Source organism: Psychrobacter sp. APC 3281, from assembly GCF_030407815.1.
GTDB lineage: Bacteria > Pseudomonadota > Gammaproteobacteria > Pseudomonadales > Moraxellaceae > Psychrobacter.
The window spans coordinates 115,343-173,013 of sequence record NZ_JASDCS010000008.1; the positions used below are offsets into that span (position 1 = coordinate 115,343).

Consider the following 57,671-nt stretch of genomic DNA (forward strand, 5'->3'; position numbering starts at 1 on the left):
GGCGTATAAGTTGGCTGCGTTTGAACTGGAGCACTGTAGCTATTGTTACTTGCAGTGGTTGCCGCATTGCCTTGCCATAGTTTGAGCCATTGGCCACTATAGATGGTATATTTACTATCTAGATTGTTCATCGCTCCGATTTGGCGGTAGTTCAGACGATAGCGCGCTGCAATCTGGCTGACCGTATCGCCGCGTTGTACACGGTGATAGTTAGGGACGCCTTGCGCGTTAGTGATAATCTTAGGACCTGCTTGGTTTGCTGATTGATAGGTAGGCTTCGTTGCACAGCCAACGACAGATAGAGTAGCGACTGCCATAGTACCAATCAACGCGGCTTTAACAAGGTGCGATCCAGCTATGATTTTTTTCATACAAGGTTCCTATTCTTTGTGTTGCTCATTCATTGTTTAATCATTCAAAAGCTCTTAATGCCATACAAGAGTCTTTTGATATTCTCATAACACGTCAGTGTTTAATAAGCCGGTATGGATTATATCTTATAGAATTTATAGCGTGAGTGTTGATAATCTATCCAGCGCTGCCGTTGGCGTATGATGCAGGCGTACTGGTGATAAACTGACATACCCTGCCGCTACAGCCTGATAATCTGTCATCATATCCTGATTCGCTTGTACCGCATCGATTGACGTCTCTGATGGTCGCTCATTTTTACCTTTGCGTAGAGACAACCAATAGGCATCTCGGCCGCGTGGATCTATCATATGGCGTACTGGCTGAGCAGCCTGCTTATGGCCTAACGAGGTTACTTTTCGACCCCTGATATCATCAGCATGCTGCACATCAGGAATATTAACGTTTAATACATGATAGGGCAAACTTTTGAGCATCTCTAGAATCGAAGTCTTAGTAAGCAGTTTGACGATTTCATGTGCGGCCACTTGATAATCACTGGTTGATTCTTGCCCGCCGTTTTTGACACCCCCGCCTACCAAAGACGTTGCTATAGCAGGAATACCAGATAGTTGCGCAGTCAATGCAGCACCGAACGTACCAGAGAACATCACATCCTGTCCCAAGTTAGCCCCTGAGTTAATGCCTGTAATCACGCAGTCAAAGTCACTACCATGATATAACTCATGCAGAGCCAAATAAACACAGTCAGCTGGTGAGCCATTTACCGCTACAAATCCAGAAGGCAGCTGATGCGTATGCAGTGGTCTTGAGACACTCAGCGCACTGGCATAGCCGCTTTGTTCATCGTTAGGGGCGACGACGACGACTTCGCCGATAATCGATAATGCCTGAGATAGTGCCAATAATCCTGGCGCATAAACACCGTCATCATTACTAATTAAAAATCTCATTTCTACTCAGTATGTGGTTAATATTTTATTGCCGATTTTTCTACATCTCTATTCGGTAATTCTGCTATCGTGCCATGTCTGTTCAAGATAGCCATCAAAGAACGATGCTCATATTTAAAATGAAAACATGATACTCTAATTCTCCAACGACATGACGCCTCAGTCTAACGAAAAAGTATCATTTTGATAGCATGGGCGATTATAACTGAATAATATAAAGACACGAACCCCGTCTTTAGCAAAGTATCACTCTCATCTCATACTAATGATTATATGAGAAAAGTAGCGTGACAAATATTTGTATAGAACGGATGACAACCAGTAGATTAAGCATCGCGTTACAATAAGCAACACCCCACAACAATACAAACCGATGTACTGATACTGAAGTAACGTCATTAGGGTATGCTACTGATATGTTGCTAAAAAATGGTTTTGGCTCACAAGATATCTACACATAAATCAATATTTTATGTGACTTTTGTTTTTTTACCGATTAACATATGACCATTAAATAAAGACGAGCGAGTGTAATACTGAATGAATAAACAATCGATATTATCTATAGCTTCTGTGATAGCAAATACTGCCTCAAAAGTTGGGATTGCAGGACTGATAACGTCTGTTGCTATGCTGTCTCAAGCTTCTAATGCTGCGAATAACTCTGGCACTACCATTCCGCTAGATATGTCTGGCATTAACATTACTAAGCACGAAATTGCGGTGATGCAGGTACTATCAGAGATATGCCCACCAATGCTAAATGGTAAGCAAAAACAGCGGTTCTATAAGTCGTACACTGTGCAGCTGCATGAGCTAATGCCTTCTCTAGAAGATCCAAAAGCAGCTATTCAATACTTATCTACACAGCAAGACTATCGCCAGATACTACAAGGTATTCGTAGTTGGACGATGGGATTCTCAAAGCAAGAAAACAAAGCACTATGTGAAGATTTGGCAAACGCAGATTATTAGATAACTAGCTAGTTTGATTCAATGACTAGTATCCTTTACTTAATGTGTTAATAATAATATTGCTGTTAATGATAATAAAATAAAAGCTATGTATTCTTTATAACATCGGTTAAGCAAATATTATCAACTGGTTGTTTAGGTATCTGTAGCATCAAAGCTTGCTGTCACTTTACTTGTTATTCACAAGCAGTGCAGCAGGCTTTTTTGTGAGCGTTAAATTTTTATTACAGAGACTGGTCAGATGATAGTCACAACAAATATATGATAGGCCTTCATTTTTCTTTTCAAACTTGCCTTATTTTTGTATTTATCGATTCCCCATCGGTAGTCATTTTGCTAAGATAAGGCGTTAATTTTATGTCTATTGTGTAGGCGTTACTATTTTCGTCGATACATTATTTTAAACACTGCATTTAAGACATGCTGCTTAAAATAATGTATGGAAATAGGTACAAAACATAAGCGATAGATACATTTGGTTCCATGATGCGGTGTAATGATATATGACAGTAAAGCGTGTAAAAAATCAGCTGATACAGCTGGTAGTTGGTGTAAGTATCTCGATGAGTGCAGTAGTGGCAAACGCAGCCATTCAACCACCTGAAATGGACAATACTGCCTATGTGTTGATGGACTATAACACTGGCGAAATTTTGGCTCAAAAGAACGCCAATGAGGCGCTGCCGCCAGCATCTCTGACTAAGATGATGACCAGTTATATCATTGAGCAACGCTTAGCATCAGGCGACCTGAAAGAAGATGAACAGGTATTGATGAGTCCAAACGCATGGTGCCGTGGTAGCAGCAGCCAATCTTGTATGTATGTGCCTGTGAACAAAACCGCCAGCGTCATCGATATGCTACGCGGTATTATCATTCAATCAGGTAATGATGCGTCAAAAGCCATGGCTGAACATATTGCTGGTAGCGAAGCCTCGTTTGCAATATTGATGAACGAACAAGCGCAAAAGATTGGCATGGAGAACTCTAACTTTGTCAATGCTACGGGTATGCCTGATGAAGGTCATTTAGCATCTGCTTTGGATTTGTCTAAACTTGCGCGCGCTATTATCAAAAACAGCGGCGACTACTATAGTATCTACGCAGAAAAAGAGTTTACTTATAACGGTATTACCCAAGGTAACCGTAATGCTCTGCTGATTACTGACCCAACTGTTGATGGCTTAAAAACTGGCCACACTGATGCAGCAGGCTACTGCTTGGTTGCATCAAGCAACCGTGAAGGCATGCGTCTAATCTCTGTCATTATGGGTACCAAGAGCCAACAGGCTCGCGCTGATCAGTCACGCGAACTACTTAACTGGGGTTTCGGTCACTTTACAACGGTTACCAAGGCGCCTGCTGGGCAGTTCGTTAGTAAGCTTCCAGTATGGTTTGGAGAAGCTGACGAGGTAGAGCTTGCAACTGGCGACAACTTGCAAATCCTAACCAGTAAAACCCAGAAAAACAAAATTACCACAGTGGTCGACATTCCTGAGAGCTTAGAAGCACCGATCAAAAAAGGTCAGGAAGTTGGTAAAATGATGGCTGTCATTGATGGTAAAGCGGTAGCCTCAGTTCCTATCATTGCAACCAACGATATCGAACAGTCAGGCTTTATGAGCCGTACTTGGGAACATATCGTACGCTGGGTAAAGAATCTTCTCTAAGAGAAACCTTTAAAAAGCAATTCTAGCTAAAACTGTTTAAAAAAAAGACGCCTTAAAATGGGCGTCTTTTTTTATACCTACTGTAATTTAAAAATGCTTTGATACTGAAAAGTCGAAAAATGCTACCTAATAAAATAAACCTAACTAGGAACACGGATTTAGTAAGACAGTACTACGTCTAAACCAACCATTGTTTTAATAGGTCGCTTAACGCTTTGTCCTTATAAGTAGCAATATGACAATAGTCAATGCCAGCTGCTTTTAAACCATACTCAAAACTGCCTACATAGCGCGCCCGATGCTGCGGATACCAATATACCAATAACGCACGATGCTCGCTCTTACTACCCTCATCGCTTTCATACTGACGGATACGTTTGGCTAGCATCGCAGCTTTTTCTGGGAAAACATCTTCACCAAACATCACCATGTCAATTTTCTGCTTACGCATCTCGTCTATGACAAGTTGGTTACCTTGGCGACAAATAATCGTAGCTCCTAGGTATTCCAGTTCCTCTAACAAGGAGCCTGTCTCATGATAGTAATAATAAATAATCGTTAGGCCAGACAATAAGCGCTGCTGTTTTGATTGCTGTTGATTGGGCATCGCTATGGTCAACGTAAACTGCGTACCTACGCCAAGCACACTATCAACATCTATAGTAGCACCCATAAGCTGCGCCATTTGCTTAACTATCGGTAAGCCAACCCCTGAGCCTTCATACTGGCGAGTTTGCGACGAATCCACCTGAAAGAAGGGGTTAAATATATCGTCTAGGTGCTCATTATCGATACCAATACCCGTATCTTTCACGCTAATCTGCCAGCGATTACTCTTATTAAAATGTGTCAGTTGCGACGTAATCGTAACTTTTCCGACAGGTGTAAACTTAATCGCATTGTTGAGCAGTATCGATAGTATCTGATGTATTTTTTCTGAATCACCGTATAGGCTATAGTCTATATGATGAATATTACTGATCAGCTCTAATCCTTTCTGCGTGGCCGTATTTTCAAACTTAGATAATAGATCAGCGATTAGCTGTAATGGGTTAAACTCATTTTTATGAATTCTTATCTGGCCTTTTTGAATCTGGTTCAGCTGTATAATATGATCTAATGACAATACCAATTTATCACTACCACTACTGATAATCTCTACCGCGTCTTTTTGCTCTCTGTTTAGCGCCTCATGATCCAATAGTTGTAAACCACCTACAATTGCATTCAATGACGTTTTTAATTCATGAGAAATCATGCTTTGAAAATTATGCAACTGCACATCAAGTGACATATCTTTATTGTGCAATTGCTGTTCAAAGGCCGCAAGGGTTTCATAACCTTGCCTCGCTTCTTGTAAACGATTAAATAACACAATTAATGCTTTTTTGATTTGGGTCAGTTCTTGGAAATTGAATTGTTGCGGGATGACTGGCAGTTGCTCTAGATTTGCGTTGTTCATGACAATGGCACAAACATCGGTCAATGTTTCGATATCTCTGACTGGCCAATTAAGCTTCCTAAAAATGTATAAGGCAAACATAACAATCAGTACCACTGTTGTTAGCCATAACCACAGGATATTTTGGAACCAATGTAAACGTAGCAACTCTACGTCCATCGTAATATTAATATAACCAATCAATGTGCTATTTTCGGTAACTGTATCAGTCGCCTCATCTGGCGCTGACGATTCGCTCATAATGTTTGATAAAGTCAATGCTAACTGTTGATTGGAATCGGACTTATTGGACGCGATACTACTGGCATCAAGGTCTTTACTAATCACTGGATAGTTGAAACTGACCGTATGCGCAAATAAAGCATTTTTCCAATCAGCAAGCGACTGGTCTATATCTTCAATTGGCTCAGAGGTGGAATAAAAAACAATACTTTGAATAGTCGGCTCATTTTCTAACAAGATATTAACTTGCTCAGCCACAACATCTGCCCCATCTGCAGTCGATGCGCTAGTCGTTAGTAGCGATGCCAACTGTTGAATATGCTGTTCTTTTTCTTGATAGTGATGCACTAAACCATAAAGAAAAGGCAATAAAAAACCTGCCAGCACTGCCAATACGACAGCTTGTATGACAGAACGCCAGATAAGTACGGGGATGGTTTGAAACGAACGGTTGTTCATATCACTCTACTGAGTCGCGTGCAGCTTTCATTTATAGTACAGGTATTTTAAAGATGTGATAAGTAAAACATTTGAGTATTTTTGAAACATTGAGACAGCTATTTATAGGCCCAAACTATAGCGTATGAATAGAAAAATGTCATCGCGCTATCGAACACGATGACATTAATCATAAAGCTAAAGATATAAAGCTTAAAATACGAGGATTAACGAGGCTTTTTATCTTTGGTAGTAAATTTCTGTGATCTATTACGCTCACGTTGACGCAATTGCTGAGCTTTTGCCTTAGTCGGCGTGTCGCTCTTATTCGCATATGGATTGTCGTTTTGCTTCAAGATAACGTTAAGCGGTGTGCCTTCTAGCTTAAACACTTGACGGAATTGGTTCTCTAGATAACGTTGATAGCTCTTGGGAAGCGCACTGGTTTGGTTACCATGAATAACAATAACGGGTGGATTGTGACCACCAATATGCGCATAACGTAACTTGATACGACGACCAGCAACGGTTGGTGGCGGATTGGCCGTCACAGCATCTTGCAAAATCTGGGTCAAACGGTTGGTTGATACTTCAAACATCGAAGATTTATACGCACGTAAAATAGACGGATATAAATTACCGACACCTGTACCATGCAGTGCTGAAATCAAATGTATTTTTACATAAGGAATAAAGCTAAAACGGCGATCCATTTCAAGCTTGATATAGTCTCTTTGATCTTGCGTTAGACCATCCCACTTGTTAATCGCAACGACTAACGCTCGTCCAGCGTCAAGCGCATAACCAATCATATGCAAATCTTGATCCACGATACCTTCGTGAGCATCAATAACAATCACGGTTACGTTAGAATCTTCAATCGCTTGCAAGGTCTTGATGACAGAGAATTTTTCTACTTTTTCATCGATTTTACCACGGCGACGTACACCCGCAGTGTCGATCAAGACATAGTCTCTGCCTTCACGCTGATAAGGAATATAAATACTATCACGCGTTGTGCCTGGCATATCAAATACCACTACTCGGTCTTCACCAAGCAGGCGGTTTACGAGCGTCGATTTACCCACGTTTGGACGACCGATAATGGCAAGCTTTAAGCCTCTTGGCTCTAATATGTTTTCTTGCTCAGGCATATCAGCCGTTAGCACTTCAAGCAAATTGCCTACACCGCGACCATGACTGGCTGCCATCGGATATGGCTCACCCAAGCCTAGTGCATAAAACTCGGCAGGCGCTGCATCATGTACGCCGTCGACTTTATTGGCAACAACATAGACCGGCTTGCCTAATGTATGCAAAAACTTACCAATTTCAGCATCAGCGCCAATCATACCGGCACGAGCGTCAACGACGAATACGATGATATCTGCTTCATGGATTGCTGTATGCGACTGCTCAGACATATAGTCATCAATATTACCGCTACCGTCATCAGCTTCACCGATACCACCCGTATCTACAACGATAAAAGATTTGTCTTCATAAGTTGCATCACCGTACTGACGGTCACGAGTCAATCCTGAAAGGTCAGCGACCAATGCCTGCCGACTTTTTGTGAACTGATTAAATAAGGTGGATTTACCGACGTTTGGACGACCAATTAAGGCGACCACAGGCTTGATACTCATGGGTTACTCTCAGTGAAAGGCACAATGACGGGCAGTACAGTTATTCTTATAACCAGTGACATAACAATAGTAATAGATATGCTGCAATTGACCGTGAATTAAAATGAATGATAGAACAATAGCAAAAATAATAGATGGCTATTTTACGATTAAAAATAGTATATAGGATGGCTTCATTATACCTATTATACATAAATAAGTAGTATATATGGATAGCACATCGGTCGCATAGAGTACGCGAAAGCCTGTGTTTAAACAAGCAATTTACACAAGGCACTAAACGCTGACTAAGCAGCGTTTGTGTTTTATAAATGATAATCAAGAATAGGTTTAAGGGCTATAGTGAAATATTACACTTCATTAATCACCGATAATCACTTATCTATATAGTTATTAGCGCACTAATTGCCAGATAGCAACTTGTCCTGACGTACTTTGAGTCATTAAACGGCTACCTTGTACTTGCAAGTTGGTCAATGCACCTTTTGTCTCTACACGACTAACGATGCTACCCGTAGCAGGGTCAAATAAATGTACTACGCCATCGAAATCACCAATGGCGATATAGTTGCCAATCATCACAGGATTGGTAAGATCACGATAAGCCAATTCATCACTTTCCCATAGTGTCTCGCCACTGTTGCGATCATAAGCAACTACTTTGCCATCTAGACTGGTAGCGATGACTTGCTGAGTATTTACCGCCAATGATTTGAGACTCGCAATTTCATTGACGAACATTACCTGACGCGAGGCCAAATCAATACCTAATAGCTGACCACTATAGCTGATCGCAAACAACTGATTTTTATCTACGATAGGTTTGCCATCGACATCGCTCATGCGCTCAACTTCACTACTACCAGTACCTACACCAACACGTCTTGACCATAGCGGAAGACCGTTATCGACAGTAATTGCATGCAGGCGACCATCAGCTGTCGCCAAAAGTGCCGTCTCATTGTCTAATAAAGTTGGCGCAGCGCTACCGCGAACGCTGATAGCAGGTACTTGAGTTGCGAACTGCCATACTGACTGTCCAGTTTGCAGCGACAGACCGTGTAAGAAACCATCATTTGCTGATAATACCACACGGTTATTGGTAATCAGTGCTGGTGTCAAAACCGAACCTGATAACTGCTGCTGCCAACGCTTTGCACCAGTCGTGCTATCAAATGCCATGACCTTGCCACCACGAGTACTAACGATAGCTGTCTGACTCAATGCATCTACTGCAACACCGCCGGTGATTTGGTCGTCAACATTGATTGACCATACGCGCTCACCTGCACTATTAAACCCTGACAGTTCACCACCGCGTGATGCAGTAACGATTTGACCATTGGCATAGCCAACTTGCAAATCTAGCGGATCCTTTTTGCTGGCTTTTTTATTGCCAACATCGGTACTGAAAACAGGCTGTAGTACGCTAATCGGCTGAGCGATTTGTACCAATTTTACCGGATCATTAACCACAGGCTTAATACCGCGATTACATCCAATCACTGCCGTGCTCATTACTGCCAGTACGGCCACATGCATGACTGTCTTTTTGATAGTCTTGGTGTTTAACATTTTGCTAGAGCGAATAGATTGAGTCATTGTATGTTCTCACTACAGATAAATTATTATTAATTGGTAAATTGGCCAAGCGCAAATTAGTAATCATTAGGTTATATTAAAAAAGAGCTTTGGATGATTACCAACTCTCAATACTATACTACTGACTTAATATCTAGCCTACTGACTTACTGTCCTGCTTCGACAGCGACTTCATTCGAGGTATCCATCACTAGCGACGGCTCAGGAGCAGATGGCTCTTGAATAAGACTGGTTTGCTCAGCAATCGGCTCAGCCGTGATACCTAAGCTTTCCATCTTTAATGCCAATACTGCGCGCGTTTCTTGACGGCTACGTAATAGCTCCCACGCATTGCTATAAGATTTAATCGCTGAATCTTTATTGTCTTGCGCTAAGTAAATATCTCCTAGTAGCTCCTGCTGGCTTGCTTCAAACGAGCTTGGCATGTCATTGTTTGCTTCTGACAGTGCAGCATCTGTATCACCTGCGGCCAATAAAGTTTTTGCATAGCGTAAACGAGTAATCGCTTCTAGACCAGCATCACCCAAGTCGATGGCCAATGCTTTTTTGAATGTCTCAGTCGCTGCTGCAAAGTCATCATTGTCTACTTGCTGACGTGCCTTTATCATTAGCGCTTGCCATGCATAAACCGACTCACCATGCGTGCCGACCAAAGTATCAATATCTTTGTCTAGTTGGCTACGACTTTGGGTAAGTGCTTCTTGAGCCTCTGCTTCTAAATCTGGGTTTTGCGAGGCCAGTTTGACCTCTTCGTTTAGCTGCTGAATATCAGCATATTGATCGGCGGCGACGGTATCTACTCGCGCATGGTTGTTTTGCCAGTACGTCCAACCAAAATAGGCGGCCAGTGCTAACAAAATCGCAGTGACGATATAACTACCATATTGCTTTAGCGCTTGCATGGAGTTATCTGCATTCGGCGAATTAGGTGTCAGAGCCATATATATTTACCTGATAAAATTTACATTAAATTGCTAGTGCGACAAACAAAGCTGATTAGTTAAAAACTGACTAGCGAAGAGAAAAGTTATCTTTATTTGATAGCCAATCTTGGGCGACCGTCTTTTGCTCACCTGTCTGCATGTCTTTAATACTAATCGTATTATCATCCAGCTCTTGCTGAGCGATGATGACTGTCAATGCCGCGCCTGACTTGTCCGCCTTCTTCATTTGCGCTTTTAGACTCGTGGCACTGGCCATCTTTACTCGTACATCTGGACGACTGCGACGCAAGTTCTGTGCATAGCTTATACCAGCACTATATACCTCAGGATGGGCCACAACGAATACATCACAAGCAGGTATATCAGCAATCGGCGCAACTGCTTCTATGAGTAGCAATAAACGCTCAAGCCCCATTGCAAAACCAACACCAGGCTCAGATTTTACTGGTTTACTGCCATCTGTACCGATTGATTTTAATTGCCCTACTAGCCCATCATAACGACCACCCGCACAAACGGTAGCTTGACTTCCAAGCTTATCTGTTACCCACTCAAATACCGTTTTATTGTAATAATCAAGGCCACGTACTAAGTGCGGATTGATTTCAAAATCAATATTAAGCGCAGTCAGATAGGCTTTGACTTGCTCAAAATGCGCCATACTCTCTTCACCCAAGAAGTCAGCAAGCTTTGGCGCATCTGCCAATACTGCTTGCGTACTCGCTTCTTTGCTATCTAAGATACGTAAAGGGTTAGTCGTTAAACGACGTTTGCTGTCTTCGTCTAGCTGGTCTTTTTTATCAGTCAAATAAGTAACCAATGCTTCGCGATAAGCATAACGCTCATCCAGCTCACCCAAACTGTTTAGTTGCAAACGCATCTCATTGTTGAGGCCTAGCTCTTGCCACATCAGATGAGTCATCGCAATCAGCTCAGCATCAGCATCTGGTAGTGCACTACCGAAGCTCTCGACACCTAACTGATGAAACTGACGATAGCGGCCTTTTTGCGGACGCTCGTAGCGGAACATCGGACCGATATACCAAAGCTTGGGCGTGTCACCACGTAGCAAGTTGTGCTCGATAACAGCGCGTACTGCTCCAGCTGTGCCTTCAGGACGTAACGCTAACGGCGTTGGTGGCTCAGATTTATCCGTAAAGCTGTACATTTCTTTTTCGACGATGTCAGTCGCGCCGCCAATAGCACGGGCAAATAGATCCGTTTGTTCAACGATAGGCAAGCGAATATGCTCGTAACCATACCTACCAAGTACATCAGCCAATATCGCTTCTAAATGCAGCCACTTTGCTGATTGGTCAGGCAAAATATCATTAAAACCTTTGATAGCTTTGATCATGGTACGGTCGTATCCTTAAATGTTTAACAGGTATTCTATTATTGTTTTCTATATATTCAAATAAGCGCTATATCTGATTGATACTGTGACGGTATAGCCTAACGTATCAATCTATTCTATGGCTTATTTTACGCGAATGATTTCATTTTCACGTTTTTTTGCCAAATCTTCTGCATGGGCGCGAACCATACCTTCTATTTCATCAACCAGATTGCCTGTATCGATAAGGTGGCTTTTTTCACCCATACGATAGACCAATGATCTAGGGGCAGCACCAACGATACCGATATCGGCCTCTTTTGCTTCTCCTGGACCATTCACCTTGCACCCAATCACAGATAGGTTCATCGGTTCACGAATATCTTCTAGACGCGACTCTAACGCTGTCATTACTTTAATCACGTCAAACTCTTGACGCGAGCAGCTTGGACAGGCGATAAAGTTTACGCCGTTCGAGCGGATATTAAGCGATTTTAGAATATCAAAACCAATCTTAATCTCTTCTTCAGGCTCAGCGGCTAATGAGATACGAATAGTATCGCCAATACCGTCTAGCAATAATCCACCTAATGCAATAGCAGATTTGACAGCGCCCGTACGGTAGACACCCGCTTCCGTCACGCCCAAATGTAATGGGTTATCAATTTGCGCTGATATTAAACGATAAGCATCCAATGTCAAAAACACGTTGCTGGCTTTGACAGATACTTTATATTGGTCAAAATTAAGACGCTCTAAAATATCAATATGGCGCATTGCCGACTCTAGCATCGCCTCGCCAGTTGGTTCAGTATACTTGCGCTGTATGTCTTTTTCTAAAGAGCCAGCGTTGACGCCAATACGAATAGGGATATTATGATATTTGGCACAAGCGACCACTTCACGTACTTTGGCATCGCTACCAATGTTACCCGGATTGATACGTAAGCAGTCAGCGCCCGCTTCAGCAACGGCCAAAGCGATTCTATGATCAAAATGCACATCAGCGATCAAAGGCACGCTTACCAGTTTGCGAATTTCACCAAAGGCCTTGACGGTATCCATCGTTGGCGTTGATACGCGCATTAAATCTGCACCAGCTTCGACACAACGCTCGATTTGAGCGACAGTCGCTGCTACATCACAGGTGTCAGTGTTGGTCATGCTCTGTACGCTAATTGGTGCATCACCACCAACCGCGACATCACCGACATAGATTTTTTTGGTCAGACGACGATTAATAGGTGATGGCATTGACATACATAAATCCTTGAATCAAAAATAGAAAAGCCCTAGGCCTTTGTACATATAATATAAACCAGCTAAATCAGCCTACACATGTGCGCTTTATTCAAATTTGGCGCTTATGCAACTGACTATGGTGCCAATTCAAAAGTAGCTTGCTTATCTGTTGCATACGTATCTAACGCGACTGGTTGTTGATTGAGCATCAAGCTAACATTATCGATATTATCAATTTGCACATTAAACGGTGGCATACCTGACAAGTCATAGTTACCTGCAGACTGAGAGCCGCTTATTAAGCTGTTTCCAGAAGAATCCGTGATACTAACCACAGCATCACTCGTCAATACAAGGTTTAGGGTAGCAGTCGTTGCAGCATCACCTAGATTCAATGCAGAGCCAGAAGCACCCACGCCACTATTGATAGCGGCACCTTGGGCTTGCTCTATCGCTGACATGTCTTCAACAGCTGATACAGGCTCTTGGGTGTTTTCTTTGCTAGCGTTACTTACCATGCGGAATAGGAACACCGCCAAGATAATCAATCCGATAACGCCTATGATCAATAGCGGGTTAAAGCGGATACGGTTATGAGTATCACGCTGCAAAGTCCCCATTGGGCGCAGCGGCGTATCGATATTGCTGGCTGATTTGGCCTTTAATTCATTAGGATAGGCGGCATCGAAGCTACTAGCGATTTTTGCTGAATCTAAGCCCAAATATTTGGCATAGTTAATCGCAAAACCACGAGCAAATGCAGCCTGTGGTAGCTCAGCGAAGTTTTCGCTCTCTAGCGCTTCTAGATGACGCTTTAGAATGAACAGCTCAGCCGCCGCTGCTTCTAAAGTTACTTGCTTGTTTTTACGGGCTTGCTGCAACACGGCACCAAATGATCCCTGAGCGTTAGATTGAGTGTTAGATGATGGGGTGATCATTTCCATGGTGCCTCTGGATTGTTAAGCCAAGTCTTAAGTTGTTTTGCTTCATCACTTAGTGGATAAGCGGATAAAAGCTGCTGTGCCAATTGCTGGCGCGTTGTTATATTATTTTGTGCTGCTGCAAGCTTGATACCTTGTAAGAGCAAGCGCGGGCTAATACCCTGCCCCTGCACCAATATCAGCGTCTCATCATACAGTCTCTGTGCCTGCGGTACACGCTGTTGGTCGAGCAGCAAATCTACCAATTCGATATGAGCAATGATGCTATTACGATTGCCATCGAGTGCCCGTAAAAATGCTTTTGAAGCGGCACTATTATCACCTAACTGTAGATAAGTACGACCTAGATTTTCTAGCGCGCCAATACGGCCTTCATAGCCTAGCGTCGCCCCTGCAATCTCAAACTGTTCTGCTGCTTCACGATAGCGCTTTGTCTGTGACAGATACACGCCATAATTATTGTGTGCTTGTACAAAATCTTTATCTAGCGAGATTGCTTTTTTGAAGTATTCATCAGCTTTGGCTAGATTGATACGGCTGCCTTCTTGCTGCAACAAAACGCCCATCATATCATAGGCTGGCGCATAACGGCTATCGGCAGCAAAGGCTTTTTCGAGCTGCTGCTGCGCGGTATCAAGCTCATTTTTTCGGATGTATTGCGCGGCAAGTGAGGTACGTACACGGGCGATTTCCTGCTGATCTAAATTTCGATCGTTGCTAGCGCGCGTAGATGTTTGATAAGGAGAGTTACCTAGCAAATCATTAGTCGGGGTAGTCTGACAGCCACTTAATACAAGGACGCCAAATACTGCCGACAGCACTGCACGCTTTGGCAAAGCGGTTTGGGCAGCACTGATACTCGACTGCTTATAAAATTTAGAAAATGATTTTTGATATTTGAACTGACAAGAATTTTTAGAAGTCATCATAGCCGCCATCATAAAACTGGGATTCAATGCGTTCGATCTTCGAGGCCTCAGTTTAATAGATTTAACCCCTATAAGTACAATTTAGTTGTTATTAATTGCCACGTTCTGCAATCTTGGCAGTCATTGCTACATTTTCTTACCATTGCGACAGACAAAAGACAGCTAAAACGCTATACCAGTCGAATATAACGTTTATCTTCTAGAGAACGTGCTAAACGCTTTCACGATCTTTGATACTCTGCTGCCACGCGGCTGAGCGTCTAGTACGATCGGCGACTTGTCCAACTAACTGACCACAAGCGGCGTCAATATCATCACCACGTGTTTGACGAATCGTACAAACAAAGCCAGCTTCACTCAATATATTACTAAACGCATGAATACGGTTGTTGCTTGATTTGTCATACGGTGCATGCGGGAATGGGTTGAACGGAATAAGGTTAATTTTACTTGGTAACCCTTCTAATAGCGCAACCAACTGATGGGCATGCTCATTGCTATCATTGACCCCGTCAAGCATCACATATTCAATCGTAACGTGTTTCTTGTGACGTGGATTGACATCATAGACATAGTTTTTTGCCGCTGCAATCAGCTCTTCTAATGGATATTTCTTGTTAATTGGTACTAACTCATTACGCAGCTCATCATTTGGTGCATGCAGTGAAATGGCCAGTGCTACATCAATGTCTTGCGCTAACTGATACATTTTCGGGACGACACCAGAAGTCGATAACGTGACGCGACGCTTTGACAGTCCATAAGCATGATCGCTTAGCATCAGCTCCATTGAGCTTACGACAGGTTTATAGTTCAATAGCGGCTCACCCATGCCCATCATCACCACGTTGGTGACGTTATTTTCCCATAGGCTATGGTCGACGTTTTCTAAACTTTCATTTTCATCTGTCATATATGACGCATTAGCGACCCATAACTGACCGATAATTTCAGCCGCACTCAAGTCACGCTCAAACCCTTGCTTACCTGTACTACAGAAGCTACAGTCTAGTGCACAGCCTACTTGAGAAGACACGCATAATGTCTTACGACCATTCAACTTGCTATCATCTGCAGGGATAAGCACTGTCTCAACCAACGAGCCGCCAGTGACTTCAAATACCCACTTACGCGTACCATCATCACTATATTGACGATGAATCACTTTGGGCGGTACCACACAAGCATTAAGTGATAATTTATCGCGCAACGATTTACTCAAATTGGTCATTTGCTCAAAATCTGTCACGCCATGCTGATAAATCCACTTAATCACCTGAGTAGATCGAAATGGTTTTTCACCAATACTCTTGAAGTAATCAGCCAGTTGCACTTGCGTCATACCCAATAGGTTGGTTTTGGCATGTGCCTCATCTACTAGCTTAATGCTATCAGTAATCTTAGCAGGTACGTGCTGAGTAGGTGCTTGAACAGTTGACATAATAGGTAACCTTTTTGCAGAAGCTTAGATAAGCGGTGCAATTATTTATATGGGCTTTGCCATACATACATGAGTGCATGAGCAATCCGCTATGAGCGCAGTTTTTCGAATTAATGAAAACATGCTGATAAGGGATTGATAACGCTAAGTAAAATCAATAATGAGGCAAGTCACTAAGAATTTCAATGAATAATATAATTATAGAACTCTAAAGCGGATACAAAGCAGCCGACTGCAGATTGTATAAGTAGTACATCTGATGAGGGTAACGCCCCAGCAGTTTAGTAATTCTTTGATTATAGGATTACTATAATAGCTAAAACGGCCTATACCCATAAGATATAAGCCGTCTCGCAAACCAATTATAAACAATCAATGTCGTAAATAATTCGTCTATAGTCAATCAAGTATAAAACTTATACCGGTAAGATCAGTCTAAATCGTAGCTGTCTTATTATAGCAGTTACCTCAAACAAATCGAATGCCGTAAAAGCCTATAGTTTATTTACTATATTAGCGTGTACGTGCACAAACTTCATCATCGCTGAAGAAGTAGCTGATTTCACGTGCTGCTGACTCAGCTGAATCTGAACCATGTACTGCGTTTTCATCGATGCTGCTAGCGAAGTCAGCACGGATAGTGCCTTCAGCAGCTTCTTTTGGGTTAGTTGCACCCATGATTTCACGATGCTGAGCGATAGCATTTTCGCCTTCTAGTACTGATACCAATACTGGACCTGACATCATGAAAGATTTTAGGTCGTTGTAAAATGGACGCTCAGCGTGCTCAGCATAAAAACCGCCTGCTTTTTCATCATCAAGTTGTAGCATTTTAGCTGCAACGATTTTTAGACCAGCTTGTTCAAAACGACTATAGATAGCGCCGATGTGGTTGCCAGCAACTGCGTCAGGTTTGATGATAGATAAAGTACGTTCGTTAGCCATGAGAAGCTCCTAATAAATGATAAATTCAATAAAATATGAAAAATTAATGCGTTGTTTTAGCTTTAGCCACAATGTTGACTTGGACTGTTTTACACAACTCATGGTATATCAGTGTATAACCATAAGCGCCAACATCGGATTGCTGCCTATTATAATGATTAAGGCCATAAATGATAGGGTTAATTTATGACCATACCTTGCATAAAAGTAAATTTATTGTGCATTAGTCGTTGATAATGCTATAAGTTCTAACAAAAGCAAAAACCCCAACGCTTAGCATTGGGGTTTTTTTATTCATACTAAAAACTATTTAATTAAGTTTATAGTAAAAACTAAGCGTCGTACGGATCACGCAATACGATAGTCTCTTCGCGATCAGGACCAGTTGAGATAATATCAACTGGGCAACCAATCAGTGCTTCGATACGTTTGATGTATTTTTTAGCGTTTTCTGGAAGCTCATCATAGTTAGTGATACCAACGGTAGACTCACTCCAGCCTTGCATGGTTTCGTACTTAGGCGTGACTGACTCATAGAATTCAGCATCATGCGCGCCTGCACACTCAGTCTCAGGTAGGTTATAACCCACACCGATTAGCAACTCTTCAAGACCATCTAGTACGTCAAGCTTGGTCAAGCAGATACCTGACATAGAGTTAAGTACTACTGCACGGCGTAATGCTTCAGCATCGAACCAACCACAGCGACGGGCACGACCAGTCGTCGCACCAAATTCATGACCGACTTTGGCTAAGTGAGCACCAACATCATCGAACAATTCAGTTGGGAACGGACCACTACCAACGCGCGTGGTGTACGCTTTGGTGATACCAAGTACATAGTCTAAATACAATGGACCGATACCCGTACCTGTTGATACACCGCCAGCAGTTACGCTTGAGCTGGTTACAAACGGATAAGTACCATGGTCGATATCAAGTAGCGTACCTTGAGCACCTTCAAACATTAGGTTTTTGCCAGCTAGACGTAATTGATTTAGGTCTTCAGTTACATCAGTAACCATACCTTTAATCTCTTCTTTCCACTCTTTACAAAGCTTAAGTGTCTCATCAAAATCAATCGCTTCAACTTTATAATACTCAGTCAGTTGGAAGTTGTGATATTCGATTAGGTTACGTAGTTTTTCCTCTAGATCTTCACGGAACAAATCAGCAAGTTTAATCGCACGACGTGCTACTTTGTCTTCGTATGCAGGACCGATACCGCGACCTGTTGTACCGATTTTACCGCTGCCACGCTTGGCTTCACGAGCTTGGTCAAGTGCCACGTGATAAGGCATGATAAGTGGGCAATTAGGAGAGATACGTAGACGCTCACGTACTGGTACGTTGTTGTCTTCTAGCTCTTTCATTTCCTTTAGTAGTGCGTCAGGTGCTAACACCACGCCATTACCGATAAAGCAAGTGACGCCTTCACGCAAGATACCTGATGGAATCAAATGCAAGACAGTGGTTTTGCCATCGACAACCAACGTGTGACCAGCATTATGACCGCCTTGGAAGCGGGCTACTGCTGAGGCTTTTTCGGTAAGTAAATCAACGATTTTACCCTTACCTTCGTCGCCCCATTGGCTACCCAAAACTACAACATTCTTACCCATGATCAATCCTTACCTTTATGTATTGAGGTGTGTGCAATAAAAGCTGAAAATTAAAATGACTTTCTTAGCTATATCTTTTTATCTCAGTGCCTCATGAAATAGAAACACTGAGATATCTAACAAATAATTTTACGTTCTCGTAATCTGTACTGAATAATTTTGGCTACGTGCGCCGCGTGCGCCATTCAATAGCCTACTACTAGACAATTAAACAGTTTGTAGCTGCCATTGACTGTCATCAGCCATGCTCAAACGATGCGTCACATCATCTGGACTATCCTGTGCATCTAACGGCATAGTGACGCGATAGCCTTGCTGACGTAGACTCTCTACTTGTTGCAGTAGCGTCTGCATCTCATCTGTATTTGCATTAGACAAAGCGGCAAAATCAACCAAGACAATAGTTGGCGCATCTAACTGTGTATGAGCCAGCAATCGGCTAACATCCATACTAAAGCCCGTGGCCGCGCGTAACGCTTGCGTCTGGCTTTGCATACCATCAAAACGACCACCACGTACTAGTGGCTGCGTTTCGCTATTGATATAACCATTGAAGACGATACCAGTATGATAGTGATAACCTGATAGCTCAGTCACATCAATACTGACTGGGCACTGCCATTGGTCTTGTAGATAGTTTTTCAGACGCTGTAGCTCATCAATTGCCGTTGCGATTTGGCTGTCTTGTTGTGCGGCATCTGATAATTTGGCTAATAGGTTTGCAATATCATGACCAAAGCGTGCTAACACATAAAAATCATCACCCATTGGCAAAGCACGGCAAACACGCTTAAGCTCTGGTAGGTTTTTATTAGCATATAAGTACATCAATTGCTCAGTATCACTGTCTGACAATTCAGCCAATTCAGCCAAACGTTTGAATATCGCTACGTGACCCAAATCGATATGAAGCGCTGCACTCATATTGAGTTTATTTACCATCGTAAACAGCACGTCTATCAGCTCAATATCTGCTGCTAGTGACGCACAGCCAAATATCTCAGCACCTAACTGTAGCGGGGTACGTGAACCAAATAGACCTGATGGCAAGGTATGAATCACATCACCAACGTAACAATAACGCGCAATACCCGTACCGCCATGATGCGCATCTATACGTAAAATCTGCGGGGTAATATCAGCGCGAACGCCCATTAGACGACCCGTCAACTGATCGATAATCTTAAAGGTTTGACGTTTCAGATCTTCTGACGCATCACTTAGTAAAGACTCAGTAAACTCGATCATCGGTGGACAAACCAGCTGATAACCATGAGTAATAAGCTGCTCGATTAACTGATGTCTAAGCACTTCTTGCTTATGCGCATCTTCAAACAGGACATCAACCACCCCATCAGGCAATAGCCAACTATTGGCAACATCACTGCCAAAGTTACTCAAATATGGCATGCGATTGGGTGCAGCACTGTTTTCGGCAGGCTGAGACACTGTTTCGTTGGTAGAATTTGGCTGGGCAGGTTTTGCAGAATCAGAACTAACAGACACAATAAATCCTTGTTTGGCGTATCGCTTACCAAAAACGCGGTACTGATGCGGTACTTAAAGGGTGATTTGCCGAGTATTGACGCTGTGTGTTTTTATTTTTAACGCGCAACATCATTGACCCAATTATTTATAAACAAACCAGGTAACCGCAAAAGGGTGAATAATAAGTATAATTTAGAATGATAAGACGAGTATCTTTATGCGCTAAAAAATTGCGACAAATAATCAAGGCACTTTATGCTTTAGTTTAGCATAGCACTCAAGGTTCGCCTAGTGACAATTAGCCACAATCACTATCTAATTACAGTTCAATTGCCGCTTATTAGCTTAGCAGGTGTGACAGTCATCATTGATGTATTTGACTCAATATTGGGCGAATAGCCGAGAGGTTTATTTTTTGTTAACCATAAGATAATGAGCGTGATTACGGCAGCGTCATCAACACATACTCATGATACACTAACACATATTTTTAACTCGGAAGCCTTATGTCATCTGATTACCACCCAAACCCTGCCATCAACCAAACCAATGTCTTAGGCACCGCACTTGCCAGCTGTTGTTTCGATCCAATTACTGGCTATTATCGCAATGGTTTTTGTCATACTGGCAACCATGATGTTGGTCAACATACCGTCTGCGCCAAGATGACCAGCGAGTTTTTGAACTTCTCTGCCAGTCGCGGTAATGACCTGATTACCCCACTACCTGAATACAACTTTCCTGGTCTCAAACCTGGTGACTACTGGTGCATCTGTGCGCTACGTTGGGTTGAAGCATTGGACTTTGATATTGCACCTCAGATAAAGCTAGAAGCGTGTCACGAAAGCCTATTGGCATTGGTAGATATCGATACGCTAAAAAGCTATGCCCTATAGAAATCTATGCCCTATAGATAGTATTGGCACACGATAAAACCGTAGCAGCGTTCACAGTATATTTGGATTATTGAAGTTTTTTATTATATGACAGGAAAGTATATGGAAAATGATAATAATCAATTGATTAAAAAAACGGCTCATATTGCCCCTGATTCCAATATGAATCATATCTATGCCAATATGAGCGACAAGCACCTCTATTTGGACGATGATGATAGCTATATCTATGGTGATGTGGACGCCACTACTGAAGATACTATTGAGACCATGACGGTCTACGATCCTGACTCTGAACGCTATGAAGATATTGATTCATCAAGTGCAGGCGAAGTGGTCAATTGCTACGCTTATTCACGTAAAACAGGTGAGAATCTTAATAGAGTGGCGCTCAACGATGTGAGTCGTACGCTAGGGAACAACGGTCAATTTATTTGGCTTGGGCTATATGATCCAAGCTTAGAAACCATGGTCAAAGTAAAGGAAGCCTTTGACCTGCATGAGCTAGCGATTGAAGACGCCTTTGCTGATCATCAACGTGCCAAGGTCGAAAACTATGATAATGATATGGTCTTTGTGGTGCTACGTACGGCCAAGCTAGAAGACAATGTCATTCGTTATGGTACTACTGCGATATTTATGGGTAAAAACTACCTCATTACGATTCGCAATGGTCCGTCAAACTCTTATGCGCCAGTACGTGAGCATTGTCATCGTCGCCCCGAAAAGCTGCGTATGGGTCCTATATTTGTACTGCATGCTATCCTCGATTTTATCGTTGATAACTATATGCCGATTACCGATCGATTAGGCCGTTACTTACGCGAGCAAGAGCGCTACGTATTTACCTCTGAGTTTGATAAGGGCACCCTAAAAAACCTCTACGAGCTCAAGTCACAACTGGTACATATGCGTGCCATTATATTACCTGTGCAAGACATCTGCAGCTTTTTTATCAATCATAAAAAGAGTGAGATTGTCTCTGGGTTTTCTCAAGCCGCTAAGCCGTATTTTCGCGATGTTAACGATCACCTATTGCACTCCCTAGATGCTATTAATGGTCTCAATGAAATGCTGAGCGTGGTGATGAATACCTATATGGCGATGGTCAATATGGGTCAGAATGAAGTCGTGCGTAAGCTCGCTGCATGGGCAGGTATTTTAGCAGTGCCGACAGCTATCGCTGGTATCTATGGCATGAACTTTGACTTTATGCCTGAGCTGCATTGGAAGTATTCTTACCTTGTTATTATGGCCATTATTATCGCCTTATGTAGCTATCTGTACTATAACTTCAAAAGATTGAAATGGTTGTAATACCAAATGCCATCCGTAAAAAAAGAGCAACCACTGGTCGCTCTTTTTTTATGTTGCTATCTTTTTGTATTGCTATCTAATTATTCACGGCGATGCTTGGTATGGCTATCAGGCGCTTGAGCATTATCAGGCAACAGTGCTTTAACCGTTAGGTTTGCATGCTGTTTATCGAGATTATCCTCTGGCCGACCAAAAGTTTTTGCTGTCCAAGTTAATACTACGATAGAGCCACTTAATAGCATGATGGCCACAGAAATTGTCGCTAGCAGCCATAAATGGAAATAGTCTGAAACTGCCTGTACATCAACCACCAAATGTCGTGATAAGGCCGTTATGGCAATAAATATCAAAAACTGTACTGGCAGACGGTGGGTTTTAAAGTAGATACCTATCATGGCCAGTAGCTCAAGATAAATAAATAACATCAATATGTCTTTTAGATCTGCTGAGCCTTTTTGAATAATACCAATGAACTCTTTTCCTGCGGTCCAAACGACAACCACACTGATTAGAAATAAAATAACGTAATGACAGACATCGACAAACTCTCTACCAATACCTTGTAGTCGTTCATGAACACCTACGTTTTTTTTAGCCATGTTTAGGTCCTATCAACTGAAATGTGGTTGATTTAGCCTGAGTCTATGTTATCTCAGGCCCCTTATATATCGGCAATCAGTATTCGTATGACTATTTTTTTAGCCGTTATTCAAACCCGCTGATTTTTCAGCAGCATCGACCGTTTGGCGAATAAGCGTGTTGATAGTCATCGGGCCAACGCCGCCTGGTACTGGCGTATAAGCGCTGGCAATGTTTTCCATGCCTGTCATTTCGATATCACCAACACCGCCATCATCTGTCGGATGAAAGCCTGCATCAATGACAACCGCTCCTGTTTTGATCCACTCCGCTTTAATCAGCTCAGGTACGCCTACTGCACCAACCACGATATCTGCACGCTTAATATGCGCTGCCAAATCTTGAGTTCTTGAATGGCAGATCGTCACCGTACAGTTAGCATTCAATAGCATCATCGCCATTGGCTTACCTAGTATAGCACTACGCCCTACGACCACTGCTTCTTTACCTGATAGCTCGATATTATGATGCTCTAACAAATGCATGATGCCCTGCGGTGTACATGATCCATAAGCTGACTGCTGCATGGCCATACGACCAAAACCAAGACAAGTCACACCATCGACGTCTTTTGCTAAATCAATCTGCTCAAAACAAGCACGCTCATCGATATGCTCAGGAACCGGATGCTGTAGCAAAATGCCGTGTACATCTGGATTGCTATTTAACTCATCTATCTTTGCCATGAGCTGCTCAGTGGTCGTGACACTCGGCATCTCAACGCGTATAGAGTCCATGCCAACACGCTTACAGGCGTTGCCTTTCATACGAACATAAGTAGCAGAGGCTGGATCGTCACCAACCAATATCGTCGCTAAGCTTGGGGTGCGGCCAGTCTTTTCCTTAATCGTATCTACGCGCGTGCGCAGATCCTGTTCTATTTGTTTGGCAAGTGCTTTGCCGTCCAAAACGGTGGCGGATTCTTGGGCAGTAGACATAGTAACTCCAATAGAGGGTACGATATAAAAAAATAAAGACAGCGCGCGCAAATACTTTGCATGCCTGTCCTTTGCTTCGTCAATCTTTGACTAAGAGTAATATTGTACCTGTGTACGCTACAAAATCCTAGCGTAAGATAAAGCCTACTCACTGATAAATTTTTATAATAAGTGAATTAAACAGTATTACGTATGTATAGGCAAATGTATCTTATGCTTTTATTAAGAATAGCGTCAACTTCAAAGTAAATTTCTAAAAATAATCATTCATTGCCGTTTTATTCGACCATCGAACCAAACACATTATCGATCGCCTGTATTGTCAGTTCAATTTCAGCCGCCGTAAGCGTAGGATGCACTAGAAACATGAGACTACTCTCTCCAAGCTGATTTGCTATTGGCAATCTAACACTTGGACGCAACCCTGTATTATCAAAGGCCTTCTCCAAATAGACTTCTGACGCCGATCCAGAGAAGCAAGGCACACCTTGATTGTTAATTGCTTCAATAATGCGGTCACGTGTCCAGCCATCAGGCAGATTATCGGACTGTACATAGACATATAATTTGTAGTAAGCATGGTTCGTATTGGAGAACTGCGCTAAATGCTCTAGTCTTGGCACACAAAGGTAGCCTTTGGACTCCCATTTGCTACAGGCCTCTAGTATGGCTTGCGCATTAGTAGTCCGTTTTGCTGTCCACTCACTCATTTTTTCCAGTTGAATACGCCCCAGAACGCCTTGCATCTCAGTCATACGCCAATTGGTGCCAAAGCTTTCATGTAGCCAATTGTAGCCAGATGATTGCTCCGTTTCATAGACTGCCGCATAGCTCTTACCATGATCCTTATACGCCCACATTTTTCGCCATAGCAGCTCGCTATCAGTGGTGACCATACCGCCCTCACCTCCTGTGGTCATAATCTTATCTTGGCAAAAACTCCATGCCCCAACATGACCAATACTGCCAACACTTCGCCCTTTATATCGTGCGCCATGAGCTTGTGCGCAATCTTCAATAACATATAGATCATGCTCATCTGCCAGTGCCATAATGCTGTCCATATCGCATGGCCAGCCAGCCAGATGTACGCATACAATACCTTTTGTTTTATCACTCAATACAGCTGTGATGGTCTCAGCAGTGATATTGCCAGTTGCTTCATCGACATCTGCAAAAATAGGCGTCGCACCTGCATTGACGATTGATGAGATACTAGCGATAAAGGTACGCGGTGTGACAATGACCTCATCACCGGCACCTATATCGAGTGCTTGTAACGCGACATCCAAAGCCAAAGTGCCATTACCCAACGCTATTGCGTATTTACTACCTGTCCAGTCAGCAAACTCTCGCTCAAACTGACGACATTCTTCGCCTGTCCAATAATTGACTTTATTAGATAGTAGCACTCGACTGACAGCGTCGGCTTCATGTTGCGTAAATTTTGGCCAAGGTGAAAAAGGGGTATTTAGCATATGTTCCTCTATGGTACTTATGTCTAATGTTGTGTCACGCTCTACGATAAACTGCTCACTATGTTATTAACCTTCCTATCTATCATGATTTGCTTGATACGCAGCTTTTTCAATTAGCTGTATTGCTATTAGCAAAGAGTACTTTTAAAGCATTTCTTCATTAATACTATTGCCCATGAATTTACTCATAGTCGCTTCACCCTCAGCACTGATACCATCTTTGATAATAACTTTTTTCACTGTTTTAAATAAAATCTTGATATCCAACCACAGCGACTGATTGTCCACATACCATGTATCCAGTGCGAACCTCTCATCCCACCCAATAGCGTTGCGACCATTGACTTGAGCATAACCTGTAATACCTGGGCGGACATTGTGTCGGCGCGCTTGTTCATCATTATATAAGGGCAGATATTCCATCAATAATGGTCGCGGGCCCACTAAACTCATATCACCTTTTATGACATTCCAAAGCTCAGGCAACTCATCAAGGCTGGTGTTACGCAGCGCTTTACCAAACGATGTCAGGCGCGCGCCATCTTCTAAAGGTTTGCCATCTGCGTCTATATCATCCTTCATGGAACGAAATTTTATCATCTCAAATGGCTTGCCATACAGACCTGGACGAATCTGACGAAATAGAACAGGCGCGCCAAGATTTTTACTCACCTTGTATGCAGTTGCAGCATAGACAGGAGACAGCACTACTAACGCTGTCGTTGCACCTACAATGTCAAATAGTCGTTTTATCATCTATTAGGCCTTATTTGTATGGTGTAGATAAAAATCCAAATAACTCTGCCATAGTTCTTTTTGTTCGAAGTTCTGAATCACCCAAGCTCTCGCTTTAGGGTACTTATTCTTAAAGTTGGTATCAGTGATTGCTTGCTTGATGGCTTTTGTCACGGACACAGTGTCTTTCAACTGGAACTTTTGACCGCTGATGTTTTGTTTTACACTATCTTTTACACCAACCACATCATAGGCAAACGTTGGCACACCGCAACTAGCTGCTTCGATAGCAACATTCCCAAAACCCTCTCGGTAGCTTAAAAATAGATGCAAATCAGCACATTGAATTACCTCTTCTACTTTTGGATTGGCTGGTATATATACGCCTTTACCCTCTCTCATTATTCTATCAACGACCGACTTGCCGATGTCATCTTCGAAGTCTCCGATAAACATAAAGTGAATATTCTCTGATTTAAGGCTTTCAGATATCTCACCAATATCTTTTAGGCCTTTGTCTTCACAAATTCTACCGACAACACAAATTACAAAAGCGTCTACAGGCACTCTATACTGTCGTCTTAATTTTTGTTTTTCCATCTGCTCTACCGGTCTGAGCACATCAATATCAATACCGTTAAATGAACCATTATCGATGACACGTGCCTTATTTTTTTTCAGGAGATTCTCTGACAAGCACACATTTACTAAAGAATCAGAAACGAATAGAACCTCATGAGAAAGACCAAAGCTAAGTTGATCAAGACCCTGAAAAGCGCGCTTCTTTAGGCCTGAAAAGTTCTCGTAGGCTCGTCCCACACTAAAGGCAACTCTTCTCTTTTGCATAGTGAGTGCGCTGGCTATGCTTCCTAACAATAAAGCCTTTGGTGTTAAGTAAACCACAATATCAAATCGTCTAGTAAACAGGTAACGAGTCAATAGCACTAATGACTTGGCATCTTGTAGCACAGAAGGCTTGCGCTGAAAATTTAAATCAACCACTTCTCCTAGATTACGAGCTCGTAAAATATCTAGCTGCTCCCTACTACCGCCACAGATTAACGTAATCTCAAAGTTTGAAGAGTCTCTAATATATTCAAGCTGATTGCGATACAACACATTAAAAGAAACGGCGTCCGTCATAATAAAGCATATTTTTGGTTTCATTTAAGCACCTCAGTATTACTTCATTGATAAATTTATTCAGCAACCAAACCATTAACAACCGCTTGATGGTTTTCTTGGAGATCCTCAGACATCGTTATCTTGTTTCTCTTATTGGCTATTTTTTGCAAGAGCCCTAGCGAGTCTAATAACCTTACCGCGCCTACTTTTGCTTCTAACTTAGCACTGTCGACGATATTGGTTTTTTTATACTCACTATATGTTGTAAGACTATCTTTGTAAGATCGAACGATTTTTGCCAATGATAGATTGCCCTCTTCTCTATAGTAATAGAGCAAGTCTGGGAGCACGGCTAAGCGCAAATCCTGTTTGGATATGGCTCTACACCACAGGTCATAATCTTCAGACCTTGGATAATTCTCATTGTATCTATTACGCTCATACCAACTTTTTTTTGCCAAAATAGACGCATGGACGATAGGGTATGCAGTCTCTACACTCTCAAATCCTGCATATAAATCGTCTACATGACGACAACCATACACCTTGTTTTGAGCATCAATAGATACCACGCCAGTCGACACCAAGTCGTAACTGGGATTGTTCTCTAAAAAGTTTATTTGAACAGCCAATCTATCTGGGTGAATGAGATCGTCAGCATCCATACGGGCAATGTAATCATATTTTGATTCATCAATAAGCTGGTTCAGACGAGCAGGCAGTTTTTTGTTGGCACCATCAGATATCACTCTTATTCTGCTATCAATCTTCTCAAACTGTTTGGCTATTGCTAGCGAGTTATCTGTAGAACCATCATCTATCAAGATAAGCTCCCACAGCTCATGTGTCTGCGCCCATATCGACTTTATGGCTGTTGCCAAATAGGCTTCAGCGTTATAGATAGGAATGCCAATTGAGATATAAGCGTGACTTTTCATCAGAACACCTCAAACATAGGATTGATAATATAAGGACTCAGGTCGCTGAACCTTGATGTTGTCAATATAAAATACGCTAGGAAGATAAACACACTGATGATATAGACATAAATGTTATTTATCTTTTTCAAAACCACTGGCAGTAACAAAACCAAAGTCCATGTGAAATACGAAATGATTCTTTGCGGGCCTGAAGCGCTAGTACCTAACAGCGCTAGCGGTATGACAAAAACCACACCTGATGCATAAAATATCAATAGCTGTTGAAAGCTCTTGTCTTTAATTTTATATACATAGCTCGCAATAATGATGAGAAGCATAAGCACGGTGTAAAACCCAAGTGTCAAAAACCCGCCTGACTCTTCAGAGATTTTTGCATAGTCTTCATATCGATCATTAGTAGATGAAATATAAGATACAAGCAACCTACTAACGAATAACGACCCAAAAAACGTCGCAAGTATTTTATAAGCTGGCTTCACTCTCAAATTTACGATGAAATAAAATGGAATGATAAATAAAGCCGTGATATGAAAAAATGATGCAATGGCACATATTAATAAATAAGGAAAAAGCCGTTTCTCTAGCAGATAAGGAATGGCTAAAGTAAACAAAGCCATCGCGATTCCTTGACGCAATCCATTGAATGAGAAGGTATAGACGCCTAGCGTAATAAACAGAAATACAGAGAGCCAGTAGTTCACACTATATCTTTTGATGACTTTTAAATAACAATAGACGATAACCAAGCTGGTGATGATCAGTAGCCAAAAATAGTTATTTGTCACATGCAGTAATGAATACTCAAATAGCTGGTAGCCGTACTCAACATCTTCATTGAATCTAAAGGACTCAGGACTCAATTTGTTATTAAAATTTCTGGTATAGTTTGCAGTATCTGTACCGACCCAATAGCTACGACTGCCTGCGAACAGCGCTAAAGTAATTAAGGGCAGCCAAAAAGACGTACGATTGAGAGATTTTTTCTCCAGTACTATCCAGAAAACAACAAGGCTAAGGACCAACAGATAAGGAAGCATTTAACCCTCTATAAAGTAGCTGAATATTAAGTAAAAGCCTTATCGCATATTCAAATACATTTGCGTTAACTTCTGCGAATTGGTCGCGGCGCTAAAGCCATGTAGATTTAGCGCCTTTATTATTTCTGCTTCATTGAATATTGGGGGCTGAAAGCTCAGCAAACTATCCACCCAAACATTGGCTGACTGTATAGGTAAAAAACATACAAGTCCAAGTCCTAAATCCACTTCAGGTGATACTTGATCAGAAACCAATGCCATAAGTCCTACTGTCTGGCTTTCTACTAAGACCACGGGGAAACCTTCATGCAGGGATGGCATAATCATACAGTCAGCACTGGCCATTAACTCAGTAATATCAGTACGCATACCCAAAAACTTAATATTATCCCCTAAGGCTTGCTCTTTCACTTGTCGTCTTAATTTATCTTCCAATAGACCTTGTCCAACGATATATAAGGTAAAGTCGATTTGACGTTTTTTCAGCTGCTCAGCGATTTCTAAAGAAAACTGATGATTTTTAACCTTATTGAGACGACCGACTTGGATGATTTTTAACCCTTTATCTCCAAATTTTTTAGCACCAAACTCCTGATCGATATAATGCCGTGATTGGTTAGCGACTGTCATCATCTTCTGTATATCAACAGCATTGGGCAGTAGCCACACATCTTTTGTAGTACCAAATAGGTAATTTGCAGCATGGTCACCGCAGCTGATTCTCTTAGTAGCCAATGTACGATTGGTAATTAATGCCCATTGTTCATATATTTTTTTAATAATATTGGTTTTACCATTACTGGTGCTATGAGAGTGCGAAATGCGATGCGGCACGCCAGCACCTTTAGCAGCCAACAGGTGAAAAGCATTGTTTAATAGCATATGAGCATGAACGATTTGATAATCAGGCTGCTGTTTAAGGAATTTTTTAAGTTTGAGCATGCGCGTTAATGAATGACCAGCTAAAATCGGTATAATTCTACCGCCTAACGCTGTTATCTCAGCGTCATAGTCGCCGATCTCGTCGGTAAAAGTGACAAAATCAAACTGAATCTGGCTATGATCTATATGACGATATAAATTCATAAGCATGGTCTCTGCCCCAGCACGATCCATTTTCCCCACTATGTGCAGCACTCTTTGGATAGTCATATCATTTACCTTTTAAGAAACATAAAGCCAACTTTGCTTCTCGTAACTATTTCCAATTTACTTCCTTTTAACCTTGTTTCTTTCTTTAATGCTTGACGAAGCACTTGCATTATAGGCAGCGCGATTTGGCTTGGCATACGTGCTATATTGCTGATCACTATATTTCTTAACGTCAAATTATTCTGATAACCTTTTAGTCGTAGTGTTTTATCTGCTTTTTTAGCTTGTGCCAATGCCCTTGCTAAATACTCATTGTCTATACGGGTGAGAATGCTCCAATGACTTTGTCTGATTTTATTGGCAAGTATTTTTTTAACTTCATTAGCTTGATAGTCTTCTACTAGATTCATGACTTTTGAATGAATAACGAAAAGGTCTAATAGCTTTTTATCTGTTGAACCCGTAATCGACGTGCCTCGCTGTCTATACAGGTAAAAATCAATAGGCAACTGATATCTAACCTTAGTAGATAAGCCAAGATGCCAATGGAAAGGCCAATCTTCGTAATACAAACCCACTGGAAAATTTAGAGCAGCTGTTTGCACGACACTGGATTTAATGAATTTTAGCCATGCAAAATGCGGTAAGCTAAAATACGAATCGTCTATCTTAGTTGCCTCGAATACTAACTTAGCAGCTGGATACGGTAGTTCAGTCTCTGCCGCTCCCTCTTTGAACGGTGCAAAACCATATGTCACTACTTCTGCATTCGTAGTAAGAGCACAATCTACACAAGCTGCCACTAAGCGAGTATCTACAATGTCATCAGAATCAACAAACATCATATAGTCGCCTGCTGCAGATTTAATACCAGTATTACGAGCAGCAGAAAGGCCGCTGTTTTCATTATGTTGAATGACTCTGATACGCTTATCTGTAAGATGTAAGGCAAGCGCTTGTTTTGAATTATCAGTAGAGCAATCTTCAACGACAATAATTTCAATATTCTTATAGGTTTGCTGCTTGATAGATTCTAAGCACGCGTCGATATATAACGCGACGTTGTATACTGGCACGATAATGCTCACCAATGGCTCTGCTACGCTAGTCATATAATAACCACCGATTTTTCTAACTCATGGTATTCATTGATATGAACGGGTGACTCAGTCATGGTGCCATGAGACAGGGATAGCAGTTTGTCGATATGTTTCGAAATCTCAGCAACCTCATCTAATTCTAAAAACAAGAGTCTTGGATGATTACGTAACCAGTCTGATTGCGTTTGCCTTATCTTATGATTGGAGTTCGGCAATACCAAGCAAGGTGTACCCGATAGTAAACATAAAATCATGCCATGTAGCCGGTCAGTCACGACCAATTTTGCAGCACGAAACTGGCTAAGCTTGTCAGTCAGTAATTTTTTGCAATGTACTTCGTCCAATTGAGAGCCGCCAGCATGGGTATCTGTCTTTTCAATATGATAGCCAGTATCTGCTAAGGCTTTATCTATAAAGCCGTACTGTTCAGTGGATAGCGCAGCTTCTTTGTCATTCCTTAAGCATCGCAGAATAGTTGAAGACTCTAAGTCATTTTTCGTACCAAGTACTGCTGCGTTTGCACTCATAACGATATCTGGCACAAGACCAACATGGACATTGCTATACTCAGCAAAAAGCTTGATAAGTTTGGCCGCTGTCATCGACTCTCTAGCGAAAATGTGTATATCTGGGTGCTTGGCGTAGACGTTTACGATACGATGCAATGCTCGCTTAGACTTAGCAGAATCACTCCAATCCAAGGTCTGGGGAAAACACACAACGCGATTCGTAGGAAACGTATTGATAACTAATTGGCGCAGCTCCTCAATATCAGGATACGAGCCACCCATATTGCCTCCCCCAATAATAGTGACAATATCCCTCTGTTGTATTTGTTGTTTAATCGAATTAAGCACCAATCTGGTTTGACTAATAGGAACACTAACAACTTCATAATCAGTCATCACATGTTGCAAGTATTGCTTTTGAGCATAAGAGATAGCGATATCACCAATATTGCCATAGTCAGCCGCCAGAAAAATGAAGCACCGATTACTGCTAGGCAAAGGGAAATCTCGCGCGCCCATATAAGTAACTAAGTGTTTTTTTAGTTTAATTGGTATGAGCTTTTTTATGGCGGTGGTATTCATTTTTGACACTCCCTTATTTATCTCTCATTAACATTTTTTTTACCCACATGCGACGCTTTGACCCAAAAGGAAATAACCTACTCAATTTTGGAGATGATTTACGTTTGAGTACTTTTTCAATGTACGGAAGCCACTCAAGACCCCTGCCCGTTTCAATCATTTCTTGACGAATGAGAGACCAGTCTATGCGTACAGCGTCACTTTTCAGAACCATGAACCTGAAAAGTGACGAATCTATCGGAGTGTCAAAACAAGCAGGATTATCAACACCTGCAAGTAAGAGATTCAGTCGAGTTCGTACACATTTTTCACAGTGACCGCAGTTTCTATCATGCCTATTACCAGCCCAGCAAACACGTAAATGCCGTATGCCTATAGACCAACTTGAAAGAATGATTAACTTCTCAGATCGACGAAATCCTGCACCATCATGAATAATTCTAAAATTGCCACAGCTCAATAATGGATCTGTTATGGGATGTGAACCCCATGGAGTAAGTAATACATCATAAGAATCGCCACTACCGATGAGTCCGATTCCTGCATATCGTTTCAATCCACATAGAACGGAAGCAATGGCAGCCGCGTGATATTCTTCCCAATCGATAGACCACAATGCTCGAACATTCGTCTTAACCGGCAGTAGATCCACGTTAATATCAGAAAGTACTTTGGTTGCTATCTCTACAGCACTATTAAAACCTTCTGTATCATCTAAAGGTATATCAAAGCCATGCACAAAAACCCCTGCCTTAATATTCCGTGTGGCATATCCTGCTCTACCTGTTGCATGACGATAAGCGGTAAATTGAGCATCAACGCCACCAGAAAATGCAGCAATCGCAGCCTCTACTCGTAAGTCTTGATCTCTAATACGATCAACTTGTATATCAATCAAAAAATAACGCTCTGGTAACCATTTATTCCAGACATACTGTAGCTCTGTCAGATTGGCTAATAGCTCGTGTGACACACTGCCATGAACCCGAATAGCCGCACCTAGCTGCATCGCGGGCAACAATGTGGCTAACAAATAAGAGTCGCAATCGTCATCTTCCGGCATGGGTAGATTGATAGGATATGCAAACCACAACTCTTGCTCAGTGACACTTTCACCCCTGGTTGTTTGTTTCAGCGAACAAGAACGAGTCTGTCCATGTTCGTCACTTTTTAAAGCCTGAGGAAATAAATCAATATTAAACATGTCTTTTTACCTTCGCTTTAGACCAAGACAGCTGCAAAAAAGCCAATGTCATCACATACCAACGTCGTGAAAAACATGAAATCAAGATACGAATACCGCGTGCTGAATGTCGTTGATGATAGTGCGGTAAACAGTTCTGATAAACGGAAGACTGGCGTATTTTTATCAACTCTGCATGGCGTTTTCTCATTTGAATATGAGCCAAGTTATTGAGCAGATATGGCAGCATATGCTCGATATAACTACGTGCGAAATCCGATAGCAGCACTTGCCTCTCAGTAGCACTGATAGACCAGTCATGTATCCTGGCTCTAGCGTTATAGTCTGCTTCTATAGACTCGAGCAGCCCTGGCTTATATTGCAAACTCGTCATCGAAGTAACATTCTCATAGTAGTTATATGGACAGTCGGGTACGACAGATAAATGGTTCGCTTTCCCCAAGCACTCAATATTAAAAATACCGTCTTCACCAAGTTTTATGTCACAATTAAACCGCAAATCCGCTATCAGTCTTTTGCTATAAACCTTGGTAGTTACATACCAATATATATTTCTATTCTCCGTCACTCTCAGCTGTAGCATTTTAATGTCTTGCCGTGAATATTCTGCTGTAATGTTACGGCGCTCGATAACAGAATCATCTAACATTATGCGCTTATGACCAAACGCCAACATCTCAATATCTCGATTAACCGTTTGTGCAATGACAAAGTCAAAATACCAATCATCGATAGTGTCATCCGCATCTATAAAAACGATGTAGTCGCCGGTTGCGATATCAAGCCCAGTATTACGAGCATCTGCCACGCCCCTATTTTTTTGATATTGCACCGTAATCCATGCCCTATCACTTTCCCACTTGTGCAATAACCTAGCAGTTTCATCGCCAGAACCATCGTCAATAACGATCAATTCAATCTCATGGTTCTTTTTCGCAACGTCAATACTACTAATACAACGATCAATAGTGTCAGCGGCATTAAATGCGGCGATAATAACTGAAATCATAGTGAGCCTCTTGAGTTGAGACTTCTAATGCATATCCTTTGTGCCATCCAACGCAGTCAAAACATTTACCTACTGCGGCACTTTATGGATATGAACAAGACGCCGAAAAGCGACATAAACGATAGATAAGCTAAGCAAGACCCCAACAAATGAGAACAGGGCAATGGCTACCATATCTGACTCAAAAACGTAAAAACCTATATACAGCGCTGCAGCACGAAATATCACTGCAAAAATCTCTCTAATCAAAAGAAAGCGCTGCAAACGTAATGCTGGCAATGCTGCAGTACTCGCACCCGATACCAAGCTGGTCAAAAGCCAAATAGAAAGCCACTGCGAATAACTGCCTGCTAAGGCCCACTCTGCGCCGAACACTAAAGAAAAAAGATAATCGCCAAAAACGAACACCGTACCGAATGGTACAATACCAACCACCAATAGAATTACCGTCACTTTTAATAAAAATTGATAAGCTTCTGGTGACTTTGCTGTAATCGCACGCGTAATCTTAGGATAAAAAACCTCTCCAACAGCTTGGCCTAACAACATCGCTGGTGCACCGAGCACAAGAACAGCCAACGAATACTGCCCAGCAGAAGAAGCACTAAATAGTGATGCTAACAAGATGGTTGGTAGCCCTACTGAAGCAGCATTGAGCATACTTTGCGGCATGCGGTATATGGCAAAGTCACGCTGCGATATAGCAGCATTACGAATACCAACCGTGCCAAACCAGTCTCGGACATTTAATACACCAATCCTAGGTACCCGAAGCATCTGCATCATAAAATTCGTAAGCTGTCCTGCTATCGTTAACAAAATAAGCAACATACCAGAGGGGGCCAATACACCACCTATCAACTTACTGGTATCTGTCACAAGCTTGCTCTCCACATAAGCACGAGCCTTGGCTTTGAACAAACCTACTCTGATAGCAGACTGGTCAGCAACAGATAGAAACGCGCCAGCCAATAGCGTCAACGGTATGAGATACAACATATATGGTGCACTTTCCATACCCGTCCATCGTGCCAAATAAACATTGCCGAAATAGACAGCGATGAACGCTATAGCCGCTATAAACAAACTGAGCAATACAGACAATCTGATAATGGCAGCGGCATCCTCGTCACTATCAGGCATCACAATGGCATTGGCATAACCCATGGTCGCAATCGGAGTAATAATACTGATGACTGCGGCAAATGCGGCAGCGATACCAAAATCTTCAGGACTATATAATCTGGTGAGAAACGGCATAAAGACCATAGCGATTGCTTGACCAGCAGCAATACCGCCTCCAACCATAGCCACATCTCGTACAAAGTGACTGGTTTTTAATCGACTGATTACGCTCTGTATCGATAAAAACACTTCAGAGGCCATTACTCATCATCCAATTTTATGTTTCATATAACTTATAAAAAACTAATAATCTTGTGGTTATCCACCTACTGTATTAACTAACCTCATCCATCAACGATGATGTCAGTTTTTCGACCTCGATCCTGACATCATCGCCTTCTCGGTAGCCTTCAACGAAGGTCCTAAACTGTTCTTTCAACCATTGAGTATCGTGTTGTTTTGATCTTTCGATAAATTCGAACAAGATAGCTTCGATGTCTTCCAATGGAAAACTATGCTCCATTGCTTGCATAATGAGTGGATGAAACGTGGTCTCTATATTGTCGGCACCAATGATTAACTCTTCATAGAGTTTTTCACCTGGTCTCAATCCAGTAAACACAATTTCGATATCACCATTAGGATTGCTCGCATCTTTTAGCTCACACCCTGTCAGACGAATCATACGTTTGGCAAGATCCACGATTTTGACAGGTGCACCCATATCAAGTACAAATACTTCACCACCGAACGCCATGGCCCCTGCTTGAATAACCAAACTGGCCGCTTCCGGTATGGTCATAAAGTAGCGCGTGATGTCTGGATGAGTGATGGTAATCGGACCACCTTGTTCAATTTGTTTGGTGAATAGTGGTATCACAGATCCTGATGAACCCAAAACGTTGCCGAAACGCACCATACTAAAACATGTATGACTATTGCTTTGGCTCAGTCCTTGGCAGACAAGCTCAGCCAAGCGTTTGGAGGCTCCCATCACGTTAGTCGGTCGCACTGCTTTGTCAGTAGAGATCAGTACAAACGTGTCAACATGAGCCTTTATCGCGGCACAGGCACAATGGTAGGTGCCTTTAGTATTGTTGATTGTGCCTTCAAATGGATTGGACTCGACAATCGGTACATGTTTGTATGCTGCAGCATGATAAATCGTTTTTATATGGTATTTTTCGAATATATTGATTAATTTTTTTTCGTTACCCACGCTTCCAATGATGCTGACAATCTCAGTATTTTGATATTCAATATTACTAATGACATTACCAGCGACGTTACTAGTGACAAGGCTTCTAAGTTCCTGATCGATTGTGTACAAAGCATATTCAGACTGCTCATATAACACCAAACATGCAGGTTTATTTTTCATGATTTGTCTGCATAACTCACTACCAATAGAGCCGCCTGCCCCTGTCACGAGTACGTTTTTACCCGCAATATTTTTTTGGAGGAGCTCAGCAACTGGTTCGACAGTCTCTCTTTCAAGCACATCTAATATATCAACTGGACGTATATGGCTGACTGTTACTATCTCATCAGCAAGCTCTCGTAAGCTCGGTAAATCTTTTAATTTGACAGAAACGCCTGACAGGCTATCCATAATCTGTTTTTTACGACCACGGCTCATAGAAGGCATTGCCAAAATCACTTGCGCGACATTTAATTTTTCTATTAACCAAGGTAGCGCATGAGCGGCATATATTTTTTTACCATGTAAATAAGCCCCTATCAGCTGCGGATCATCATCAATATATGCCACTACATTATATTTATGAGAATGTCTTAAGCTCTCTAATAGCTCTCTACCAGCCGATCCTGCACCATAAATAATCACGTTATCGCAGCAACTATCTAGGCGATCTTGATTGTTTGGTTTCTGTAGTCGATTCAGCAACCCACGAATCATTAGCCGACTGTTCCATAACCAAATAAAGAATAAGAACAAAAATATGATTGGCGCTGAGCGCGGCATCACTGATACTGGATTCACATAAATGATGAACTGATAAACGATAATAAGCAACAAAAACAGCTGTAAAACTCGACCCATCGCCGCATCGAAAAACCCTCTAGAGGCGCCTCTATAAAAGCCAATCAGATATAAGCTAACAACAGGTATCAATGCATAAAAAGCCAATACCGTAAAACCAATTTGATCATCGACATAGCCCTGACGCAGTGCCAATGCCGCTACCAAGCAAAGGACAGCAACCGAAAAATCGATACCAAATAAGATATAGCATTTAGCAAAGCGTGGTAAGGCTAATAAAAACAGCGTCATACGCTTCGACCATCGATTGAGGTCACTTGGCGCTTGATAAGCATTGTTAGACTCTGTTTTTATAAACATAAGATCCACCTACTTAAGTTATGTCGCTCGTTTGCCATGGACAATGAACAGTAGCTAACTACAAATTGTGTCCATAAGCATAATGGTAGTGATAGCTATACCTGTTCAAGATACTTTGCTGTATGTCATTTAATATGATGCCATCGACTTGTACGTTTGCTTTACTCATCTGTTTGATGGCATAGACCAACTGGCCCTCTACTGAATGATCAAATTTGGTGACGATCAGTACTTTGTCTGCGTGCTGTGCCAATACCATGGCGTCTGATGCAGCTAATATAGGAGGCGCATCAATAACGATATAGTCGTACTTCGTTTTGAGCGTTGCCATCAAATGATTGAACCTCTCTCCTATCAATAACGAAGTTGGATTGCGCGACGGCCGTCCCCGCGATATAAGGTCGATATGCTCCATATCAGTCGGCTGAATAAAGCTCTCAAGGTTTAACTTAGCTATAACACTCTCTAATCGAGGCTCACTATCTGTTAGAGAGCTATCTTTATCCTGCAGTAAATAATCTGTAAGACCACTGTCTGGATTCATACCAAACATTTTGTGCAGCTCCCCTAAACGCATATCTCCATCGATAATCAGTACCTTTTTACCAAGCTGTGCAAATACTTCAGATAAATTGGCCGTAATAAAAGACTTACCGACACCTGGACTTTCTCCAGTGATTAATATGGTCTGAGCGGATTTCTCATCTGCTGTCTTCGTCGTCTTACCAAATAAAAGGTTTGTCCGTAAATTTTTAATTGCTTCATAACTCAAGCCATTGTGATCAACGTGAGCAAGCATCCGACCAGTATTTTTTTTGTTCCTACTTAGCTTAGATATCGAGGTCGAACGTGGAATCGTTGCAATGACAGGAATTCCCGTTTTAGACTCTAGATGCTCTGGGTCCTTCACGACATTTCTAATTAAGTTTCTGATTAGAACCAACATTACCCCAAGTACAGTACCTACGAGTAGCGCCAGCAGCATAATTTGGAATTTGTTTGGTGCAATGGCATCGAAGGTACTGGTCGGTCGGTCTAGAATACGGGCATAACCAACCTGACCAGCTCTAACGATTTTTAATTGTTCATAATTTTTGAGCAGTGTGAGGTAAATCTCTCTATTAATGGCTGTATCTTCCGATAACTTTAAGAACTCTCGCTGGATTTCAGGCAGTCCTGCCACGGTGCTTCCTATCGCTCCTATTCGACTGTTGAGGACTTTTAGTTGCTCATTTATCTGGATAACGAGTGGGTGCTCATTGGTATAGTAAGTCGTTAGATCGGCTCTCTTTAATTTGAGATCATTGAGCTGCTCATCGATTCGAGACTTTTCATTTAGTAACAGCTCAGCTTCTTTACCTACATCGATGGTGCCGTGTTTTTTACGAAACTCATTGAACTGAGCTTCAGAGGTGTCTAATTTTTCTTTTAATGCTGGAATCTGCGTTTCCATGAAAGCCAATGTTTTGGTCGTTTCTTCCGTACCCCGAGATTGGTTTTGATCGATATATGACTGGGCTATCTGATCAAGTGTGGTCGTGATTTGCTGTTGATTTGTGCCTGTCATCGACAGCTGAATAATATTGGTTTTATCGCCTTTTTCTTCCACAGACAATGCGCTATTCATTGCATCTGTCGTTGTCTTTAAGGTCTGCTTAGTGATGCCAATAGGATAACCGTCTGTAGGTAGCTCAGTCACCGTAATATTAATCTCACCGTTTACCCCATTGAACTGATGCGGCTGACCCAATTGTCCTTTGAAATCATCTAGTCCATTGCTTAAGACAAACCCTGTATCAGACTGTGATAGCGTAAAAGATTGGTTTAAATACGCTGGTGACACATCGAACTGATTGATTTGAACGGAACCGTTTTTTGTGCTCAAAGATACACCATCATTTGTATTCAACTGAGTGTTAATGCGGTCGTTTGTTATTTTATCGAGATAGCCAATATTAGGATCGGTCAGTTTGATGTCTAGATGTAGCATATCGACAACTGGCTCTAATATCATCCGAGACCGTATGAGCTCGGCTTCTGCCTCAGCCTTGCTCACTTCTTCTCCGACCAACTCTGAGATGTTTGCACCAAGCGCATCGACTCCTTGGGAGTTTTCTTCAATTTGGATCAGCGCATCAGACTTAAAGGTCGGATTAACATAGCGTGTATAGAAAAATCCTATTAAGAGTCCGACTGCTGCCATGAGCGCTATGACTTTCCAGCCACGCAACAAAACCAAAACCAGCGCCGTTAAGTCGATGTTGTCATTGTCGTTGTCACCCTTAGGTGTCGATAGGTCTTTTGAATCTATATTATTCATAACCATATACCCATTATTCAATGTTAATCGCTTAATAGCTTTCGCTTAGCTTCAAGACCCTAACTGCCTTTTACTGCTGTTAGATAGTTCCCTGCCTTATCGCACCTTATAAAATCTATCACTCTACTTTCTATTCTTATCTCACTTAATCTCAATATTAAAATTCAAAGCACATCCAGTATTTTCACTACCTATCATTTATAACCCTGATATCACGTTGATGGCAGAGGTTGACGGTAGTATCGCGCTAATCACACGATTCCAGCGGGCCAAGCCTGTTGGATCCACATAAAGAATGTCATTGGCTTGCATGTCAAAGCGACTGGCTAGTGCCAAGCTTGTGATGCTCTGCATGTCGACGTAATAAATATTGGTGTACTGGTACTGAGGGTTGTCGCGCACGATATATACTTTGGCTGCATTAGCCGTATTGGAATTTAGCCCATTTGACTCGCCCAATACATGCGCCAAACTTAGTCCCTGTTCTGGAATCGCCACTGGCTCAATTTTGCCAAATTCACCCAATACGTAGACCTTATTGCGGCTTTGGCTATTGACGTGGATAGAGTCACCATCCCGCAGATAGATTTGATTGGCAGACAGCCCCATTCTTTGTAGTGATTGCACTCCTAAGTGGTAGCTGTTGCCTTGACGATTTAGCACAATGTTGTTTGAATCGCCTGTCTCGGTGGTACCACCTGCCATAGAGATAGCGCCATATACCGACACTGGCACATCAGCAATAGCAAACTCGCCAGACTGCTTTACCGCACCATCTACGAAAAACTTGCTACCACGGTAATTGATGATTTTGACTTGAGGATCTGAGAATTTGAGATAGCGCTGTAGTTTGCTTTGCAACGTAGCGGTGAACTGCGGCACGCTCAGCCCACTGGCTTGAACTCTACCTATCAATGGAAACTGTATATACCCTTGTTGATCTACCGTTAAACTAGCAGTTGACGCATTAATATCCGGATAATTGGTAAGGATGATATTCAGCACATCCCCTTTCGCAATGCCGTAATTGACTCGTCCAGAGGTTTTGATCAAATGAGAGAGATCTTGAGTAACAGTAGGCGGCACTGTACGCGGTAAAGTTGCCAGACTTAAAGGCTGAATATGAAATTGAAGGCCGTTTTCTGCGGTAAAGGTGCCAGATTCAGGAAGATTTCCTGACTGAAGTCCTGAGTTGATCGTACAGCCACTAAACAACCCCATCAGAAACAAGCAAAATATGCTCATTACCAAGAAGCGTTTGTGTACAAAAATGAAATATTTATTAACCATAACAGTTACTCATATTTATATTTGTGAATCAAACCAGAAAACCTTACTACAGCATTTATATTCGTAAAAAAGAATATATTTAATAAATATACACCTAAACTATATTCAGTGCAATACATATAATCTGTCATAAAATAATTAAGTGACTATTTTGCAATTTCTTATCAAGCCCTTTATTTGCGGCTAATTGAAAATATTCATATCAACTTTCAGATTGCTGAGCGTTAAAAAAAACGGAAGTGAAAACAGCTTTGTAATAAATAAAGTTTTTATTTTTAATTTGAAAAAATTCAGCTTAATAAGGGCTTGTCTAGATTGCATTTATAATTGGAAATAACCTTTTAGTGCCGAAATAGTGTAAGTGTTTGTATCCACGTATTCATTTATACCACCAGTCACTGAGAGTCTTCGAGTCTATATTTCGTATACGACTAATAAACTTTTATTGATTAGCACTATGTTTGTTTAGGCATTAATAACCAGTAAGGTATTGGTTTACGTGCTAAATTTGTTAAAATAGCGTAGAATAGTCAATCCAATTTTTTACATTGAGAAATGTAAACCCACCGACTCAAGGATATTATGATGAAAGATGAAAAATTACAGAAAGCACTCGCCCGTATGGGACTTGGTTCACGCCGCCAAATGGAAGAAGTCATCAAATCTGGCCGCGTAACGGTTAATAACGGTCCTGCGACCATTGGTGATCGCGTCTCGCAAGGTGATGAGATTCGCGTTGATGGCCGTCAAATAAAATACACTTCTGAAAATGAGAAGCGTCGCCGTGTTATCGCTTACTACAAGCCTGAAGGCGAAGTTTGCTCGGCTAAAGATCCAGAAGGTCGCCCAACTGTCTTTGAACGTTTGCCAAAGCTAACGCATGACCGCTGGGTAATGGTTGGACGTTTGGACATTAACTCAACTGGCCTATTGTTATTTACTAATGATGGTGAAATGGCGCATCGCTTGATGCATCCATCTGGTGAAGTTACTCGTGAATATGCTGTACGTGTATTGGGTGAAGTAACGCCTGATATCGCTCGTGCATTGACCGCTGGCGTCATGCTAGAAGATGGCCTTGCTAAATTTGAAGACATCAAAGAAGGCGGCGGCGAAGGCGTCAACAAGTGGTATCACGTCCAGCTAAAAGAAGGCCGTAACCGTGAAGTACGTCGCTTATTTGAATCACAAGGTCTAAAAGTTAGTCGTCTACTACGCACACGCTATGGCACGATTGTTCTACCAAAAGAGCTACGTACTGGTCGTTTCTTAGAGCTTGATAAAAAAGAAATCAATACATTGACGGATTTGGTCAGCTTGCGTCCACGTTATGGCACGGGTCTACATGGCGCAGCCAAAGAAAAACAAGAACGTATCAGAAACAAGCCGCTTAAAGCGCGTCGCACTGACACCCGTAGCGATAACCGCAACAGCAGCGCGAAACCTAAAAGTAGTGCTAGCCCTGCTAGCCGCGGTACACGTAACACCCGTGATCGCAATGATAAGCGCTAGTTAAATTGGTTTAACATTATTCTAAGTCTTAAATAGATTTAGAATAAACATAAAAAAGCGGTCAATGATGAATAGTCATTGACCGCTTTTTTTGTGTCTCTTTATGGGCGTCACAGTTTACAGGCGTGACAGTTGCTCAGTATAGATATAGCGGCTCAGCTATCGTGACTATTAATATAGTGCTTCATGACTCGCAGCTCTTGTAGCTGTTCCTCATCCATTTGCGCCAGTAGCCTGTCCAAACGCTGTTCGATACTATCTAGAACACTCTGCAATAACTCACTAGCCTCTAACCTCTTTTCGTTATTCTCATTAGTGACATTTATATTTGTTAACTGATAATGAGTGGCTAGCATTTCGGGTAACCGTGTTTGCAACATTTTATTCAACACAAACTGTGCTTCTGTTATCGCTGGTGTCTTATTCTGGGTTTGTAGGACTGCTTGATAAGCGTGATAGCTGCTTACTTTCTCATCAATACGTTTTAAATGGCGCAATTTCTGCTCAGACAATGTTTTTAAGTGCTGTTTATTTAACGTTAGCTGCTGCAAGCTTAATGTGGCTAATGATAAGGGCGCATCGTAATCCTGATAAGTAAGTACGCCAGGTGAGATACCGACGGCTTTATGAAAAGCCTGCCAGCCTTTCCTACCTAGATAAAAGGTAGTGACGGTCGTTACAATACCGATGCCTATTAAGATAATCATATACGCTTGCTCTTTACCCTTTCACCATTCAACTTTGTATTTACAGCTTAATGTCTTTAGCACTCACATTTTCACCAATTGGGCTTTCAATCGCTTGGATATTTACATCACTGCTAGCATTATTATTGGCATTACTACTGGCATTGCTATCGGGCTTTTGAAACTCTGTATTGCTAGCAGGACTGTCAAAACGTTTTTGGAGATAGCGATTGGTCGCAAGTAGCTTTTGACCGTCTTGATGATATGACGCGTTGAGCAGGTCATCGAACTGTGTGTTAATTGTCTTAAGCACATCTAACAAGGCTTCTTTGCCAGTGACATTAGAATGTTTAATTTTGGTAGTATCAGCAAGCGCGCTATCCGTCACATCTAAATCATGCAAGCGGCGATAGTCAGCGACTGCTTGTGGCACATGCCTATCCATTAAGTTTTGAATCATAATATAAGTTTCATTAACGGTATCTTTGTCATCAATCTTGCCATCATTATTGGTATCGCCATACATGACACGCAGCTTTTCACCTTTTGTATTAATTTGATCAAGAGCGGTCTTAACGTCGACGGGTAGGCTTTTTTCAGGTATATAACCCAGTTGCGGCATCGCCTTATACTCAAGCATTTTGGGTGCTGTGACTTTTTTAATACCACGATAACCTAGATATAACCCAGCCGCTGGCAACAGCCCATACAAAACAAACATTACGAACATCGCAGTCATTTGGGTCATTATATTGTCCTTATTACTTATCAGAATGTCGTAGCTGATTTCTTATGGTTGTTATTATTAAACAAAAAAATAAGGCTCTATTAAAGCCCTATATTGTTATGCATTGGGTCGATTGTGTTTTTTGATAATACTTAACCTTTACAAGTGTTCAAAAAAACATCATCAAAGAACATTTAACTTTGCGTACGGCTCTTAACATAACGGTGTGTTGAGGCAAGGCGGTTCAAAACTGTCTGATGCAATTCATCTAACAATTCGTCAAGCTCGTAGTCAATCTCTAAGAACAAGTCTGTCAGCATATCACCGGCTGTCATCTTACCCTGTACCATATTATTTTTGGTGCGATGCGGACTAAAGCGTTGTAGCTGCTCATAATGATGTAATGCTTCAGGGATACTTTCGGATACTAGCTTGTCGATGACGAACTGACGCTCATTATGTTGCTGCTGTTGCTGTTCGTTCAGCTCACTACTCCACTCACGGTAACGCTTTAGCTTACCGTTGATACGATCTAATATCGCAACGGCTTCAATAGGCATGGCATTTAGGGTGGCCTCATCAACCACATCAACAAGCTCAGTCATAATCGGACAACGTCCATGTTTGAGATACCACAAAGTATCTGGGTCAAAAGGCGGTCTATTGGTTGGGCGCATTTGAGCACGATTACTCAGATAGCGATCGGTCAAAGGCGTGGATGATTGGCTATCACTCACTTGTGCCAACGCATCACATATGCGGTTTACACGTTCAGGCGGAGTCAGTGTAGAACGCTCATGTACTGCGTGATTGCTATCACTCTTGGCAGCAGCATCCTGTTCATGATTGACGCTCATCTCCTGAGCATTCTTTGCTGCCAATGTCGGTAGGTCATCTTGAGCTTGCCCAAATGACTGTAGCATTCTTGTCAAACTGACTACCATGACTTGCTCTGCCCCTCGTCTATTACACTCACATTGTGCGCATATTGCATACATTCATTCAATAGCGTATCTTAGCAGGTTTTTGCTGGCCTGCCAGTAAGCAAAATGTCACCATTCCTACACTCCAACCGTTAAGCACCGTATTATGAATGCTCCCGATTATATCTCTGGTTTCCTACTTGGGTTATCTCTCATCATTGCTATTGGCTCCCAAAATGCCTTTGTACTCAAACAAGGTCTCAAACGCGAGCACATATTTTTTGTTTGTTTATTTTGTGCGGTGAGCGATGCGTTTTTAATATCAGCAGGTGTTGGTGGTTTTGGTGCAGTTACGGCCCGCTATCCTCACGTTATAGATATCGCAAAAATAGCAGGCGTTATATTTTTATTAGGATATGGTTTACAGAGTTTGTATGCCAGCGTACGCGTGTCACATGCTTTGACTGTCGAAGGACAAGTCGTCACTAGCTTAAAAAAAGCCTTACTACTATGCTTTGGCTTTACCTGGTTGAACCCGCACGTCTATCTAGACACATTGGTACTCGTCGGCATGGTCTCTACAGGTGCAAGCAGTAAATTGACGTTTGCCGCAGGTGCAATTAGCGCTTCGTTCTTTTTCTTCTTTGCGCTTGGGTATGGTGCGCGATTACTCAGGCCTCTATTTGAGAAACCTAAGGCATGGAACATACTGGATGCTTTGGTAGGATTGTTAATGCTGTATCTGGCGTGGCATTTGTATCAAAGCTGATAGAAATATAACTAGGAAATGATAGATAAGCTGAGTGTTGAATAAACTGAATATCAAGTAAACAACGTATTAGATAAACCGAAACACGTTGATAACCGCTAACCGGTATATAAATATATGTGGTTAGCGGTAATATTGTATTGATCATTTACATCAAGCTAGGAAAGAGCGTACGCAGACCATTAACGATAATCTCGATAGAAACGGCGGCCAATAGCATACCCATGATTCGGCTCATGATGTTCAAGCCAGTATCGCCTAGTAAGCGACTGATTCGACCTGCCGCCATCAATGCTAAGTAGCAAAACAGACTGATAAATAAGCCAGCAATCAAGATGGCAGATACCTGCAAAATACCTGATACTTGTGAAGAGTAAATGATAACCGTAGAGATACCACCAGGCCCAATCATCATCGGAATCGCGAGGGGAACCACGGCAGCTGCCATCGAGACTGGCGCATCTTTCACATGATCAACATCGAAGTTCTCTTGATCAGGTTTAACAGGGTTACCCTCTCCATTCATCATATTTAGCGCAATTAAAAACACCAATATACCGCCTGCCAATTGGAACGAGCCGATAGAAATACCAAGTGTTTTTAGTAACGTCTCACCTGCAATCGTAAAAAAGCTGATGGTGATAAAAATGGTCAGACAGGCAACGCGCGCGACCTTACGTCGATTGTTCATCGAATAGCCGCGAGTCAAATCTAAAAATAACGTCAATGCGCTAAATGGATTGATCAATACCATAAAGGCTAGGATTATCTTGATAATTTCAGTATTCACTGAGCGCTCGCTTGTCTATTGATACCGCTTGTGCAAAAAGATAAGGTCATCGTGCGAGTGCAACGATGACCCAATAGGCAACTAAAAATAGCATTGTAGCATAGGCAGATAAGCTAATAAAATCATTAACTTTGCGCCGTTACGCCTACATGTCACCTTAGTAAAGCTTCAGTGTAAAAACAAGCATTTAATAGGTTGTCAGTACAAGCTATTAGTAATTACCGATCTATTAACTCGGTGATAGCCCTTGTCATAAAATCAAGCGTATATAACGCTATTAGCCTTTAGCACATCTGTATTTATGCACTAAAATCTAACCCAATATCTAAAGCAGTCGTACTGTGCGTCAAATAACCCATCGCGATAAAATCAACCCCTGTACTTGCCGCCGCTTGTGCCGTTTCAGGCGTAATACCACCTGAGGCTTCAGTCTTTGCGCGACCCTTACACATAGTAACCGCTTGCGACAATGTTTCAGGCGACATGTTGTCTAATAGCACTAAACTCACACCTGCATCGAGCGCTTGCTCTAATTGCTCTAGCGTATCGACTTCGACCTCAATAGGAATCAGATGCCCAGCAAATTTCTGTGCTTGCTGAATGGCCGTTTTGATGTCACCAGCAATAGCGATATGATTGTCTTTAATTAAAATCGCATCATCCAACCCCAAGCGATGATTACGTCCGCCGCCGCAGCGTACGGCGTATTTTTGTACGATACGTAAGCCTGGAATGGTCTTGCGTGTACAAGTAATTTGCGCAGGATATTGCGCCACACTATCGACTATCTGACGGGTCGCTGTCGCAATACCACTAAGATGGGTCATAAAGTTCAGTGCCGTGCGTTCTGCTGTCAATAAGTGACGCGCGTTACCTTTTACGGTCGCTAACACTGCGCCAGCCTCTACTGTTTCGCCATCCTGTACTTGTGCAATAAACTCAATTTGCGCATCGACTAAGGCAAAAGACAAACGTGCCAAATCCATACCACATATCACGCCTGCTTGCCGCGCCTTGATCTGTAGCTGCGCTTGCATATCGGCTGGGATAGTAGCTTGTGAGGTTACATCACCACGCCTACCCAAATCTTCAGTTAGTGCATTCTCAACCAATGGCTTGAGCAATACGTCATCCAATGCTGGCTCTTTTTCAATTGTCATCTTTGACCCTTATCTAGGCATGATATTGATAGAAACTGCTCGTTATTTAAACTCAAAATGAGCATAAATATAGCGTAAAGTTAACGGCCCTGCAAGGAAAGGTGAAAAATTTTTCGTTTTACTAGCCATTTCAAATACGAGATATTATTGGATAGTCATCGTTATTTGCGCTTAGGAAGTTTACTATCCATCAATAAACTCTGTAATTCGATATCATGGCGGAAGCGATATAGCTTGGCAGGACGACCGCGCTGAGCAGTGCTACTCTCTCCTGTCTCCATTACTAGATTTTGCGAATCAAGCAATCGACGAAAATTTTGCTTGTGCAAGCGCACTCCTGATAGTGCTTCAACACTCTGCTGCAACTGCGATAAGGTAAAGACGTCTGGCATCAGCCCAAAAATAAGCGGTCTATATTCAATTTTCGCGCGCAGTCTTGAGATAGCAGTAGCGATCACGCGACGGTGATCGTAATACATGGGTACACCTATGCGTTGTGACCAGTCCTCTGGCAAGGCAACAGCTTGATAATTGGGCGGATAATTAGGGGCTTCGGGTATCAGACCTGCTTCATAAAGCATTTCATAGCGTAGCAATACATGCTCTGCGATCCATTCTCTGCTTTCATTATCCTGCTCGCTAACTGATTGGCTGTCTGGCAGTTGACCACTTGCTAAAAACGCTTCACTGAGTCCCCAACACAAGCCAATACGCTGACGTCGGCGCTGTTGGACGATTGAATTGTTGGTAGTATTGGCCCATTCAAGTAGCGCAGGCACGATAAAGTCCATAATAATACTGGGCATACCGTCCAGATGATTTTCCCACGGGAAATAATCATACCAATCTCGCCAGAGTGCTTTGCTTTGGAGTGCCTGCGTTTGCGTCTCTTGCACCAAACCTAAATAACTCACATACACCAACGCATGGCCATCAATATTACGTCTATTGGTATCGACAAAGGTATACAACTGCTCCAAATATCCGAGCGGTTGCTGCGTTTGCTCTTCTACCCATTGACGTACGCCCGCTTGTAGCGAGCGATGTAGTGGCATAAGTGGCCCATTTGGCAACAGCTTGCCTTGGTCAACAGTTAGAACGCGCGCGATATGATCAGTGATAGCGACCAATACGGCGACCACTTCTGTCGTGCCGCTACCTTGCTGGTGCGCATGTGAATAAGACAACGTCATGGCTTTGGGAATTATCCTTTTTTTCTGAAATGTAAAAGGCTATTAGGGTTAATAGCTATGGTATGACTTAGTATAGCTTGAATCTAAAACTATCATAGTCTGTGGTTGTAAGTATGAAAAATCAATGGCGATAAATAGTCATAAGGGGCATGAATTAGCACCATTTTTAAGTCTAATATGACTTAATTGCACATCACTTTTAGCACTGAAACCCAATCTTTTGACTTATTAAGTATAAAAAACCACTTGTAATTATGCTCAAAATGAGCATAATTAAGATAACTTATAAATTTGTTATGTCCAATTACCTATTTTTTAGCACACACATTTATCGTTATCGCACCAACAAAGGCTGCCATTATGAAAAAATATCCTTACGACGCACCTATCATGAGTACGGACAATCGCATCGCCACTCAGATGAATATTGAATATGCTAAGGCTAAAATGCCAGCAGACTTGCCTCGCGCTGAACGCATCGTGGTCGAAGAAAATATCAAGAAGCTACTGAAAGAGAAGAATGCCGTACTGGTAGCACACTACTATGTCGACCCTTTTATCCAAGACTTGGCATTGGCAACCGGTGGCTGCGTCGGTGACTCACTTGAAATGGCTCGGTTTGGACAAGCTCATAGTGCTCAAACATTGGTGGTCGCTGGTGTGCGCTTCATGGGTGAATCAGCAAAAATATTGAGCATGGAAAAGACTGTACTCATGCCAGATTTAGAAGCCGAATGTTCGCTTGATTTGGGCTGTCCTGCTGATGAGTTTTCAGCATTTTGTGATGCCCATCCTGAGCGTACTGTGGTCGTCTATGCCAATACCAGTGCCGCGGTAAAAGCGAGAGCTGATTGGGTAGTGACCTCATCTGTCGGTATCGACATCGTCCGTCATCTGCATGCCCAAGGTGAGCCGATTATTTGGGGCCCTGACCGTCATTTGGGCAAATACATCGCTCGTGAGACTGGCGCAGATATGCTGTTGTGGCAAGGGTCTTGCCTCGTGCATAACGAATTTAAAGCCACTGAACTAATGCAATTAAAAGAGGAACACCCAGAGGCCAAAGTCTTGGTACATCCTGAGTCTCCTGATAGCGTGGTGGCACTCGCTGATGTGGTCGGCTCGACTAGCAAGCTTTTGCAATCAACGTATGAGATGGATGCTGATACCTTTATCGTTGCTACTGATTTGGGCATATTGCACGAGATGCAAAAACGCTCACCAAACAAGCGATTCTTGGCCGCACCAACTGCTGGTGAGAGTGCAAGCTGTAAAAGCTGTGCGTTTTGTCCTTGGATGGCAATGAACGGTTTAAAAGGGATTGAACAGTGCTTAACCAATCAAAGCGGTGAAGTGCTAATGACACCTGAGCTAGCAGTAGCAGCTAAGAAACCATTACAACGGATGCTCGATTTTGCTGAAGTACAAAAGCAACGCGTGGCCGCTAGTGGCGACATTGTAAAAGACCGTACACTGTTTGCTAACGTTGGGGCAGCCTAGCATGAGTCAGTCGCATTCAGTTGATCGTTCCAGCACCACTCGCTATATAAATAACAGGAGCAGCAGTGATATGAGTAATATTATAAAAACTGATGTTCTTATTATTGGAGCTGGTCTGGCAGGTTTGAGCACCGCGCTATCTCTGCCGAAATCGCTGAATATCACTGTTTTAAGCAAAGCCGCGCTTGAGGTGTGCTCAAGTCATTACGCTCAAGGTGGTATTGCAGCTAGCTTAGACAAAGCAGACTCTGTGACTGATCATGTCGCTGATACCTTAATCGCTGGTGCAGGATTGTGTGCGACGGACAATACTGCCCGTATCTTGGGTGCAGGACAGCAAGCGGTGCAGTGGCTATGCGAGCAAGGTGTGCCATTTACTCAATCTACTTTAACTAAAAAAATTGATAATACACCTGATTTTTCAGTCTTAAAAACCAGTGACTTACACTTGACCAAAGAAGGCGGTCATGGCTGTAGACGTGTGGCCCATGCGGATGATGCAACGGGTCGGCACGTGATGGATACCTTAATTACCAAAGCACAGACTGCAACCAATATCACTATCTTGCCTTATCATGAAGCATTAGAGTTACTGACTTCACCTATGATTAGCCGATCTTCTTTTAGCATGAACGATTGCGAGATTAAACATTGCCGAGGGGCACTGGTCTTTGATCATATCAATGAGCGCCAACTCACCATTCATAGTTCAGCTGTCGTACTCGCTAGTGGTGGCTTAGGTCAGTTATTTAAGCGTGCCAGCGCACCTAATGTCTGTGTCGGTGATGGCGTCATGATGGCATGTCAAGCAGGCTGCCGCTTGGCAAATTTGGAATTTGTACAATTTCATCCGACGGGTCTGGCATTAGATGACAGCAGCTTTCTGATATCTGAAGCATTACGCGGTGAAGGTGGACGACTGTATTGTCCACAGACTGGTACGCGCTTTATGTTAGAAGTGGATAAGCGCGCTGAATTAGCCCCACGCGATATCGTTGCTCGGGCAATAGCCAATCAGATTAGTAGTAACGGACTTGGCTACGTGCATCTTGATGTCAGTCACTTGCCAGCCGCATTTATACAAGCGCATTTCCCGCAGATTTATCAGACGCTGCTAGCACTCGGCATCGATATGACCACAGACCCTATTCCGGTCGCTCCGACTGCCCACTACAGTTGTGGTGGCGTGGTGACTGATGCCAATGGATTGACCGATATTGCAGGGCTGTATGCAGCAGGCGAAGTTGCTTATACAGGGCTACATGGAGCTAATCGTTTAGCAAGTAATTCATTGTTGGAGTGTGTGGTGGTTGGTCGCAACATCGCCGCCAACTTACCTCATTATTTAACAAAATTGGAAAACTTAAAGAACTTAGAAGCTTTAAAGAAAACCGCTGAAGCTTTAGAGAGAACAGCTCAGCCACATACGACTAACTATTATGAACTGCATCAGTTAGCTGCCGATATTTGGCAATATCCGACATTAGAAAACACGCAATTTGTTATCTTACCCTCTTCTAAGCAGTCATCACTCCCAACTTATAAGGCTGATAAAGCATTTCATTCTAACGTAGATATTTCAGAGATAACTATAGCATTGAAAGCTCTTTTGACAGCCAATATGGGTATCACACGTAGTGCCAAACAATTAGAGCAAGCATTGCGACAAATTGAGCAGTGGCAAGAGTTAATCGAACATAATAAAACCATGCTATCTGATATGAGCAGTAAAGCCCCTACTACTAACAGAGAGCTTGCCATTTTTCAATTGGTGAGGCAATTAACGTTAGCAACGGTGATTGTTCAATCGGCTTATCAACGTTTTGAGAGTCGCGGTGGGCATTATCGTGAAGATTATCCTGACTTAGCTGAAACGCCTTTAACCAGTATCATTCTGCCATTAAGAAAAACTACGCTTAACTCCTTTTCGCACGTTATAGAAGACGAGCGTTATCCGATACTTGTTACTGACCATATTTAAGCCTACGACAGATAACAGCCAAACCCATCAAGGGCGATATCTAACACTATAGTTAAAGAGGCATTTAAGCTATCATTATGGATAGGCTTAAAATATTACCTCTTCTTTGAGTGTCCACGGTATGGCTTCTGATATTGTGTTTGTAATTGCCCTGATGATAATCGTCAGTTTGGCTTGGAGTGTACTTGCCGTACCTCGTCTGCGCAAACGCTTGCCAAAAATCTACCTAATAGCCCGCTCGTGGTGGTTGATGCTAGCCGCGCTCTGCACTTGCTATGTGATTGCAAAAATAACGAACGATACGCAAGGCTTTTATTCGCAAGTATATGCCTATCAATGGCTGCTCATTTTATTTTTTATATTAATTGGTCTACGCGGCAGCTACGAGATTAAACGCCTATGGTGTTTACACAGTAAAGCCGTACTCATTCATAAACTCCAAGCGCAAGGTTTACAGCCAAATACTTCCCTACTAGCGAAAACCTCTCTCAATCTGACTCAACACTATACGCGGCTCAACTCCTTAGACCTGCTACTGAGTGTTACTTTCCTCTCACTCATCATTAGCCTTATTGTCTTACAGCAATTGACTTGGCAACGCGAACAATACGGTGTTTTACTCTTCGTATTATTTGCCAGTCAGTTTAATGATATTGCCCAATATCTATGTGGGCGACTGCTTGGACGTAAACTGTTTAAACGAGGTCTAGCACCGACTATTAGCCCGAATAAAAGCATTGAAGGTGCTATCTTTGGCAGTTTAGTTGCGGCAATCTTGGCAGCAGTATTAGGTCTTTGGCTCACTCCTTTTACTTGGTGGATCTGTCTATTAGCTGCCTATGGCTTGGCTGTAAGCGGTATATTTGGAGACTTATTAGAATCAGCCTTTAAGCGCCAGCACGGGGTAAAAGACACCGGAACGATGCTCGCTGGTCATGGTGGGGTATTAGATCGGATAGACAGTTTATTGATCGGAGTGCCAGTATTTACCTTGCTTTATTGGCTGTGTGGATGAGCAGCCCATTTTTGATTAGGATAGTGCTTGATTAAAACAATGCTTGGTTAAGAAGACTTATCTAGTTTACTGCGCAATATCCAATTGAGCACAGGCTTTGGTAAATGATTTAAGGCACTCGTGATATAGCGCATCGAGCGTGGAAATATCGCCAGTTCTACGTCATCGTCAATCGCTTGCATAATATGATCAACCGCTGTCTTCGTGCTCATGATAAATGGCTTATGGCTAGCATCGCCATCATTTAAATCACGTAACGCTTGAGTATCAATATAGCCTGAAGCAATACAGTTTACTTGTATATCATAAGGTATAAGTGCTGCTCGATACGCGCTGGCAGTCGCAATCATCGCGCGTTTGCTTTTGGCATAAAGGCTGGCATAAGGATAATCCATCGTACCTGCGATAGAGGCAATACAGACAAGACTTGGTCTATTGCCTTTGCTAGCGTCCAATGACTGATATTGCTGTTTTAACTGCTGCTTCAACTGACTGCTTGCCCATCTAAAAACTTGCTCAAACGCCTGCAAGTTAATCGCTAGCATTTGGTCGCTATCTGCTTGATTTAGGTGATGGATACGCTCATTGGTATAGCTACCAGCACTATAGATCAGTCTTTGAAATGGAATATCTGACAAATTGTCTAATAACGTTCGCGTTTGATTTGGTTCAGTTAAATCACACACATAAGTCACGATAGCAGGATGCTGGCTGTTGATATCAGCTATCTTCGCTGCGCTACTTCCGACAACGCTGACTTGCCAGCCAAGCGTCTGATGATGCAACGCCAAAGCTAAGCCAAGACCGCTCGTACCACCAACGATAATAATATGCGATGTATGGTTTCCAGTGGTATCTTTTGCAAGGTTTTTCATAATTTATGCTGCTGTATGTAGTCGACCGTACGCTGATAGCCATACTGCCATTGCGCCTGCATTTGCTGTACAAAGCCGTCATAGTCGCTATGTATTAGCTCGACGGTCATTTGCTTTAGGTTAAAACGCTTTTGCACATTTTGCCCTCTCAGTTGCTGCTCGTTATCTGCAAATGGTAACCAATGTAGCTGACGGTTTTTATTAGTGGTGTCAGTGCGAGGCGACACGCTGATTGGTTGATAACCGTGTACTGCTGCCAAGCGCTCATTGGGATCAAAACCAAAGACGTGCTGAATCGCGGGAGCAGCCAGCCATAGGTCATAACCTGCCTTAGTCTCTGCAAATACGCTATCACCCAACTGACAGGCCAACTCAATCGGTGTGAGATTAATCACACCTCCTAAACACCAGCCAAGCTCTGTGATATATGTGGGCGGTAGATAGTACATGTCTGCCATAGACGCGCGGATCACTGGAGCAAAATCCCATTGCGTCTGTACTTTTACAGACGGGTGTATGCGTCCGTTTGCAAATATATGCGCTGGTGACGTTATTTGCTCTTCAGCCAGACCTGATGCAGAATTTGGTAAGCACGGCGGCGCAAATAACAACTCTTGCAGTGCGAGTTTTTCATTATATAAGCTATCAATAGGTGCTTGATACAGGCGGCTAGCAATGATTGCTATCTCTGACGTTGTTTTATCAGCAGCGCTACCATTATCACTAGCAGCAAACTGCGACAGCTCATCTAGCCAGTACTGCTCGTTATCAATACGAAACATCGCTAACTGCTGCAACTCATTTAACAGTCGCTCGTAGCGGTCTGCTTGACGTTGTCCTTGTCCATTATCCCTTTGCTTTGATAACCGCCAACGCTTAAGTGCATGGGTCATGTAACGCAGCTTTAGACGTTTATTGGCTTCATCTGGCGCAACATGTCTGATGGCAGTGATGACACGATACAACTCACGGCTGCACATCAGCGCTTGCAAATCTTTAGGGTCGGGCGCAAGGTGTACTAAGTAGGCAGACAAACTACCACCGCAAGTACCAACGATAATGTCTGGCGTCAAATCATGCGCGGCTAGCGCTGCATAACTGCCCAAATAATAACCAAAACGTGACCCTCCCCCTGAAAACAGCTGAACACGCTCGTAAGGCTTAACACGCTGATTATTCATCTATCACTCATCATCAGCTGATGCGGTTTTAATCGCTAACGAAACAGTAAATATCCCAAAGCGATCTATACGCATCGTGATTTTCTTAAAGCCTGCTCGCTCAACCAATTGATCCATTTCTGCTTGCGAACGGCAACGCATCACCCAACTACTGCCCCGGTGATTATTCAATGTTTTACTGATAAATTCCTGCTCAGGATGCCACGGTTGGTTGGTATAAATCAGATAACCGCCCGACTTCAAACTGTTATAAATACCTGCTAAAGCTGTCGCTGGTAGCGTATTATCAGAGAATAATTCAAATAACCCAGAAGCAATAGCAAGATCTGCTTTTTTAGTATCGGTGCTAGTGTCATTCGTATCTGCATCGATATAACTAGTAGGATCAAAGGCGTCCTTTTGACTGATCATTATTCGATTGCTCATGGCTAACTGCTGTGCCTTTGCTTGCAATGCCTGTATATTATGCATCTCATAATCACGCAGCTCAGCATACAAATCTGCAAACTCTGTCATCAGATCAAATGCATAAAAACCATGTCCACTAGCGATATCTAACAGTTTTGGTCGGTATGGTTTATTACTACTTTGATTTTTGTCTTCAATGTCTGCAAGTGCTAAGCGCGCCAATTCCAATATATGCTCGCGGCGAATACGAATACCCTGCCAACCGATATTATTTAAATAAAACTTATCGACTGCCTGTCCAAACTTATTCTGACCGCTAGGCTTGTTGTAATAAACATGATCCAGTGAATGACCTGAATCAAATCCATGCTCAAGCCCTGTGGCAATCGCATCGCTGACATGACCAAACCTCTGCATCGCAAAACGGGTAATCGCAAAGTTTGGATTGAATGGTTTAATCGCCAAACGATCCACCTTATCCTTACTGGCACTGTTTAAGTGAGCGGCACTCAAATCAGGGGCTTGGACTGGTGTGCTAAATATTTCCTCAGCAAACTCAATACAGTCGGCAAAGACGTCGGCTTTATTGGTCTCATGAAAGATTGCATGATAGCTGTCTGGATACAACTGCCAGCGTTTGATCGGTGTATTGATCGCTTCATAAAATGCGCGCTCAGCCTGCTTATCGACCACATAATCCTTACCCGCGCATAAGACAAACGTCGGTACAGTAATGGCCCCTGCATCATCGAGCAGACGCTGACCCGTCGCATGGGTATCAATGAGTAAGTCGGTCGAGATACTGTTGGAGATTAATGGATCAGAATTGTAAGCCTGCTGCGCGTCTTTATCATGGGTCAGTACTTGTGCTTTAACATAGCTGCTGACACGTGACATCAGACCTAGCGTACGTGCCACCTTTAGCGATGGTATAGCAAAGGGCAGATACAGACGAATACTCAAAGCAGGCGTGCCCAATATCATCCCGCGAATATTAGGCGCATAATCATGTACCCATGCT

48 protein-coding genes (2 of these 48 running past the window's edge) are annotated in these 57,671 nt (G+C 42.4%); 9 read left to right on the top strand and 39 right to left on the bottom strand.

The window, feature by feature from the left end; all coding sequences use genetic code 11:
- Together QL886_RS08615 and surE are read right to left on the bottom strand one after the other, a co-directional pair.
- A protein-coding gene (locus tag QL886_RS08615; protein WP_290178379.1) for a peptidoglycan DD-metalloendopeptidase family protein crosses the window boundary here: on the bottom strand, positions 1-371 show its 5' portion. Its footprint begins 418 nt before the window's first position; only the first 371 of its 789 coding nucleotides appear in the window; its start codon is at positions 369-371; the stop codon falls past the left edge of the window.
- Positions 372-506: 135 nt separating this feature from the next.
- Complete coding sequence (gene surE / locus QL886_RS08620) at positions 507-1,325, bottom strand: 5'/3'-nucleotidase SurE (protein ID WP_290178381.1); 819 nt, start codon at positions 1,323-1,325, stop codon at positions 507-509.
- Positions 1,326-1,898: 573 nt separating this feature from the next.
- Here surE and QL886_RS08625 point away from each other — a divergent pair.
- Complete coding sequence (locus tag QL886_RS08625; RefSeq protein WP_261868683.1) at positions 1,899-2,300, top strand: hypothetical protein; 402 nt, start codon at positions 1,899-1,901, stop codon at positions 2,298-2,300.
- Between the two features lie 503 nt (positions 2,301-2,803).
- The gene (locus tag QL886_RS08630; RefSeq protein WP_160021596.1) at positions 2,804-3,970 is read left to right on the top strand and encodes a D-alanyl-D-alanine carboxypeptidase family protein; all 1,167 of its coding nucleotides are present in this window, start codon (positions 2,804-2,806) and stop codon (positions 3,968-3,970) included.
- Between the two features lie 178 nt (positions 3,971-4,148).
- On the opposite strand, the gene QL886_RS08635 is transcribed toward QL886_RS08630, so the two are convergent.
- The 12 genes from QL886_RS08635 to QL886_RS08690 form a co-directional block, all read right to left on the bottom strand.
- Positions 4,149-6,113 (bottom strand): HAMP domain-containing sensor histidine kinase, encoded by a 1,965-nt coding sequence (locus tag QL886_RS08635; protein WP_290178382.1) that lies wholly within the window; start codon positions 6,111-6,113, stop codon positions 4,149-4,151.
- 206 nt (positions 6,114-6,319) lie between these two features.
- Positions 6,320-7,741 (bottom strand): ribosome biogenesis GTPase Der, encoded by a 1,422-nt coding sequence (gene der / locus QL886_RS08640; protein WP_290178383.1) that lies wholly within the window; start codon positions 7,739-7,741, stop codon positions 6,320-6,322.
- A 393-nt stretch (positions 7,742-8,134) separates the two neighbouring features.
- Entirely contained in the window at positions 8,135-9,343 is a 1,209-nt protein-coding gene (gene bamB, locus QL886_RS08645) for an outer membrane protein assembly factor BamB (protein ID WP_290178384.1), read from the bottom strand.
- 146 nt (positions 9,344-9,489) lie between these two features.
- Positions 9,490-10,284 carry a tetratricopeptide repeat protein gene (locus QL886_RS08650; RefSeq protein WP_191114871.1) on the bottom strand — a complete coding sequence of 265 codons (795 nt, stop codon included), beginning with the start codon at positions 10,282-10,284 and terminating at the stop codon, positions 9,490-9,492.
- Positions 10,285-10,354: 70 nt separating this feature from the next.
- Positions 10,355-11,644, bottom strand: coding sequence for a histidine--tRNA ligase (gene hisS, locus QL886_RS08655; RefSeq protein ID WP_290178385.1), 1,290 nt, complete (start codon positions 11,642-11,644; stop codon positions 10,355-10,357).
- Positions 11,645-11,767: 123 nt separating this feature from the next.
- A complete protein-coding gene (gene ispG, locus QL886_RS08660) occupies positions 11,768-12,883 on the bottom strand; it encodes a flavodoxin-dependent (E)-4-hydroxy-3-methylbut-2-enyl-diphosphate synthase (RefSeq protein WP_290178386.1) in 1,116 nt (371 codons plus the stop codon).
- A gap of 116 nt (positions 12,884-12,999) precedes the next feature.
- Positions 13,000-13,803: a helix-turn-helix domain-containing protein gene (locus QL886_RS08665; protein ID WP_290178456.1), complete on the bottom strand. Its 804-nt coding sequence runs from the start codon at positions 13,801-13,803 to the stop codon at positions 13,000-13,002.
- A complete protein-coding gene (pilW, locus tag QL886_RS08670) occupies positions 13,800-14,735 on the bottom strand; it encodes a type IV pilus biogenesis/stability protein PilW (RefSeq protein WP_290178387.1) in 936 nt (311 codons plus the stop codon). Before pilW ends, QL886_RS08665 begins: the two co-directional genes overlap by 4 nt.
- Before the next feature lie 211 nt (positions 14,736-14,946).
- Positions 14,947-16,176 carry a 23S rRNA (adenine(2503)-C(2))-methyltransferase RlmN gene (gene rlmN / locus QL886_RS08675; RefSeq protein ID WP_290178388.1) on the bottom strand — a complete coding sequence of 410 codons (1,230 nt, stop codon included), beginning with the start codon at positions 16,174-16,176 and terminating at the stop codon, positions 14,947-14,949.
- 513 nt (positions 16,177-16,689) lie between these two features.
- Entirely contained in the window at positions 16,690-17,121 is a 432-nt protein-coding gene (ndk, locus tag QL886_RS08680; RefSeq protein ID WP_057759031.1) for a nucleoside-diphosphate kinase, read from the bottom strand.
- A gap of 332 nt (positions 17,122-17,453) precedes the next feature.
- Positions 17,454-18,743: an adenylosuccinate synthase gene (locus tag QL886_RS08685; protein WP_057759029.1), complete on the bottom strand. Its 1,290-nt coding sequence runs from the start codon at positions 18,741-18,743 to the stop codon at positions 17,454-17,456.
- A 207-nt stretch (positions 18,744-18,950) separates the two neighbouring features.
- Positions 18,951-20,249, bottom strand: a complete 1,299-nt coding sequence (locus QL886_RS08690; RefSeq protein WP_290178389.1) for an ATP phosphoribosyltransferase regulatory subunit — start codon at positions 20,247-20,249, stop codon at positions 18,951-18,953.
- A gap of 488 nt (positions 20,250-20,737) precedes the next feature.
- On the opposite strand from QL886_RS08690, the gene QL886_RS08695 reads away from it, so the two are divergent.
- Positions 20,738-21,127 carry a DUF2237 domain-containing protein gene (locus tag QL886_RS08695; RefSeq protein WP_057759025.1) on the top strand — a complete coding sequence of 130 codons (390 nt, stop codon included), beginning with the start codon at positions 20,738-20,740 and terminating at the stop codon, positions 21,125-21,127.
- A gap of 102 nt (positions 21,128-21,229) precedes the next feature.
- Positions 21,230-22,444 carry a magnesium/cobalt transporter CorA gene (corA, locus tag QL886_RS08700; protein WP_290178391.1) on the top strand — a complete coding sequence of 405 codons (1,215 nt, stop codon included), beginning with the start codon at positions 21,230-21,232 and terminating at the stop codon, positions 22,442-22,444.
- Between the two features lie 80 nt (positions 22,445-22,524).
- Here corA and QL886_RS08705 read toward each other — a convergent pair whose 3' ends face one another.
- The 16 genes from QL886_RS08705 to QL886_RS08780 form a co-directional block, all read right to left on the bottom strand.
- Entirely contained in the window at positions 22,525-23,043 is a 519-nt protein-coding gene (locus tag QL886_RS08705) for a phosphate-starvation-inducible PsiE family protein (RefSeq protein WP_114700746.1), read from the bottom strand.
- 99 nt (positions 23,044-23,142) lie between these two features.
- Positions 23,143-24,021: a bifunctional methylenetetrahydrofolate dehydrogenase/methenyltetrahydrofolate cyclohydrolase FolD gene (gene folD, locus QL886_RS08710; RefSeq protein WP_290178392.1), complete on the bottom strand. Its 879-nt coding sequence runs from the start codon at positions 24,019-24,021 to the stop codon at positions 23,143-23,145.
- A 278-nt stretch (positions 24,022-24,299) separates the two neighbouring features.
- Positions 24,300-25,499, bottom strand: a complete 1,200-nt coding sequence (locus QL886_RS08715; RefSeq protein WP_290178393.1) for a DegT/DnrJ/EryC1/StrS aminotransferase family protein — start codon at positions 25,497-25,499, stop codon at positions 24,300-24,302.
- A 144-nt stretch (positions 25,500-25,643) separates the two neighbouring features.
- Positions 25,644-26,255 carry a sugar transferase gene (locus QL886_RS08720; RefSeq protein ID WP_290178395.1) on the bottom strand — a complete coding sequence of 204 codons (612 nt, stop codon included), beginning with the start codon at positions 26,253-26,255 and terminating at the stop codon, positions 25,644-25,646.
- A gap of 3 nt (positions 26,256-26,258) precedes the next feature.
- Positions 26,259-27,401, bottom strand: a complete 1,143-nt coding sequence (locus QL886_RS08725; protein ID WP_290178396.1) for a glycosyltransferase — start codon at positions 27,399-27,401, stop codon at positions 26,259-26,261.
- 32 nt (positions 27,402-27,433) lie between these two features.
- Entirely contained in the window at positions 27,434-28,297 is an 864-nt protein-coding gene (locus QL886_RS08730; RefSeq protein WP_290178397.1) for a glycosyltransferase family 2 protein, read from the bottom strand.
- On the bottom strand, positions 28,297-29,337 hold the full coding sequence (locus QL886_RS08735; RefSeq protein ID WP_290178398.1) for an EpsG family protein: 1,041 nt from the start codon (positions 29,335-29,337) through the stop codon (positions 28,297-28,299). Before QL886_RS08735 ends, QL886_RS08730 begins: the two co-directional genes overlap by 1 nt.
- 39 nt (positions 29,338-29,376) lie before the next feature.
- The gene (locus tag QL886_RS08740; RefSeq protein ID WP_290178399.1) at positions 29,377-30,489 is read right to left on the bottom strand and encodes a glycosyltransferase; all 1,113 of its coding nucleotides are present in this window, start codon (positions 30,487-30,489) and stop codon (positions 29,377-29,379) included.
- Between the two features lie 5 nt (positions 30,490-30,494).
- The gene (locus QL886_RS08745) at positions 30,495-31,517 is read right to left on the bottom strand and encodes a glycosyltransferase family 2 protein (RefSeq protein ID WP_290178400.1); all 1,023 of its coding nucleotides are present in this window, start codon (positions 31,515-31,517) and stop codon (positions 30,495-30,497) included.
- A gap of 20 nt (positions 31,518-31,537) precedes the next feature.
- Entirely contained in the window at positions 31,538-32,620 is a 1,083-nt protein-coding gene (locus QL886_RS08750) for a polysaccharide pyruvyl transferase family protein (protein WP_290178401.1), read from the bottom strand.
- Between the two features lie 13 nt (positions 32,621-32,633).
- Positions 32,634-33,824, bottom strand: a complete 1,191-nt coding sequence (locus QL886_RS08755; RefSeq protein WP_290178402.1) for a hypothetical protein — start codon at positions 33,822-33,824, stop codon at positions 32,634-32,636.
- Positions 33,817-34,833, bottom strand: a complete 1,017-nt coding sequence (locus QL886_RS08760; protein WP_290178403.1) for a glycosyltransferase family A protein — start codon at positions 34,831-34,833, stop codon at positions 33,817-33,819. The genes QL886_RS08755 and QL886_RS08760 overlap by 8 nt, the downstream gene beginning before the upstream one ends.
- A gap of 69 nt (positions 34,834-34,902) precedes the next feature.
- A complete protein-coding gene (locus tag QL886_RS08765; protein ID WP_290178404.1) occupies positions 34,903-36,219 on the bottom strand; it encodes an oligosaccharide flippase family protein in 1,317 nt (438 codons plus the stop codon).
- Between the two features lie 73 nt (positions 36,220-36,292).
- Positions 36,293-38,320: a nucleoside-diphosphate sugar epimerase/dehydratase gene (locus QL886_RS08770; RefSeq protein ID WP_290178405.1), complete on the bottom strand. Its 2,028-nt coding sequence runs from the start codon at positions 38,318-38,320 to the stop codon at positions 36,293-36,295.
- A 58-nt stretch (positions 38,321-38,378) separates the two neighbouring features.
- Positions 38,379-40,640, bottom strand: a complete 2,262-nt coding sequence (locus QL886_RS08775) for a polysaccharide biosynthesis tyrosine autokinase (protein WP_290178406.1) — start codon at positions 40,638-40,640, stop codon at positions 38,379-38,381.
- Between the two features lie 198 nt (positions 40,641-40,838).
- Positions 40,839-41,885, bottom strand: coding sequence for a polysaccharide biosynthesis/export family protein (locus QL886_RS08780; RefSeq protein ID WP_290178407.1), 1,047 nt, complete (start codon positions 41,883-41,885; stop codon positions 40,839-40,841).
- Positions 41,886-42,515: 630 nt separating this feature from the next.
- Between QL886_RS08780 and rluB the strand changes: the two genes are divergently transcribed.
- Positions 42,516-43,442, top strand: a complete 927-nt coding sequence (rluB, locus tag QL886_RS08785; RefSeq protein ID WP_101206234.1) for a 23S rRNA pseudouridine(2605) synthase RluB — start codon at positions 42,516-42,518, stop codon at positions 43,440-43,442.
- 155 nt (positions 43,443-43,597) lie between these two features.
- On the opposite strand, the gene QL886_RS08790 is transcribed toward rluB, so the two are convergent.
- The 3 genes from QL886_RS08790 to QL886_RS08800 all read right to left on the bottom strand — a co-directional run bounded on the left by QL886_RS08790 (position 43,598) and on the right by QL886_RS08800 (position 45,799).
- Positions 43,598-44,149, bottom strand: coding sequence for a hypothetical protein (locus QL886_RS08790; protein WP_290178408.1), 552 nt, complete (start codon positions 44,147-44,149; stop codon positions 43,598-43,600).
- Positions 44,150-44,189: 40 nt separating this feature from the next.
- A complete protein-coding gene (locus tag QL886_RS08795; RefSeq protein ID WP_290178409.1) occupies positions 44,190-44,876 on the bottom strand; it encodes a hypothetical protein in 687 nt (228 codons plus the stop codon).
- 173 nt (positions 44,877-45,049) lie between these two features.
- Positions 45,050-45,799, bottom strand: coding sequence for a hypothetical protein (locus tag QL886_RS08800; RefSeq protein WP_228707047.1), 750 nt, complete (start codon positions 45,797-45,799; stop codon positions 45,050-45,052).
- A 145-nt stretch (positions 45,800-45,944) separates the two neighbouring features.
- Between QL886_RS08800 and QL886_RS08805 the strand changes: the two genes are divergently transcribed.
- Positions 45,945-46,547, top strand: a complete 603-nt coding sequence (locus tag QL886_RS08805; protein WP_101206238.1) for a LysE/ArgO family amino acid transporter — start codon at positions 45,945-45,947, stop codon at positions 46,545-46,547.
- Positions 46,548-46,695: 148 nt separating this feature from the next.
- Here QL886_RS08805 and QL886_RS08810 read toward each other — a convergent pair whose 3' ends face one another.
- The 3 genes from QL886_RS08810 to QL886_RS08820 all read right to left on the bottom strand — a co-directional run bounded on the left by QL886_RS08810 (position 46,696) and on the right by QL886_RS08820 (position 49,690).
- Positions 46,696-47,337 (bottom strand): MarC family protein, encoded by a 642-nt coding sequence (locus QL886_RS08810; protein WP_082624565.1) that lies wholly within the window; start codon positions 47,335-47,337, stop codon positions 46,696-46,698.
- Positions 47,338-47,636: 299 nt separating this feature from the next.
- Positions 47,637-48,497: a carboxylating nicotinate-nucleotide diphosphorylase gene (gene nadC, locus QL886_RS08815; RefSeq protein WP_290178410.1), complete on the bottom strand. Its 861-nt coding sequence runs from the start codon at positions 48,495-48,497 to the stop codon at positions 47,637-47,639.
- A gap of 161 nt (positions 48,498-48,658) precedes the next feature.
- The gene (locus QL886_RS08820; RefSeq protein ID WP_290178411.1) at positions 48,659-49,690 is read right to left on the bottom strand and encodes a hypothetical protein; all 1,032 of its coding nucleotides are present in this window, start codon (positions 49,688-49,690) and stop codon (positions 48,659-48,661) included.
- A 390-nt stretch (positions 49,691-50,080) separates the two neighbouring features.
- Between QL886_RS08820 and nadA the strand changes: the two genes are divergently transcribed.
- From nadA to QL886_RS08835, 3 genes are all read left to right on the top strand, one after another.
- A complete protein-coding gene (nadA, locus tag QL886_RS08825) occupies positions 50,081-51,190 on the top strand; it encodes a quinolinate synthase NadA (protein ID WP_356625962.1) in 1,110 nt (369 codons plus the stop codon).
- Positions 51,191-51,260: 70 nt separating this feature from the next.
- Positions 51,261-53,171, top strand: coding sequence for an L-aspartate oxidase (gene nadB / locus QL886_RS08830; protein ID WP_290178413.1), 1,911 nt, complete (start codon positions 51,261-51,263; stop codon positions 53,169-53,171).
- A gap of 121 nt (positions 53,172-53,292) precedes the next feature.
- Positions 53,293-54,186, top strand: coding sequence for a phosphatidate cytidylyltransferase (locus QL886_RS08835; RefSeq protein ID WP_290178414.1), 894 nt, complete (start codon positions 53,293-53,295; stop codon positions 54,184-54,186).
- 47 nt (positions 54,187-54,233) lie between these two features.
- Here QL886_RS08835 and QL886_RS08840 read toward each other — a convergent pair whose 3' ends face one another.
- The 3 genes in view from QL886_RS08840 to QL886_RS08850 are tightly spaced (at most 3 nt apart) and all read right to left on the bottom strand, a layout consistent with a single transcriptional unit that may run on beyond the window.
- Positions 54,234-55,061: an SDR family NAD(P)-dependent oxidoreductase gene (locus tag QL886_RS08840; protein WP_290178416.1), complete on the bottom strand. Its 828-nt coding sequence runs from the start codon at positions 55,059-55,061 to the stop codon at positions 54,234-54,236.
- Positions 55,058-56,242, bottom strand: a complete 1,185-nt coding sequence (locus QL886_RS08845) for a patatin-like phospholipase family protein (protein WP_290178417.1) — start codon at positions 56,240-56,242, stop codon at positions 55,058-55,060. The genes QL886_RS08840 and QL886_RS08845 overlap by 4 nt, the downstream gene beginning before the upstream one ends.
- A 3-nt stretch (positions 56,243-56,245) precedes the next feature.
- Positions 56,246-57,671, bottom strand: partial view of an alpha/beta fold hydrolase gene (locus tag QL886_RS08850; RefSeq protein WP_290178418.1) — the 3' portion only. Its footprint extends 1,268 nt past the window's final position; 1,426 of the gene's 2,694 nt are visible here — the last part of the coding sequence; its start codon lies beyond the right edge, outside the window; it ends in the stop codon at positions 56,246-56,248.

What these genes read in the sequence shown, in the direction of transcription:
- surE (WP_290178381.1), bottom strand. Translation starts at nt 1,325, where the DNA reads ATGAGATTTTTAATTAGTAATGATGACGGTGTTTATGCGCCAGGATTA.
- QL886_RS08630 (WP_160021596.1), top strand. Translation starts at nt 2,804, where the DNA reads ATGACAGTAAAGCGTGTAAAAAATCAGCTGATACAGCTGGTAGTTGGT.
- QL886_RS08635 (WP_290178382.1), bottom strand. Translation starts at nt 6,113, where the DNA reads ATGAACAACCGTTCGTTTCAAACCATCCCCGTACTTATCTGGCGTTCT.
- der (WP_290178383.1), bottom strand. Translation starts at nt 7,741, where the DNA reads ATGAGTATCAAGCCTGTGGTCGCCTTAATTGGTCGTCCAAACGTCGGT.
- bamB (WP_290178384.1), bottom strand. Translation starts at nt 9,343, where the DNA reads ATGACTCAATCTATTCGCTCTAGCAAAATGTTAAACACCAAGACTATC.
- QL886_RS08650 (WP_191114871.1), bottom strand. Translation starts at nt 10,284, where the DNA reads ATGGCTCTGACACCTAATTCGCCGAATGCAGATAACTCCATGCAAGCG.
- hisS (WP_290178385.1), bottom strand. Translation starts at nt 11,644, where the DNA reads ATGATCAAAGCTATCAAAGGTTTTAATGATATTTTGCCTGACCAATCA.
- ispG (WP_290178386.1), bottom strand. Translation starts at nt 12,883, where the DNA reads ATGTCAATGCCATCACCTATTAATCGTCGTCTGACCAAAAAAATCTAT.
- QL886_RS08665 (WP_290178456.1), bottom strand. Translation starts at nt 13,803, where the DNA reads ATGATCACCCCATCATCTAACACTCAATCTAACGCTCAGGGATCATTT.
- pilW (WP_290178387.1), bottom strand. Translation starts at nt 14,735, where the DNA reads ATGATGACTTCTAAAAATTCTTGTCAGTTCAAATATCAAAAATCATTT.
- rlmN (WP_290178388.1), bottom strand. Translation starts at nt 16,176, where the DNA reads ATGTCAACTGTTCAAGCACCTACTCAGCACGTACCTGCTAAGATTACT.
- ndk (WP_057759031.1), bottom strand. Translation starts at nt 17,121, where the DNA reads ATGGCTAACGAACGTACTTTATCTATCATCAAACCTGACGCAGTTGCT.
- QL886_RS08685 (WP_057759029.1), bottom strand. Translation starts at nt 18,743, where the DNA reads ATGGGTAAGAATGTTGTAGTTTTGGGTAGCCAATGGGGCGACGAAGGT.
- QL886_RS08695 (WP_057759025.1), top strand. Translation starts at nt 20,738, where the DNA reads ATGTCATCTGATTACCACCCAAACCCTGCCATCAACCAAACCAATGTC.
- corA (WP_290178391.1), top strand. Translation starts at nt 21,230, where the DNA reads ATGGAAAATGATAATAATCAATTGATTAAAAAAACGGCTCATATTGCC.
- QL886_RS08705 (WP_114700746.1), bottom strand. Translation starts at nt 23,043, where the DNA reads ATGGCTAAAAAAAACGTAGGTGTTCATGAACGACTACAAGGTATTGGT.
- folD (WP_290178392.1), bottom strand. Translation starts at nt 24,021, where the DNA reads ATGTCTACTGCCCAAGAATCCGCCACCGTTTTGGACGGCAAAGCACTT.
- QL886_RS08715 (WP_290178393.1), bottom strand. Translation starts at nt 25,499, where the DNA reads ATGCTAAATACCCCTTTTTCACCTTGGCCAAAATTTACGCAACATGAA.
- QL886_RS08720 (WP_290178395.1), bottom strand. Translation starts at nt 26,255, where the DNA reads ATGATAAAACGACTATTTGACATTGTAGGTGCAACGACAGCGTTAGTA.
- QL886_RS08725 (WP_290178396.1), bottom strand. Translation starts at nt 27,401, where the DNA reads ATGAAACCAAAAATATGCTTTATTATGACGGACGCCGTTTCTTTTAAT.
- QL886_RS08730 (WP_290178397.1), bottom strand. Translation starts at nt 28,297, where the DNA reads ATGAAAAGTCACGCTTATATCTCAATTGGCATTCCTATCTATAACGCT.
- QL886_RS08735 (WP_290178398.1), bottom strand. Translation starts at nt 29,337, where the DNA reads ATGCTTCCTTATCTGTTGGTCCTTAGCCTTGTTGTTTTCTGGATAGTA.
- QL886_RS08740 (WP_290178399.1), bottom strand. Translation starts at nt 30,489, where the DNA reads ATGACTATCCAAAGAGTGCTGCACATAGTGGGGAAAATGGATCGTGCT.
- QL886_RS08750 (WP_290178401.1), bottom strand. Translation starts at nt 32,620, where the DNA reads ATGAATACCACCGCCATAAAAAAGCTCATACCAATTAAACTAAAAAAA.
- QL886_RS08755 (WP_290178402.1), bottom strand. Translation starts at nt 33,824, where the DNA reads ATGTTTAATATTGATTTATTTCCTCAGGCTTTAAAAAGTGACGAACAT.
- QL886_RS08760 (WP_290178403.1), bottom strand. Translation starts at nt 34,833, where the DNA reads ATGATTTCAGTTATTATCGCCGCATTTAATGCCGCTGACACTATTGAT.
- QL886_RS08765 (WP_290178404.1), bottom strand. Translation starts at nt 36,219, where the DNA reads ATGGCCTCTGAAGTGTTTTTATCGATACAGAGCGTAATCAGTCGATTA.
- QL886_RS08770 (WP_290178405.1), bottom strand. Translation starts at nt 38,320, where the DNA reads ATGTTTATAAAAACAGAGTCTAACAATGCTTATCAAGCGCCAAGTGAC.
- QL886_RS08775 (WP_290178406.1), bottom strand. Translation starts at nt 40,640, where the DNA reads ATGAATAATATAGATTCAAAAGACCTATCGACACCTAAGGGTGACAAC.
- QL886_RS08780 (WP_290178407.1), bottom strand. Translation starts at nt 41,885, where the DNA reads ATGAGCATATTTTGCTTGTTTCTGATGGGGTTGTTTAGTGGCTGTACG.
- rluB (WP_101206234.1), top strand. Translation starts at nt 42,516, where the DNA reads ATGAAAGATGAAAAATTACAGAAAGCACTCGCCCGTATGGGACTTGGT.
- QL886_RS08790 (WP_290178408.1), bottom strand. Translation starts at nt 44,149, where the DNA reads ATGATTATCTTAATAGGCATCGGTATTGTAACGACCGTCACTACCTTT.
- QL886_RS08795 (WP_290178409.1), bottom strand. Translation starts at nt 44,876, where the DNA reads ATGACCCAAATGACTGCGATGTTCGTAATGTTTGTTTTGTATGGGCTG.
- QL886_RS08800 (WP_228707047.1), bottom strand. Translation starts at nt 45,799, where the DNA reads ATGGTAGTCAGTTTGACAAGAATGCTACAGTCATTTGGGCAAGCTCAA.
- QL886_RS08805 (WP_101206238.1), top strand. Translation starts at nt 45,945, where the DNA reads ATGAATGCTCCCGATTATATCTCTGGTTTCCTACTTGGGTTATCTCTC.
- nadC (WP_290178410.1), bottom strand. Translation starts at nt 48,497, where the DNA reads ATGACAATTGAAAAAGAGCCAGCATTGGATGACGTATTGCTCAAGCCA.
- QL886_RS08820 (WP_290178411.1), bottom strand. Translation starts at nt 49,690, where the DNA reads ATGACGTTGTCTTATTCACATGCGCACCAGCAAGGTAGCGGCACGACA.
- nadA (WP_356625962.1), top strand. Translation starts at nt 50,081, where the DNA reads ATGAGTACGGACAATCGCATCGCCACTCAGATGAATATTGAATATGCT.
- nadB (WP_290178413.1), top strand. Translation starts at nt 51,261, where the DNA reads ATGAGTAATATTATAAAAACTGATGTTCTTATTATTGGAGCTGGTCTG.
- QL886_RS08835 (WP_290178414.1), top strand. Translation starts at nt 53,293, where the DNA reads ATGGCTTCTGATATTGTGTTTGTAATTGCCCTGATGATAATCGTCAGT.
- QL886_RS08840 (WP_290178416.1), bottom strand. Translation starts at nt 55,061, where the DNA reads ATGAAAAACCTTGCAAAAGATACCACTGGAAACCATACATCGCATATT.
- QL886_RS08845 (WP_290178417.1), bottom strand. Translation starts at nt 56,242, where the DNA reads ATGAATAATCAGCGTGTTAAGCCTTACGAGCGTGTTCAGCTGTTTTCA.